Source organism: Thalassospira sp. ABD4_177 (assembly GCF_056160125.1).
In genome coordinates, this window is the sequence record NZ_JBSWWO010000002.1 from 550,001 (window position 1) to 607,671 (window position 57,671).

The following is a 57,671-nucleotide window of genomic DNA, read 5'->3' on the forward strand; positions in this document are numbered from 1 at the left end:
ACCCGGAAACCATTGTTTCGGTTTCGCGTACCGATGATGGCTATCAGGCATCTTCAGACAAGATCGAACTGACCACCGCACGCAACGTTGCATCGGGCACAATTGAACAGAGCCTGTTTCTTGCTGCGGAACGCAACGGCGTTCCGATCCCGGTCCTGATGGACCTGATCGAGCTTTATTCCTATGAAGTTGACTTCCAGCGTGACATTCAGCCGGGCGACAGCTTTGAGGTCATGTACCAGGAACTCAACAATGATGCCGGTGAGCGCGTTCGTTTTGGCGATGTGCTGTATGCCAGCATGACGCTGAGCGGCCATGAAGTGCGGCTTTATTCCTATACCGACAGCAATGGCGAGACCGACTTCTATAATCAGAAGGGTGAGTCTTATCGCCGTGCACTGATGCGGACCCCGATCAATGGGGCGCGCCTGTCATCGGGGTACGGCAAACGCAAGCACCCGATCCTTGGTTACACCAAGATGCATAAGGGCATCGACTTTGCCGCCCCGACCGGCACCCCGATCTTTGCCGCGGGTAACGGCACGATTGCCAAGATTGGCCGCAATGGCGGTTATGGCAATTACATCCTGATCCGCCATAACGATTCCTATGACACGGCCTATGCCCACATGAACGGCTTTGCCAAGGGCCTGCGTCAGGGTTCTCGCGTCAAGCAGGGGGATGTTATCGGCTATGTCGGCACCACGGGCCGTTCAACCGGCCCGCATCTGCATTACGAGATCCTGAAAAACCATACCCAGGTCAACCCGATCCGCGTCAAGATGCCGAGCGGCAAGACGCTTAAGGGTGACGAACTTGACCGCTTCCTTGCCGATTCCGATGTGCTGCGCAAACAATATGCCGAGCTTTCGATCGGCAATCGCAAGATCGCCAGCGCCGAATAAGATCGATATACACAGCATTTCAAAACCCGCCCCCGTGGCGGGTTTTTTGTTTTCTGATGGATCGTAGGGGGCAACGTACAGGGCGTCGCCGTGTCACATCACACTGAGAGGATGACCGAACCGACGTCTCATGATCGTTCTGCACGAGGCGTAGCTACAATGATGACTGTATCAGTGGGATAAGAGGCCGTTGATCAGGCAGCGTCGCGGTCAAACTGCAGCTTGGCAAGACGCCCATAAAGCGGGGAGCTTTCAAGCAACTCCTGATGGGTCCCGATCGCCACCAGCTTGCCATCATCAATCACCGCAATCCGGTCTGCATGCAGCACCGTTGCCAGACGATGGGCAATCACCAGCGTCGTCCGCTGGGTCATGATGGTTTCAAGCGCCTTTTGAACAACCTGTTCACTTTCGGCATCAAGCGCACTGGTCGCTTCATCGAGCAGAAGAATGGTCGGGTTGCGCAAGATCGCGCGTGCAATTGCAATGCGCTGACGCTGTCCACCGGACAGGCGTACGCCCTTTTCACCAAGGAAGGTATTGAACCCGTCCGGCAGGCGATCAAGGAACTCGCTGGCATGGGCGGCATCGGCTGCCGCACGGACATCATCATCCGTCGCATCCGGGCGACCATAGCGAATATTATCCCACGCATTGGCGGCAAAGATCACCGGATCCTGTGCCACCAGACCAATGCGTTCACGCACAGCAACCGGATCGGCGGTTTTGATATCGACGCCATCAACCCGGATCACGCCACTTGCCGGATCATAAAAGCGCAGAAGCAACTGGAAGACCGTCGTCTTGCCCGCCCCTGATGGGCCGACAAGGGCGACCGTTTCACCCGGCTTAACCGACAGGCTGAGACCTTCAAGTGCGGAGCGATCCGGACGGGCGGGATAGTGGAAGGTAACGTCCTCGAAGCTGACATGGCCCTGATGGGGAACCGGCATCGGCGCCGGGTTTTCCGGTGCCTTGATTTCAGGTTCGGTCGAAAGCAGGGCCACAAGACGTTCCGCCGCACCGGCAGCACGTTGCAAATCGCCGATAACCTCACTGATGGCGCCAACCGATCCGGCCACGACCACAGCGTAGAAAACAAAGGCGGAAAGCTCCCCGGCAGAGATCGTGCCATCAAGCACATCATGACCACCGATCCAAAGGATCGTACCAACCGCGCCAAACACCATGACAATCACAATGGCAGTCAGAAGGGCGCGCGCGGAAATACGCGCAACAGCCGTTTTGAAGGCGCCTTCGACATGGCCGCTGAAACGGGTACTTTCGATTTCTTCGTGGGTGTAGGCCTGAACAGTGCGCAGCGCATTCAGCGTTTCTTCGGAAAAGGCACTGACATCGGCGACCCGATCCTGGGATTCGCGCGACAGGCGGCGTACCCGGCGGCCATAACCAACAATCGGAACCACAACCAACGGCACGACCAGCAAGACCAAAGCAGTGAGCTTGGGACTGGTGATCGCAAGCATCGTCAAGCCACCAACGAACATCAACGCATTGCGCAACGCAATCGAGACGCTTGAGCCAATGACAGATTGCAGAAGCGTCGTATCGGTCGTCAGGCGCGAAAGCACCTCGCCAGTACGGGTGACTTCAAAAAAGGCCGAGTCCAGTCGAATGATGTGGCGATAGACGGCTGATCGGATATCGGCCACCACACGTTCCCCGATCCACGAAACCAGGAAAAAGCGCATGTAACTGGCGCCGGCCAAAAGAAGGGTCACGGCAAACAGCACAAACAGGGCGCGATCGAGCAGTGCGCCGTCGCCTTCGGCAAAACCTTCGTCGACCAGCATGCGCAGGCCGTTGCCAAGGGCCAGCACTGTGCCCGATGCGGTTACCAGTGCAATCAGCGCACCGATCAGCTGCAAGTGATACTTTGTGACAAACGGAACAATGGCGCGAAGCGACGAAAGGTTCCGGCTGGTTTCACGATCGGTGAGTTTTGCAGAAGAAGTCGGTGTACGCGCCAAGGCACTTTATTCCATATGCAACGGGAGCCACGCAGCCAATCAAAGATCAGCCAAGATCAAGTTTGTTACCGGTTTTGACCGCAAGATCAGTCGAGAGCTGATCAGGAAGCGTGGTCGAGCCACGGGTCGAGGTCCAGGTTTCGTTGTCTTCGTCAAAATCATAGTGGCTCGCACCGCTAACAGGTGAAGAGAGCCAGACCTGGCGATTTGGACCGTGCTTGTTAATAATGAACTGTTCGCCCGAGTCGAGTTCAATGGTCAGGATGCCCGACTGCAGATCGACTTCAAGGTCATCGCCCAGTGCATCATCAATAACGTCAGAAAGCGTTTCGATGGTTTCGTCAGCAATCTGATGGAAGCGGGTTTCCTCGAGGGCCACAGTCTTGTTCTCCGTCTGTCATCGGGGTCAAACGCCCCGGCAAGGCGACAATGAATTGTTGGCGCACCATACTATATAAAGAGGCCTGTGCAAGTATGCATAAGCAAGCTTGCGAGAAAAGCTTGAAACGCGGGCCAAGCACTGCTAAACGACCGCCAGATCGCTACTGCACTCCCCTCATTTGGCGTTAATCGGATAATTCCCGGTTACAGGGGTTGCGCGAGCCGATTTTTTACACTATACACCGCGCTTCAAATTCCGGAGTGATAGGCGATGAAAAAAGATATCCATCCCGATTACCATGAGATCACCGTTCAGATGACTGACGGCAGCACCTTCACCACGCAGTCGACCTGGGGCAACCCTGGCGATGTGTTGAAGCTCGACATCGATCCGAAAAGCCACCCGGCTTGGACTGGTGTTCACCGTCTTCTGGACAGCGGCGGGCAGCTTGCGAAATTCAAAAAGCGCTTCGCTGGTTTCAATATCGGCAATTAAGCAAAGAACACGTTTCTGTGTTCTGTGGGATCAGCGCCCGCTGCATCTTCTTGATGCTGCGGGCGTTTTTCTTTGTCTAAACCGCAAAATTGCATAGCTGATCACGCTAAAAAACTGTAGTTAGAACAACTCTTGGCTGTTAATGAGCATAACTGATGGTGATTTTGGCATTTTTTTGCCATAATCCCCTTCGTTATGGTAAGGCGGTACAGGGCACTGCCCGGTCCTGCATGCACGCATCACCAGGCTCTTATATGAATCAAGTGACGGCACGTAACCAGGTTAGCTATGAGGTCTATGTTAAAGACCGTTCAGGCCGATGGCAGATCCACGGCCACTTTTCTGGTGCGCAAAAAAAGCAGGCCAAAGAAGAAGCCAAACAGATCGAACGCGCCAATCACGTCTCGGGCGTAAAGGTTATCCGCGAGGTTTATAACAACGCGACCAACAGCTCTGACGAGTATGTCATCTACGAGACACGCGGTCAGGGCAAGCTTGAAAATACCAATCCCAAAGCACAGCCCAAGCGTCCGTCGGCCCAGAAACCCCAAAGGCCGCGTCCGACCCATTCGCCTGGCCCCTCACCTTCATCGGCCGAAAAGCCCGAGGACAAAGCAAGTGATCCGGCGACAGCAGCAGACAAGAAACCATCGCCGATCAAACCATCAGGGACCCTGGCCGAAAGCCAAAGCCTTGTTGGGCTCGGTCTTAAGATGGCGGTCGCGTTTTGCTTTGCGATTGCCATTGGCCTTGCAACCATGTTGCTGACGGCCAAGGGGCTGGAATTCCTGCCGGGAATGGGGCTTAAGATCAGTCAGAGCTTTTATGACAAGATCAACTTCCTGTCCTTTACCGTTGGCTTTTTGGCCAGCGTCGTCCCGATGTTGATGGCGCTGACCAAAAAGTTCAAGGGCCGCGCCCGCAAGTCATCAACTGCCTCTTCGCGCCAGACCAAAGCCAGGGCGACCCGTCCGGGCTCGCGCAATGGCCGCGGTGCCCAAACCTCTGACAATGGCGCGCGGCGCAAGTCAGCTGCCGAAATGGCAGCAGAGATGGCGCGTGAAGATAACGGCGACGCCATGGATGATGCGGACGCTGTCGACCAACAGGCTGATGAACCGCAAGAAGAAGCGCAGGAAGAAGCACCGGCCCCGATCGATAATGCACCTGACAAGCCGATGGTCGAAACGCGTGAAATGCGTGCGACCCGCGAACAGATGCGCGACTTTATCACCGGTTCAATCCAGGCAATCCAGCGCTCGGTCCCGGCACTTGACGCTTATCACAAGTTTGGCGTCAATCTGTATGTTGCAGGTGCCTGTGATGCCTGCAGTGAAAAGCATGCGCTCGATCAAAAAGACGGGCGGATGATCCTGCGTGATTGCATTTCTGCACTGGGCGCCAACAAAGGGTTGGCCGATACATTCTGCAAGAATGTCGACGACTATATCCTTGAGCCGAAATACAAGGATATGTACGGGGCCGGACGTCAGTCGATGGATGCCTATATCAAGGATGAGAAGAGCATCAATTCATCCGTCTCCAAGGCAATTGCAGACTGGAGCGAGAAACCTGCGGCCGGGCCGCAAGGGTCGGCCGGCAAAAAGCTTCATGCGCTAATGTTTACCGATATTGTCAATTCCACCGCCAAGACCCAAGAACTGGGGGATCATGGCGCGCAACAGATGGTCCATATCCATAACCAGATCGTGCGCACCGCGCTCATCAATAACTATGGCAAGGAAGTCAAACATATGGGCGACGGCATCATGGCCGTATTCCCGTCCTCGGCAAGCTCTGTCGAGGCTGCCATTGAAATCCAGAAGAACATGGCGTCACATAACGCCACACAGGATTTGAAATTCCAGATCCGCATCGGCATTAATGCCGGTGAAGCCATTGCCGAGGAAAACGACCTGTTTGGCAGTGTCGTCCAGCTTGCCGCACGTGTCTGCGCGCAGGCCGGCGGGGATGAAACGCTGGTTTCCGATAACGTCAAAAATACCTATAGCGGCAGCCGGGCGAGCTTTGTGTCCCAAGGCACGCGCCAGATGAAGGGTTTTTCCGAACCGGTTGAAGTTTTTCAGGTTCAGGCACGTTCATAACAATCGCGCCCCGGCGATTGGCATCTTCAGACAGTTCAGATTCTTGAAAAATCAGTTCGCGGGATTAGCCGTTGCAGCGCGCAGCGACTTGAAGCTCCATGCGTGCCGTGCGCATATAAAGCGCGTGCGCCCGCCCCATCAGATCAAGCAATCCTGGCGAGATAAAGCTGCATTCTTCATGGCGATCTGAGGTGCAAACGCGGATATCGACCATAAGGTCATCGATATCAACGGCTTCATCCCAGGCAATCTCGCCTTCTTCAACAGCACGCACGGCAAGAAGCCACGCCATTGCCCGGATCAATCGCGTGGTCATGCGCATTTCTTCAACGCATTGTACAACGGCTTCCCGGTTGCCATGTCGCTTGCCTTGCCCACGATTTGCCGAAAGGTAGTTTCGGGCCTCTACCAACAGGGTAAAGGCTTCGTCGTAAGTACGCGAAAAGTGAACAACCGAGAAATTGCCATGATACGACGCCGCATTGGGCGCTGGTGGATGCTCGTACGTCATCTTGAATATATTGGGAAGGCCATGTGTGGCTTCAAGGCACAAAAATGCCCAAATAGAAAGACCGCCCACTTTCGGGGCGGTCTCACCTCAACCTGCTAAACTTGCCGGACTTTTTGGTTTTGTTTTTTATTGTGTGCGAACTTTAGCCAGCGCTTCACAAGCGGTCAAGGCTATTCATGGCACAAATGTGACAATACGTATTAACCCGCACCCTTTTGCGGATTAATCCACGCGAAACGCTGAAAAACTGCCGGAAACATCACGGTTAAGTATTTGAGTATAAATCATAAAGAAAAAGAACCGCCCTAAAAAGGGCGGTCCAGTTTAACAGGGAGGCATCGAAACATCACGTTCGACAAGGGGGTCATCAGATGACCCTCTATTCCACATATAAGACGGTAAGTTTAATTTTCAATTAACCTCAGGTTTAAAAATACCATCCTCACGTCTAGTATTCAGACAGCCTCCTTACGCGCGTTTGTCCGGGTATCAGCTTTTGAACAGGGCTTCCGCCCCTGCGACTGCACCTTTGCGATGTGTCAGCGCCTCATCCACATGTTTAATTTCGCGTTCCAATGCGGCACGGTAGTCTTTCAGGCTTTCGACTGACATGCCTTCAAGATTGCGCGGCAGACCAAATTCACCACCCTTGAAGATTGCGCCATCTTCTTCGTCCACGGTCATCCTCCATTGTTTCCGACCCGGTCACGGTCATTGAATTTTTGACTTCTCCTAGATAGGTATAAAACGCAGTTTTCGCCAACGAGGTCCCGATGTCCAATCCAGAATTTCCCGAAAAGATGAAAGCCATCAAAATCACGAAAGATGGTGACAAACCAGCCCTCGTCCTTGGCGAGCTCGCTGTGCCGGACTATGGCACCGATGATGTGCTGGTTCGGGTTGCGGCAAGCGGGGTCAACCGACCGGACCTTATGCAGGTGGCGGGCATGTATCCGCCCCCACCGGGGGCATCGGAAATTCCGGGGCTTGAGCTTTCAGGCGAAATCGTGGCGATTGGCGCCAATGTCACCGACTGGAAACTTGGCGACAAGGTCTGCGCGCTGGTGACCGGTGGCGGCTATGCGCAATATGCCGCGGTTCCGGCGGCACAATGCCTGCCTGTACCAGGTGGCATATCCATGACGGCCGCGGCCGGCGTTCCGGAAACCTTTTTCACAGTCTGGCATAACGTTTTTGACAAGGCCGGGCTGAAGGCGGGCGAGACGTTTCTGGTCCATGGTGGCACGTCTGGGATTGGCACCACCGCCATTCAACTGGCCAAGGCGTTCGGCTCCAAGGTGATTGCAACGGCCGGCACGGATGAGAAATGTCAGGCCTGTCGTGATCTGGGGGCTGATGTTGCCATCAACTACAAAACGCAGGATTTTGGCGAAGAGGTCAAATCGGCAACCGATGGAAAGGGGGCGAATGTTATTCTTGATATGGTTGCCGGAGACTATGTCAGTCGGAATTTCAAGGCAGCGGCCTTTGAAGCCCGCATCCTGATCATCGCGTTCTTGCGTGGCCCCAAGGCCGAAACCAACTTTACGCCGCTTTTGCTCAAACGCCTGACGCTGATGGGATCAACACTACGTGCGCAGCCAGTTGCCAACAAGGGCGCGATTGCCAATGCCTTGCACGAAAAGGTCTGGCCACTTCTTGAGGCCGGTAAGGTTACGCCCGTGATCTACAAGACCGTCCCGCTTGAACAGGCATCCGAGGCACACGCCATATTGAAGGGTGGCGCGCACATCGGAAAAGTGATACTGGAAGTCCACTGATCGCGTATGGACGAAGGTCTTATATCTTTTATCTGACCAATCCATGGCAACATGACTATGCTTGCGGTCTGAGAAGAAATATTCTTTTCAGATCACCGCAACAGATTGTTGCATTTACCCGCACATTGATCGAAAAGAACGCAATGGCGGGTCCGACGATGCGCAGCAACCCCCGTGGTTGACCTTGCAGCATTGCCGGACCACCAAAAGAGATTATATTCTGGGGCATACATTCCCGCGCTTCTTGGGCCTTATACCCATCGCCGGTCTCCAGAGAGAAAGAAGGAAACAGGAGGAAATATGGCACAGCCCCTCATGCCCAAAGCAACCGCTGTATGGCTTATCGACAATACCGGCTTGTCGTTCCGGCAGATCGCGTCTTTCACCGAACTGCACGAGCTTGAAATTCAGGCCATCGCTGATGGCGATGTCGGCCAGGGTATTGTTGGCCTTGACCCGGTCGCCAACGGTCAGCTGACCCACGAAGAAATTGAACGCTGCGAAAAAGATCCGCGCGAACTTTTGAAAATGGCGAAAACCGATCTGCCGCGCCCGCGTGCGCAGGCCAAGGGTGCTCGTTACACCCCGGTTTCGAAACGTCAGGACCGCCCGAATGCAATCGCCTGGTTGCTTAAGCATCACCCGGAACTCTCCGATGCACAGGTTTGCAAGCTGATCGGCACCACCAAGGACACCATCGGTAAAATCCGTGATCGTTCGCACTGGAACTCGGCCAACCTGGCACCGCGCAACCCGGTGACCATGGGTCTTTGCACCGAGCTTGATCTTGAAAAACAGGTCGTGATCGCGCGTTCGAAAAACCCGGAAAAAATCGCCAAGGATGTTGAGCCGGATCCGCTGCCAGAAGAGCTGCAGATTAATCCGGAACCGGACTACCCGGGCAAAAAAGGCGAAGAGAAGAAAGAAGAGCCGAAAACTTCCGATTACATGGAAGCGGCAGAAAACCTCTTCAAATCCTGATCGAATTCAAAAGGGCCGCCCGCTGGGCGGCCTTATACATTGAGAGGCACGAACATTTGGTATGATGTTCGTGCCTCTTTTCATTTGGGAGCCTGCGTATACGCAGGCTCCCGGATCCGTGAGGTGTTGATGCGGCCTTGGATTTTTACATCCGTAAAAAAGCTGAACACTCACGGTCTCTGGAGGCATTGTCGAACCGCTGGAAGAGCTTTGACGCTCGAGTATAAGGAGGACATTGCCGTGTCTTATACTACCCGTTTTGTTGGTATCGATGTATCAAAATCCTCGCTTGATCTGTGCATTTTACCAGACAAACACACCCTGCGCTTTGCCAATTCAGAAACCGGGATTGCAGACCTGATCGCCAGACTGCAGGCTTTCCCGGGGCTGGAGCGGATTGTTCTGGAGCCAACCGGCGGCTATCAACGCCTTCTGGTTCGAGCTTTGCAAGCTGCACAATTACCTGTTTCAAAGGTCAATGCCCTTCTGATCCGCCACTTTGCCAAAGCGTCAGGAACCCTGAGCAAAACAGACAGGATTGATGCCTTTGTACTGGCTGATTACGGCCAACGCATGTCGCCGCGCCTGATGGCCAGAACAGATGAAGCCCGCTATAAACTCGCTGATTTTGTTGCCCGTCGGCGCCAACTTACACACATGCTGATCCAGGAGAAGAACCGGCTTGAGAAGCCTGATAATCCGGCTCGGGCCCTGATCGAGGAAACCGTCAACTTCCTCACCCGTCAGAGACAGGAGGTCGAGAAGCTGATGCGCGAGTGTGTAGACTCATCCCCGGAATTGACGGCGATATTACATGTTCTGTTGACCCAGAAGGGAGTGGGTTTTGTAACGGCTTGTGTGCTGATCGCTGAATTGCCCGAGATCGGATTGCTTGAAAAAGGGCAGATTGCAAAGTTGGTCGGTGTCGCCCCAATCAACAGGGATAGCGGTCTGTTCCAGGGCAAAAGAATGATTGGCGGCGGACGTATGGAAGTGCGCAATGCTCTTTACTACGCCGCATTACCGGCAATACGCTTCGACCCGCTGCTGCGCGACTTCTATAAGCGCCTGACTGAAAACGGAAAACCAGGAAAGGTTGCTGTCATTGCCGTCGTCAGAAAAATGGTCACGATCCTCAATGCGAGAATGCGTGACCACTATGCTTTAATACTTGACGGTTAATACCGCTGCTTTTTGTTTGGGCATTGCACGCCATACGCGTAAGGTTTGTTTCACAGTAATGCAGCTAAACGGTAACGCAACCGACACGGATGCAAAATACCATTCGCCAGCTTTTCGACTGAACAACCCCGAAGAAACGTTTCCATGCAAAAACGTCCCACCGAACGCCAGGCCGGCATTGTTGAACTTGTCCGTGCAGATGGCTTCCGCACCATCGAGCAGCTTGCTGAACGCTTTGTCGTGACACCGCAGACCATCCGGCGCGACGTTAATGCGCTGTGTGATGAAGGCCTGCTGCGGCGCCGTCACGGCGGGGTCGAACCCGCCCTTGAACATGAAAACATCGCCTATCGGGCGCGCAAGGTTCTCAATGTCAATGACAAGCGCAAGATCGCAGCCCTGGTTGCGCGTGAAATTCCCAATGGCGCATCCCTGTTCTTTTCAATTGGCACCACGCCAGAGCTGGTTGCCAATGCGTTGTTGCAGCACCGCGATCTTCGGATATTTACCAACAACCTCAATGTCGCCTATGTCGCGGCAACCAATGACAGCTTTGAAGTCACCCTGATTGGCGGGCGTCTGCGCAATCGTGACCGCGATGTGCTTGGCCCCGAGGTTGAGGCGTTCTTTAACAGCTACAAGGTTGATTACGGCATCTTTGGCGTTGGCGGGATTGATCCGGACGGAAGCCTTCTGGATTTCGATGAACAGGAAGTCCGTGCCCGGTCCGCCATCCTCAAGAACGCGCGGAAATCCTATCTGGTTGCCGATCATACCAAGTTTGGCCGCAACGCGGTTGTCCGCGGCGGATCGATCCGCGACGTCAGCGCATTCTTCACCGATTGCACACCGCCAGACCATATTGCCGAGATGATTACGACGGCGGGTGTCGCCCTTCATGCACCGGAACCGGGGGCAGACTTTCCGACCTTCTTCATTGCGGATGAAGACTGACCGGCAGACGCATTTAAAACTTTTCCTCATGCGAGCTTTGAGCGTAGTTTCAGCGTGAAGATCATCATGCCGGATAAAGCCATGCCCCTGAATACTGCCACCAAAGACGCTGCAACGCCGCCCTCAACCGACATCACCATCCGCGATGCCGCAATTGAAGACATTCCGGCCATCACCGCGATCTATCGCCATCATGTGCTGCATGGCACGGCCTCGTTTGAGGAAGATGCCCCGGATGCAGCCGAGATTGGCAATCGCTTTCGCGCCATTCGCGACAAGGGCATGCCCTATCTTGTGGCCATCCGCGGTGATGTGATCGTGGGTTATTGTTATGCCAGCACCTATCGCCCGCGCACGGCCTATCGCCATACGGTCGAAAACTCGATCTATGTTGCCCCGGATTGTGTCGGCCAGGGGCTTGGCAGTTTGTTGATGACCGCCCTGATCGAACGCTGTGAAGCAGGCCCCTGGCGTCAGATGGTGGCTGCCATTGGCGATAGTGCCAACAAGGCCTCCATCGCCCTGCATCAACGCCACGGCTTTGAAATGGTCGGAACCTTCAAGAAGGTCGGCTACAAGTTTGATCGGTGGCTTGATTCAGTTCTGATGCAACGCCCGCTTGGCGAAGATAGTCCCGTCATCCCGAAATCCTGATAGCACAGAAAAAACACCCGCTTTTGAAAACAAAAGCGGGTGCAAGGCTGCTCCAATAACAAGGGAGCGGGAGTGTGCATCTGTGATGGAAAACTTATCTATTTTGCATAACCGATCTCTTTGAGGACCTCGGCGATTTCGGGGAGGATCGCCGGATCATCGATCGTTGCCGGGGTGTTGTAGCTTTCACCATCGGCGATGGAGCGCATGGTCTTGCGCAGGATTTTGCCCGATCGGGTTTTGGGCAAACGGTCAACCACGGTGGCCTTTTTGAACGCTGCCACCGGCCCGATCTGATCACGGACCATGGCAACGATTTCGGCCAGAATGGCATCATGTGGGCGGGTCACACCGGATTTCAGAACAATAAAGCCCAGCGGCAACTGACCCTTGAGGTCATCATGCACGCCAATCACTGCACATTCGGCGACATCCGGATGGCCTGACAGGACTTCTTCCATCCCCCCCGTCGACAGGCGATGGCCCGCAACGTTGATGATGTCGTCAGTACGCGACATGACATAGATATAGCCATCTTCATCGATGAAGCCGGCATCGCCCGTGGCGTAATAACCCGGGAATTCTTCCAGATAAGATGATTTGAACCGCTCTTCGTTCTGCCAAAGGGTCGGAAGCGTGCCCGGGGGCAGCGGCAATTTGGCAGCAAGCGCGCCGATCTGTCCGCGTTCAAGCGGTTTGCCGGCCTCGTCAAGAACCTGAACGTCCCAGCCACAGGCCGCAACCGTTGGTGAGCCGTACTTGATCGGCAACAACTCAATCCCGCGCGGGTTGGCACAAATCGACCAGCCGGTTTCTGTCTGCCACCAGTGATCAATCACCGGCATGCCAAGGCTGTTTTCAGCCCATTGCAGGGTATCGGGATCGGAACGTTCCCCGGCAAGATAAAGCGCTTCGAGGCTGCTCAGATCGTAATTGGCCATGTGGGCGGCCTTGGGATCATCACGCTTGATCGCACGGAATGCCGTTGGTGCTGTGAACAGGACCTTGACCTTGTGCTGGGAAATCACCCGCCAGAAGGCCCCGGCATCCGGGGTGCCGACCGGTTTGCCTTCGTACATGATCGTGGTGCAGCCCGCCAGAAGCGGCGCATAAACGATATAAGAATGGCCGACCACCCAGCCAACATCAGATGCCGCCCAGTAAACGTCACCGGCCTCGACATCATAGATATTCTTCATCGACCAATGCAGGGCAACCATATGGCCGCCATTGTCACGAACAACGCCCTTGGGCTGGCCCGTCGTGCCAGACGTGTACAGGATGTAAAGCGGATCGGTGGCATCAACCGGCACGCAGTCAGACGGTGCGGCCTTGGCGCATTCGACTTCCCAGTCGTAATCACGGCCATCAATCAACAGTGCATCGCTTTGCGGACGCTGGAACAGGATGACGCTTTGGGGTTTGTGATCAGCCATGGCGATGGCCTTATCAAGCAGCGGCTTGTATTCGATCACCCGCGAACCTTCGATGCCACAGCTTGCCGTCAGGATCAGCTTTGGTTTGGCGTCATTGATGCGGGTTGCCAATTCGTTGGAGGCAAAACCGCCAAACACCACAGAATGGATTGCCCCAATACGCGCACAGGCCAGCATCGCCATCGCCGCCTGCGGGATCATCGGCATATAGATAATCACCCGATCGCCCTTGGTCACACCGCGCGCATGCAGCGCACCGGCAAGACGGGCCACGTCATCGCGCAGATGGGAATAGGTGATTGATTGCACCGTGTTGGTGACCGGGCTGTCATAGATCAGGGCGGGCTGATCACCGCGGCCGTCTTCGATATGACGATCAAGCGCATTATAGCAGGTATTGACCTTGCCACCGCTAAACCAGCGATAAAAGGGCGCGTTGCTGTCATCAAGAACGCGATCCCACTTCTTGTACCAGGAAATGTTTTCAGCAGCTTCTGCCCAAAAGCCTTCCTTGTCGGCGATCGAACGTTCGTAGATTTCCTGATAGCGACCGGTCATTGGCGAAATACCCTCCCGCGGCGTTTGGTCTGGTGGCGCCCGAAACCGGACGCATCCGTAGCGTTATGCTCGTAAATCGGCATCATAATACCGATTTAATTCACACATACCCCTTAGACATTGGTAGAGCCCGGTAATCCCTTATTTTCTGCGGATTACAATTACTCAAAATACAGGCATGACTGATCCCCCGAAGCCGGGGGTTCGTATGCATTTTCACTGATGAGATTAATGTGGGGAGTTGCCCGAAGTTTTGAAGTGCAGACATAAAGTTGCCGCCTCAAGCGTGGGCGATAAGATGAGGCGGCAAAGGCAAGAGTTTGGAAATCTATGAGGTCGTCACACCGTTCACGTGGGAGATCGCGTGTTCTTGCTCACGCGTTTGGCCACGCCCGAACGGCTAATGGGTTATTCGGTTTATCTCGTCCTTGATTTCAAGCTTGCGACGTTTAATGTCTGCGACGATGGAATCGTCGGGCGCCGGGCGGCGCGTCTCGAGGTGGAGTTCCTGCTCAAGTGCAGCATGTTTGGCAGTAAGAGCTTCGATATGGCTTTGAACGCTCATTCGCCTACTCCTTATATCTGACATTGCCCACAGGAAGATGGTATTAATTTCGTAACATGATTTCCAGTGTTTCGATCAGGAACGTGAACAGGAACACAGTGTCGCAGGGAACGGTATGACGCAAAAAGATCGACTTATCATTGGCATAACCGGCGCGTCCGGGGTGATTTACGGCATACGTTTTTTACAGTTGCTGAAAAATGCGCCAACCGAGACTCATCTGGTTCTTTCGAAAGCAGCCGAGCGCACGATTGCCTATGAGACCGATTTTAAAATCCGCGAAATCAAGGAGATGGCAGACATTGTCCATGACAATGCCGACATCGGAGCGCCGATTGCATCGGGATCCTTCCGTGCACGCGGGATGGTCATTGCCCCTTGCTCGATGAAGTCCCTGGCCGAGGTCGCAAGCGGAGTCGCAGATAATCTGATCGCGCGCGCGGCCGATGTCATGCTCAAAGAACGTCGCCGTTTGGTGCTGATGGCGCGCGAAACGCCGCTGCATGCCGGCCATATCCGGAACATGGCACAGGCGACAGAAAACGGCGCAATCATTGCCCCGCCTGTCCCGGCCTTCTATGCCCGACCGCAATCGCTTGATGAAATGGTCACCCAAAGCTGTGCGCGGGTTCTTGATCTGTTTGATATCGATCTGCCCGAAACCGCCCGCTGGGGTGATAGCGAGGCCGCAAACGCGATCCCGGTCACCGGCAAGCCCAAAAACCGCGATCCGTCCTAAGCGATCCCCATCAACCGGGTCAGCTCGCCAAGTGCTTCGTCACACGCTGTCTGATCAAGCGCAAACCGGTTGGGTGACAGATAGGCGTGCGCCGCGGCAATCGGATCGTCACTTGGGACCGCTTGCACGGCTTCGCACAGAATATGCTGTTCGATGCGTTCGGCCAGCAATTCTTCTGATTTGACCTTTTGACGCAGGTCCTGCGCACTGGCGCGGGGATCATTGCGCAAATGACGCCGTGTGTGGCGGAGCGGCTTGATGACGTTTTCGCGCCAATCGCGTACCGCCGTCTCGAGCGACGAAATACTCATAGGTGCCAAGCCCTTCTGACCGAGAAAGAACATGAAAAGCAGCATGTTCACATCAAGGTCGCAGCGATCCTGAAGATCGAGGCACAGCTTGGCCACGCCATCGCGACCATACATCCCGACCGTAAAGGCCCAGACTTCTTCCTGATCCATTCCCAACCTGCTTGTTTATTATTGGATATCAGACTGTTTTGGCCGTTCTGGCGACTTTTGGCGGATGTCCCAAATAGGCGCCCAGTCCCTTGGCCGTAGATACCATCGTGCCTTCGGTATCGACAAGTCGCGGACCGACAATAACATCTTCCATGGCGACATCGACGACCTTGCGCTGTTGCCACGCACAGGCGCGGTTAAAGCTCTGCTGCGCAATCAGGTCCACCGCATGCACACCAAAGGCCGATGCTATCACCCGGTCACGCGGCGATGGTGTGCCACCACGCTGAACATGGCCCAACACGGTCACACGGGTTTCCCAGCCGGTCCGTTCGCCCAGTTCATCGGCAAGCCAGTGACCAATCCCGCCATAGCGGACCTTCTGACCATCATCGCCCACCGTAACCGACGATCCATCGTCACGTTTTACCGCTTCGGCCACGATGACAAGGGCATGGTTGCGGCCGCTTTTACGAATGTTCAGGCAATGCTGGGCCAGTTCATCAAGATCATAGTCCATTTCCGGGATCAGGATAACATCCGCCCCACCGGCCACACCGGCAAATAGCGCAATATGCCCAGCATCCCGGCCCATGACTTCAAGGATCATGATCCGGTCATGGGATGCCGCCGTTGGCTGCAAACGATCAAGCGCATCGGTCGCAACATTCACAGCCGTGGTAAAACCAATGGAATATTCTGTCTGGGCAAGGTCGTTATCTACTGTTTTGGGGATACCAACCAGATTGATCCCACCCATTTTGGCCAGACGATGCAGGATGGCCATACTGCCATCACCGCCAATCCCGATCAGGGCATCAAGGCCAAGCTTGTGATAACCTTCGATCACCTCGTGTGACCGGTCGGCAAAACTGCCATCGGGCATCGGATAATGGAATGGATCGCCCTTGTTCACCGTCCCCAGGATCGTACCACCGAGGCGGAGCATCCCGTCATTATTGACCTGATCATTAAGATCAATCGCCTGGGGCGGGTCTTGCATAAGGCCATGCGTGCCCTGCCGAATGCCGACCACATCCCACCCATAGCCTAGAACCGCACGACGGACGACCGCGAGAATAACCGCATTCAATCCGGCACAATCACCGCCACTGGTCAAAACTCCGATCCGCATCCGCTTCCTTCCCTATCGTGTCGATATTGTTTTACAGGGTGGTACAAATCATATGGGTTGCCAATATGATATCTGGTATTATCAACTTCCCCTCGCATTGGTTATTAAGCTGGATCAAGAATGGACGAAATCAATCAGATCGAGATTGAGAAGAAACTTCTGTCGCTGCGCGAGGAACACCGCGATCTGGATGTCGCCATCGAACAAATGGTGCAGGCGCCGCACCATGACCAACTGCGTCTGGGCCGCATGAAAAAGCGCAAACTGGCCCTGAAGGACGAGATTCTTTATGTCGAGTCGCAGCTGGTGCCGGACATCATCGCCTGATTTCTGAGCAGCATACCGGTTTGCTGCATTTTCCGCACAGCCAATTTTTCGCATTCCGGATCGCCCGAAACGCGTTGATCAGTTCAGGATCGCCGTTGTCAAAAGGGAAGGATCAGATGCCCGTCAGATTCCCTGCGGAATACGGGCAAGCTGTGCAAGATACATTTCCTTGTGCGCACGCAAGGCTGCATCGGCAGCATTCAGGGCCGAGCTTGGCGTATCCCCATTTTGGGCATGATGAAGCCCAAAGACCGGCACGACCGAGATTGGCTGATCATTGTGGATATAGGGATGCTGATCAAGCCAGCGGGTAATGGCATCAACGCGCTGCCAGATATCTTCCTCGTCGACATTATACATCAATGCCGCAAAGTCATTGCAGCCGAGATATCCCAGATGGTGCGGTGACATGATGAAATCCGCCATGATCTTGCGGACATAGTTGAACAGGCCTTCCTTGCAGTCCTGCCCATAGCGCTGAAGGATATCATCGATATTGGCCAGTTCGCACATCAGAAGCATCCGGCTGGTGCGATCCTTGCCGACCAGGGTCATTTCATTTTCAAGGATCTGCAGAAAGGCCGGGCGGCTGATCGCCCCGGTAAAGGGATCGCGTCCCTCATTGCGGGCCAGATGGGCCTGACGTTGTTTCAGGTCGCTCAGGTTTTCGGTCAGGCCGTTAATGCGCACCATCAAACGACCAATGGCCTGTTCGACTGCGGGCGTTACCTGATTGTCGGGAATGCCCAGAACATTTGCCATGTCGGGGGTATGATAGGGTGCCTCGTCCACTGTGTCGGCGACTTCGTTGGTATCAATGTCGACCTGATGATCCTGACCGGGCGCACGACGACGGCCAGCATCCTTGCCATAAGCAAAGATCCCATAAGGGCTTGATGGATATCGTCCATCCCCGCCCCCCATCGAGGGTGTTGTTGATCCGGGTCTTGTGACTTTCATGTCTGACCTTCCCGTGCTACCTGCACAGTTATATGAGGTAATAGTAAATAATAGATCAAAAACGAAACTCTTTCACCAAGATTTTCAATCCAGAGTGACGAAGGTCGCTATTTGTCTGTATTTACGGAATTTCTTATTAAGATCGACATGATATACAAGGCTTTTCTCGATTACACAATGCCTCAAGCAGGCTTGCATGATGGGGCTTGCTGCATATAATGCGGCCCTTCATGAAACCGCCCGAAAACGGAGCCGCCATTATGAGCGATCAAACCCCGGTCATCGGCATTATCATGGGAAGCCAGTCGGACTGGGAAACCATGAAAAATGCAGCAGATGTCCTTGATGCGTTGAACGTCGCGTACGAGACCAAAATCGTCTCCGCCCATCGCACGCCTGATCGCCTTTATGATTATGCCAAAACGGCAAAGTCGCGCGGCCTTAAGGTCATTATTGCCGGTGCTGGCGGTGCCGCCCACCTGCCGGGTATGGCTGCGGCGATGACGCCGCTTCCGGTTTTGGGTGTTCCGGTTCAAAGCCGCGCGCTTAAGGGGCTTGATAGCCTGCTTTCCATCGTTCAGATGCCGGGCGGCGTTCCGGTCGGCACCCTTGCCATCGGCTCTGCCGGGGCAAAGAATGCCGGTCTGATGGCAGCCGAAATCATGGCGCTGATGGATGATGGCTTGGCCAGCCGTCTGGATGACTGGCGTGCCGCCCAGAGCGCATCGGTTGCCGAAGAGCCGGTCGACCCGGCACCTTGATTTCAAAAGGCGCGCCCGACGGGGCGCGTTTTTGTTTATAAGCGACATTTGGACGGTTGCCGCACAAAGGCAGCAACACCTTCCCGCCGGGAAGAGTTTTGATCGAGGATTACATGACGCAGGATTTTGACACGCGCATCATCGCCCTGGGCAGCACCATTGGCATCATGGGCAATGGCCAGCTTGGCCGCATGGCCGCCTTCTGTGCCGCAGAGCTTGGTTATAAGGTGCATGTCTTTGGCCCGGGCGCTGACAGTCCGACCGAACAGGTCTGTGCCAAGGCAACAGTTGCCGATTACAGCGACCTTGATGCACTGCGCGCCTTTGCCGCGGATGTCGATGTGGTGACGTTTGAATTTGAAAACGTACCCCATGACAGCGTCAAACTGCTTTCTGATCTCGTGCCGGTCCGTCCGGGTTGGAAATGCCTGCATATTTCGCAAAACCGCCTGCGCGAAAAGACGTTTTGCAATGATCATGGCATCGGCACTGCCCCGTTTGAGGCGGTCCGATCGCTTGCTGATCTTGAGGCTGCTGTTGCCAAGCTTGGCCGCCCGTCGGTCCTGAAGACCACCGAAATGGGCTATGACGGCAAGGGGCAGGTCAAGATTGCCGACGATACCGATCTTGCCGAAGCCTGGGCTGAAATGAACGGGGCAGAAGCCATCCTTGAAGGCTTCATATCGTTCGAGCGCGAGATTTCCGTGATTGTCGCACGCGGCGTTAAAGGCGATACCGCCTGCTTCTGCCCGGTCGAGAATGTACATACCAACCACATTCTTGATGTCACCGTGGCCCCGGCTGAAATTGCCGATGATCTTTCCAAAAAGGCCGAAGGCATCGCGATCAAGCTGGTCAGTGCGATGGAGTTTGTCGGGCTTCTGGCGGTTGAAATGTTTGTCACCACGGACGGTGACATTCTGGTCAATGAAGTCGCGCCGCGTCCGCACAATTCCGGTCACTGGACGATTGATGCCTGTGTCACCAGCCAGTTCGAACAGTTCATCCGCGCTGTTTGCGGCCTGCCGCTGGGCGATCCGGCGCATCATTCCAAGGCGCGTATGAAGAACCTTCTGGGCGATGACATCAATGACTGGCAGGCAATTTTGACCGAGCCAAATGCGAAACTGCATCTTTATGGCAAGGCCGAAGCAAAGCCCGGCCGCAAGATGGGTCATGTGACCTGGGTTCTGCCGAAATAAGGCACCCCCCAGTGCAGACCAAAACAGGTATTCGCCCCGGATGCCATGCGTGTCCGGGGCTTTTTCGTATGTGATTCATTGCGTTACACAAAAGATGATCCGGCTGGCATTTTATGCCCAGTCGATTGGCATCCGGTTTGCTGTTGGTAGGACAGGAAACTCTTTACGGATGACATGTGATGAAAAAGCTTCTGATCATTCTTTCACTGACCCTTGGCCTGATCGCCATTGAAAGTCGCACCAACCCCGCCATGGCGGTACCGGGTGCAGCTGGCTTCCCCGATGTGATCGAAGGCGACAAGCTTCGCTTTGGCAATATGATTGTCGAACTGTTTGGTATTCGCGCCCCGAAACCCGGCATGATCTGCCGGGCCGGATCGGTTGAATTCCAGTGCGGCGCGGCGGCTGCCCAGGCGCTTGATCGCATCATTGAAAATTACGCCATCAAATGTCAGCAGGTCTCGGACGTACAACTGTTCCCGATGCTGACCGAATGCCAGATGGGCCAGAACGACCTGAACCGTCTGATCCTGCGTGCCGGTTGGGCGATGGTTGATATGGTCAGCTGCGACAGCCATCCGAGCTGCACCACCTACCTGCGCGATCAGCAATTCGCCAAGGACAACAAAAAGGGCATCTGGATGGGCACCCCGCCGTCCGAGCTTGTTGCCCTTGCCGCCAAACCGACCAAGCAGGACTTGCAGGATGCCGATGACAGCAACGCGCTTAAAAACATGCTTGATGACGCGGCTGGCCCGAAGCCGGTCGAAAACCCGATCAAGATTGATCTGGCTTCCGAACTGGAAGAAGCCAATGCACCAGACCCGACCCTGCTGAGCTTTTTGACCAATACGTTCTGATTAAAACCACCGTGTTCGGAAAAGTTTCCTTCCCTCAAAACTCAAAACGCCACCGGCAACATGCACGGTGGCGTTTTTGTTTGATCAGACTGTGGCAGCTTTGCTGGCGATCAGCCACCAAACTGGCGGCGCATTCGGCTCGGGGTTGGCATGCAGCGCGCAATCTTTGCCCCCATCTTGAAGGGTGCGGCTGCAACCTTGCCCGCCTTGCCGATCTTGGCGGTGATTTTCGGGATTTGCAGGACATTGCCAATGCGACGATCCAGAAACGCCCAGCTATCAGCATGACCTTCGGACGTGTCATCAAGCCAATAGGCAAGCGTTGATCCATAGACACCAGCCAGCAGCATGCGTTTTGTGTACCAGTTATGATCGGTCGAGGTATCACCGGCAGCGACCCACATCTTGTCCACCGTGCCATGGGTCAGTTTCAGACCAAGGGCGGCATTCTGCGGCAGGGTCATATAGGCAAGGGCTGCGCGCACGGTATCCTTCTGGTCTTCGACCAGATCAAGGCGGGTCTTGACCGCCGCCGCAATGCGGTCACGAATTTTAAGGTTCTCAAGGCCCATTTCATCAAGGGCAGCGACCATCTTGCGATCAGTCAGCTCGACATAGGTGACGATGGCCTGACGAATGCCGTTGGGCAGCAGTCGGTCGACCTCGCCCGGGGCAAGGTCCAGGTCCTCTGCACCAGCCTGCAGGGCCTGTTTGGTCCAGCCATCAAACGGCACATGCTCAAGGGCTGCCTCGACCAGTGCTTCGCGCTGGGCTTGCAGGCGGGTCATGCTTTCAGCAACAGACATTCAGGCCTCCTCATCATCAGATCCGGCATCGGTCGCAACCGACTGCCTAAAGGTAGTCTCGGGCGGGTTTTCGCGCAATTCCTCATTAAAACCGAGCAACGACATATCTTCCATACGTTCGGGATACATCACCCCGATCAAATGATCATATTCGTGCTGCACAACGCGCGCATGGAAGCCACCGGCGGTGTGCTCCACGCTTTCGCCCTTTTCATTTAACCCGCGATAACGGATTTTGTTCCATCGGGGCACCACACCCTGCAGGCCCGGAATGGACAAACATCCTTCCCAACCATCGACGATTTCATCGCCAATCGGCTCGATTTCCGGGTTGATCAGGACACTTAGCGGCACTTCCCCATCGTCCGGATCATCGCTTTTGCGCAAGGCTGGCACGTAATAGACCATGATGGCGAGCGACTGAAACACCTGCGGGGCCGCAAGGCCAACGCCCCCGGCATCCTTCATGGTGTCCTTCATATCAGCAATCAAGCGCTGAATTTCGGGATCAAGCGGGTCTTCGACCCGGTCCGCAACGCGGCGCAGAACCGGGTGGCCCATCCGGGCAATTTTAAGGATCGACATGGCCCTATATCCAACCAAAACCGACCGGCTGTAAAGCCCCTAATACCTTGTCCCTAGTGTCCCGAGAAGACCAGGCTCTGGATCGGCCAGACCAATGCCTGCACACGCAGCAGGATCGCATGCACCGCCCCAACGGTTTGCACCATGTGCAAAAACAGCCATCTGCCCGCACCGATCTCCGGGTCTTCGAGTTGATCATGGGTGTTGGTATAGGCATTGGCGACACATTTACTGCCAAGCGGCACATCCCGGATCGTTTCGGGATACAGCGGCACCATCTTGGCCAGGAACGTGCCCGGCTTGGCGCGCTCAGTGATATCAAGCAACTGGTCACTTGGCCGGAACTGACCGGCAGCAATAACGGGTTGCACGTCTGTGACCACCATCGGGATGATCTCGAACGGCAGGGACGCACAGGTGACCTCGGTAATCACGCCGGGTTTAACGACCTGCGTCGCGATCTGGGCAAAGCCCGCGTAATAGATCGGCTCGCCTTCTTTTTCCGGGATCAGGATGCCGGCCGGACGCAGGATCGGACTGACATAGTCCCCGACTTGCAGGGCAAATTGCTGAATCTTGCCCGCAACACCGGCGCGCACCACGGTTTTGGAAAGCTCCGCCTCGGCGGATCTTAACGCGGCTTGCGCATTGGCAAGCTGGGCGGGCAGAAGGCTTTGAAGCTTGGTTTCAATCACCGTCATGCTGGCAAGTGCTGCATTCAGCCCACCCTGCCGGGTTGTCAGGGATACTTCAAGACGCTCGACCTCGCGCCGGGAAACGGCATTGGTGCCGCGCGACAAAAGATCAGCTTTGACTTCAAGCTCGTCACGCACCTGATTATAGGACCCGCGCGCCTGTTCGACATTACCCTCGGCTACGGCAAGATCGGCACGGGAAACTTCCATCTGGGCGCGGATTTCGGCTATGCGCTGCTCGGCCATGGCGACCGCTTCGCGCTCGACCCGGTTATCAATGCGAAACAGTTGATCACCGCCCGCGACGACCTGATCATTCTCGACATAAATCTCAACCACGCGCCCGCCTTTTTCCGGCAGGATCGTGACGGTCCGGAAGAATGACGACACGTTCATGGTCGATGGATGGAAATAGAAAATCACCGCAATCAGGGTGATGGTCAGGATCGCACAACCGACAATGCCATAACGCAGCTCGTACCAGACGGAAAACAGGGTGATTTCCTTGCCGATCCGCTTGCCCTGACGATACCGGCGGATCAGATAATCGGGCAGGATGGTGAAAATCGAACACAGAAGAAGCTCAAACATCTTTGGAAGCCTCCTGCGTCACCGACACCGAGTTCACCGAGTTGCTTGGCCCGTCCGAGTCGTCAATTGCGCCCTTCTTGCGCGCCATCGCCTTTACAGACTCCGCGATTGATTGGATCGGGCTATAGAAATCAGGCACCTGAACGACCGCAATCACAAGAGCAGCCAGCCAGAACAGGTTGTTATGGGTAAACAGTGCCAACAGTGTCAGGATGCTGATCAGCTGGATTTGCGTATGATTGGCATGATGGGCCATCCGTTCAGGCAGGGCATGCAGACTAAGGTAAAGCGCGCCAGCCCCGAATACGGCCAGCACCACGAACCAGACAACAATGGTGAATAAAACATCTGATTCGCCTGGTGCAGTAACAAAGAACGGCGCATGTGCAATCGCCGTCTCGCGCAAGCCACCTTCCATCTCCGATCCTCCGAGCTGTTTGCATCGTGCCCGGAAAACCGGGAAATTGAGATCGTCCGCCTGATAAAACCCCGGCAATAGCTGCTGTTAACTCAAAGCATTATACAACTTTTGGTTCAATTTGCGATATAGGGATCGCCGCCTGATTTTACAGCCACCAAAACGGAAAAATGGTCGCCCTTGCCCAAAGAGTTTGTCACAGCTGGCCAAATAAACGTCAAAGGCGAATATCCTCTTCCCTCTTTTCTTTTTGGCCGCTTTGCACTATATACAGCCCACGGTCTTCATGATCGTACAACCAACCGGGGGGCATTCCGCCACTCCGGGTGTTTTTGTTTTTTTGAAAGGAGCGTGGTTTCCGTGCAGGTAATCGTTCGCGACAACAATGTCGATCAGGCTCTGAAAGCGCTTAAGAAAAAGATGCAGCGCGAGGGCATTTTCCGTGAGATGAAACTCCGTCGCCACTTTGAAAAGCCGTCGGAGAAGAAAGCTCGCGAAGGGGCGGAAGCAATCCGTCGTGCCCGCAAGCTGGAGCGTAAGCGCATCGAGCGCGAAGGCTTCTAGTCTTTTTCACTTTCGGGGTATCTCGAACGTGACTGTACGATCGAATTTAGCTCGCTAAATTCGGACCCGTGCGCCAAACCCGCCTCGGAGCAATCCGGGCGGGTTTGGTTTTTCTGGACTGTTGTGAACTCAGTTTCCAGACACCCACGCCTTGATGTCATCAAGCATCGTCGGCTCATAGCCAATCGGGTCTGGCATCGGCTCATGCCGCACAATGATGCCCGACTGGGTGCGATAGACGGTATAAAGCGTATCTTGCCTGATATCGGTAAAGGTCGAACTGCCATATTCCGCATCGACCAGGAAATTCCATTCCGCCAGATAGTTCACCAGATCAAGCGCATCACCCTGCCCCAGATCATAAGCCATCTTGGGCCTCGTGTTTTCATCATTGATATCGCGATAGCGGCCCTCAAAGCGCACCAGCTTATAGCGCGCATCCATGCCCATCACATTGGCCCAAGGCTTGAGCTTGATAAACTCGGCATCAATCCGCCACTGATCACCATAAATCTCAAAGATACCGACATCCCCGTCGGCACCCGCCGCCAGATGCGCCTCAAACACATCCTCGCCCAGCGGCTCGAAATACATTTTGGCAATCGGCTCCTCGGCCGTCAGCCGGACATAGGTCAGGATCGTCAGTCCCATGGACGTGACCAGCGCCACAGAAAGCACCACCACCAAAAGCAGAGAAACCCTTACCAACCGAAACATGCGACCTTCCGAAAACTAGCAATTTCCCTGAGCGAGCTTATTTTGCAGTTGTTTTCTAAGATCAACGAAACGCTCAGAAAATAGTTTCTGGCGGTCTGTCGATATCGCAAGACTTGAGATCAGGTATGAGTTTTCCTTTGTCAAAACTCTACCTTTGCTTGAACTGTAGTCCTCATCAACTGCACCTGGCATCATTAACTGAAATGACATGAAGTTCGGGTGACAGTAATTCGATACCCATTCGTAATCATCTCGCAGCCCTCCCGCTTCCTTGCTCTCAGTTAGTCGCGCAAAGAAGACATCCGATTTGTCCATGTACTTCATCACTTGAATAGGCTTCGGGCTATCCGGCATTTCCTTGTGTGCAAATCCCATAAGACCCGCATATAACTTATCTCGAAGATCACCAAGAGGAATAGATTGGCTCAGAAATGCACTCACTTGGTGACAAAAGTAACCAAGCTGAGCCACGCTTTCCATATGCCCACGAGTTATCAAAGCGAGTGCATATGGATTTTGGTCTGCTATTTGCCCTATTCCTGCATCAATTAAATGAACACATCGATGGAGAGCACTCTGCTCAATTGTTCGAGCATTCTCAAAAACAACCTCACTTTCATTTCGCCTGTTTGAACTTGACACACAGAATGTCTCATCAAGAAGCTGTGTAGCGTGATCTTTATTCCTTAGAATCCTGATGACTGCTGCATCTTTCCTTAAACTGCGTGCTACTTTTAGTGCGTTATACAATTCGCACCTCCATCAAAAGGCAGAAAGTTTAGCTTTTACTCTACACGACTTTGCAGAAGTCCTCATAGTTGTTCAAAGCAAAAAGGCGGCCCCACCGGAGCCGCCTTCTTCATTTCAAACCGGATGGTCTGATCAGTTATCGAGATGCATGACGATTTCTTCGCACATCTTTTTGGCATCGCCGAACAGCATCATGGTGTTGTCCTTGAAGAACAGTTCGTTCTGGATGCCAGCGTAACCGGCTGACATGCCGCGTTTGACGAACAGGACCGTCTTGGCCTTTTCGACTTCAAGGATCGGCATACCGAAGATCGGGCTGGCCGGGTCGGTTTTGGCGGCCGGGTTGGTGATGTCATTGGCACCAATCACGAAGGCCACGTCAGCCGATCCGAAATCACGGTTGATTTCTTCCATTTCCAGCACGTCGTCATAAGGCACGCTGGCCTCCGCCAGAAGCACGTTCATGTGACCCGGCATACGTCCGGCCACCGGATGGATGGCGTAGCGGACATTGACACCCTCTGCTTTGAGGATATCAGCCATTTCACGCAGGGCATGCTGTGCCTGTGCGACGGCCATGCCATAGCCCGGAACGATGATGACGTTCGATGCATTCTTCATGATGAAGGATGCATCGTCGGCCGAACCGGATTTGACCGAACGGTCGCCATCGCCGCCCGGACCGGCGGCTGCTTCGCCCTCGGCCCCAAAGCCACCAAAGATGACATTGAAGATCGAGCGGTTCATGCCCTTACACATGATGTAGGACAGGATCGCCCCCGACGCACCAACAAGCGCACCGGTAATGATCAGCGCGTTGTTTTGCAGGGTAAAGCCGATGCCACATGCTGCCCAACCCGAGTACGAGTTCAGCATGGAAACAACAACCGGCATGTCTGCCCCGCCAATCGGAATGATCAGCGTAATGCCCAGAACAAGTGCCAGTGCCACCAGGATCCAGAAGGCCGTATGGCTTTCGGTTGCCACAAGGATGATACCAAAGACAACAATGCCAATCCCGATGGCAAGGTTGAGCATATGCTGGCCCTTAAAGCGGACCGGGGTTCCCGAAACGATGCCCTGCAATTTACCGAACGCAATCAGCGAACCGGTAAAGGTAATGGCACCAATTGCCACGCCAAGCCCCATTTCAATCAGGCTGGCCGCACCGATATTGCCCGCCGTACCGATGCCATAGGCACCCGGCGAATAAAGGGCAGCCCCGGCAACAAACACCGCCGCCAGACCGACAAGCGAGTGGAAGGCCGCAACCAGCTGTGGCAGCGCGGTCATCTGGATCTTGAGCGCGATGACCGTCCCGATGGCACCGCCGATCAGGATACCGACGATAATGGTTGTGTATGACAGCACAGCCGGGGAAGCCAGCGTGGTAAAGATGGCAATTGCCATACCCACCATGCCAAGGATGTTCCCGGTACGGGCCGATTCAGGTGACGAAAGTCCGCGCAACGAAAGAATGAAGCAGACCGAGGCCACCAGATACAGGAAAGCCGACAGGTTTTCCGACATTGTGTGTTCCCCCTACTTCTTTTTCTTGAACATATGCAGCATGCGCTGAGCGACGATAAAGCCGCCGAAAATGTTGACGGATGCCAACACCACCGCAATGAAGCCCATCATCTTGGAGAAGTTCATCTCCACCGGGCCTGCTGCCAGAAGCGCACCGACGATAATCACCGACGAAATGGCGTTGGTTACAGCCATCAAGGGTGAATGAAGGGCCGGGGTAACTTTCCACACGACGTAATAGCCAACAAAGCAGGCCAGGACGAACACGGTCAGACCAAGAACCGTCGGGCTAACGCCTGATCCCTGCACCGCGACCGCGGCCGTGCCAGCGGCGTCAGATGCGCCACTTGCCAGGCTATCGGCAAGCTTTGCTGCCTTTTCCGCAAGACCAAGGGCGGCATCGCGGAGTTCATTTGCATTCTGGGCTACGGATTGATCAGCCATTTGCGACCTCCTCCCCGCCGAATTTCGGATGAACGACCTTTCCTTCATGGGTCAGGCGCGTCTCGGCAATGATCTGGTCTTCGCCATCAAACGAAAGCGCGCCTTTTTCCGCATCAACAGAAAGGGTGATGAAGTTCAAAAGGTTCTTGGCATACATCGCCGTCGCATCGGTCGCGACGGAACTGGTGATGTTCTCCGGACCGATCAGCTTCACACCATTATCGGTCATCACGGTTTCACCAAGTTTGACACCGGCAACATTGCCACCACGCTCAGCGGCCAAATCAATGATCACCGATCCCGGTTTCATGCCTGCCACCATATCGCGGGTTACGATTTCCGGTGCCGGACGGCCCGGAATAAGGGCCGTGGTAATGACGATGTCGGTCTTGGTCAGAACCTCTTTAAGCTTTTCGGCCTGCTTTTTCTTGTAGTCATCCGACATTTCCTTGGCATAGCCGCCTGATGTTTCCGCATCAGAGGCATCGTCGTCTTCGACTTCAATAAAAGTTCCGCCAAGCGACTGAACCTGTTCTTTTACCGCCGGGCGCACATCAAATGCCGACACAACGGCACCAAGGCGCTTGGCGGTTGCAATCGCCTGAAGACCGGCAACACCAGCCCCGACAACAACAACACGTGCCGGCGGCAAGGTGCCCGCAGCCGTCATCATCATCGGATAGATGCGGCCAAATTCATGGGCGGCGTCAAGCACCGCGCGATAGCCCGCCAGGTTGGATTGCGAGGACAGCACATCCATCGACTGCGCACGCGAAATACGCGGCATCAGCTCCATGGAATAGCCATCAACACCGGCCTTTGCCATGGCCTCGATCAGCTCCTTGCGATCGAACGGCTCAAGCAGGGCCACGACCGCAGCCCCTTTTTTATAGGCGGTTAATTCGTTGGTTTTGCCTTCAATGACAGGTGGGCGCACCTTGAAGATGACATCGGCATCCTTCACGGTGGTTTTCATTGTTTTGGCAATGGTTGCACCGGCATCGACAAAGCGATCATCCGGTATGGCGGCGTCAGTTCCGGCACCAGCCTCAATTGCAACGTCAAACCCCAGAGCCTTGAGCTTTTTCACGGTCTCTGGTGTGACGGCAACGCGCTTTTCCCCGGGCCATATTTCCTTTGGAACGGCCAGTTTCATCGCGTTTGACCTCCTTCCCTGTTGATTGGTCAGTTTGACAATCCGTGTTCATTCAAAGCAACCGGTTCCAGAACGTCGTTTCGCGTTCCTTGAGGACCGATCACTGGCAACCCTTGTCCAATTCAATTCTTCGGACCAAAACACCTAAACCTAAAGCGGCCCGAAAAAGAAAAAGGCGGTTCTTCAGCAATCGCAGAAGAAACCGCCCACTTTCCCACCACGCATTACAAGGCATAAATCCTTGCTGACATGTCAGGTCCCACCCGCCATTGGTGCTCAGGACAAACAATCAATGACGCCCTGCATGTCTGCGTTGAAAGCAAGATGCGATTTCTCACCGACAACCACAATATCAAAAACGTACAAAAAAGCAGTTTAACCTAAAATAGATTAATTTTTAAAATCCCATTAAATGAGCGAAAAACCACACATACAAATTCCTTAACGGAATAAGTCCTAGTTCCCTGCGTCACACCCATTTCGAACCAAAGATCAATGACTTCCCGCAGTTTCCCTTATCCTTCGGTCCAAGTGCAAGTGAACATTATCTTATAACTGAACTGGATTTCTGTAACGAACAACCTTTCAGAGTTTTCTATCAAGATAAAAACCTCTGAAACATTCTTTGCCAAGAACTGGGAATTTTTCAAAGTACGCATCTATTATTCATTCAATCGGGCCCGTTAGTGAGCAATGCACTACAGTGATGATTCGCAACGATATTCTTAGCACGACACCAGATTGCAGCTCGCACGGCCACCTCAAACCCCACAAACAGATAGGTAGATATTCAACACCTATACGCAATCATAGGTTACCCCGCCATGTCTGCATGTTAATTTAGGACACCCTAAAGTTAATCAAGACTTCCAGTACGGACATTCTTCACCAGGTAGAGATGGGGACAAAACAATGCGAATGAAACTTGGACTGCTCGCCACAGGCCTGTCGGCAATTGTTGTTTCAATAACAACAATTTCACCAGCAACCGCTCAGACATATTTCCCGCCAGATGTCGATCAGTCAAAATGCTCTTTATCGGCTTCCGAATTCAATGACGACTGGACCAAGCTTAAGCTTTTCTCGCCAACAACCCCTTTCGGGCCCGTTTATGATGCAACCAGTGGCATGGTTTACGTCTTCCCGGCAAACGGTCCGGAATTTTCCAAAGACACAACAAACCACTGCGACTTCTATAAATGGGGCGCGCAGATGTTCCTTTGGCTGACCTCGACCATCAACGACACAGGAAGCCAGACAACCAACCCAACTTTCCCTGTCGATCTGCCCTATGTATTTAACAGCGAGTTTTTCTATCGCCTCTCTGCGGATCACACTCAACTTCTGGCTCAGGGCACAGGTGTGAGCTCACCAAGCATGGCTGTCAGCTTGCGTACCAAGAAATCGGATGAAGATGACAGTGTCGGTCAGGCAGGAGAAACGAGTGGCGTACTCCTGACACAGGGTGAAACGCCGTCCCTGACCTATTATGCTGTTCACACAAACCGACTGTACGGGTATTTTTTGAACCTGTATAAAAAGGTCCTCTCTCGCCTTGTGAAGATTGACCCGAACCTCGCCCGCTTCCCGACTTCAAAGGTCGAAGCGTGCGCCACCTTGGCCTATGCCAAGGAAAAGGGCTTCGTTGAGCGAGGCACGGTGCCTGATGCCATTGACAAACTCCTCTGTCCGTACTTCTTCCCCGATACAGTAAGTACTCAAGAGCAGAACACGCGTCTGACGATTCCTGAAATCGAACCCGCCGTCGACTATCTTTCACTGGCCATTGAGCTCAAAACATCATGGGTTGATGCCTCAACACTGCCGTCAGATAAACGGTACAAGTATATTATTCAGAATCAGGAAGTCCCAGTTTACGACAAATCAGACCCGAATCGCTGGTTTGTAATCGGTTCCGAAACAAAAAAAATGGCTATGGTCGGCATGCATGTGGTCGGCTCCGTTGAAGATCATCCAGAAATGATCTGGGCAACCATCGAGCATGAAGACAACGCCCCGAACTCCACCTACTACTATACAAATACAAGTGGTCAGGTCGTAGAAGTCAAAGAGCCGGCAACCGGCTCGAAATGGACGTTCTCCGATGGCACTATTGTTGATGAAATTGCAGAATTTGCCCTAAGTTGCTCTGACGACCTAAAGGGCTATGGCTGCATTGAGAATAGCGACATCGTTGCAAATGTGCCTGTCACCGAACCTTTGGAAGTGCCGATTCAGCCTTCCAATGTCACACGCTTACACCCATGGGGTAATATGCAGAGCGATACGGATACAGATGTCATCTCGCAAAATACACAGATCATTTCCCTGAACAACGATTTCAGAGGATTTGTCAGAGGGAACAACGAAGGTGACCCAAGGCAATATTACTTCCTGAGCGGGGCAATCTGGACGAGTGACGGCAGCATCCCAACAAATGACAACTACGACAAGAACACCGGATCAACCATCCTGGCCAACACCACGATGGAAACCTTCCAGCAGGAAACAAGTTGCTTTGGATGTCATTATTCTTCCAGCGCATCTGATGGGTTGGGCATAAGTCACATTTTTGATGGCATAAGCCCTGACCTGCCGAAAGCCCCGGATCATTGATCCAGATGACAGCCCCGATGCGAATGCACCGGGGCTGTAATTATATTCGATTAATCCCTCGGTCGCTCGAGACCAATCTGATCAAGGGCGGCTTTCTGCCGGGCTTCGAGTTTTGCGACGTCAAAGTCACCAACCAGATCGTTGAACAGGCGATACCAGTTCACCTGTGCATCCAGACGCAGGAACACCGCGCCAAGCCCGACCGCTGCACGATCAACCAGAACAAACTCGCGCGGCGGTTTGACACCCCCGACACGCCGCAGTTCCTGGTGCACCTTGCCCGCGACCTCTGCGCCATAAGCGACCGAGTTGGTTTCACCCATCTTGCGTTCCCGGTCATCAAGGATCGGGCCATACACAAAGCTGGCCCAGATATTGAGCACATCAATCAGTTCACGTGACGGATTTTCAAAGCCCCAGCTTTCATAGGCCGAAACTGCCTTTTCCTCGTCCTCGTCGCGCAGTGCTTCATATAGCGTGATCACCGCCTGAACGAAGTCGGGTTTGAAAATGCGGATACAACCGAAATCCAGAAGATTGACCGACCGATCATCACGCAGGGTGTAGTTGCCGAGATGCGGATCGCCATGAATGACGCCATAGCGATAAAATGGCACATACCAGGCGCGAAACATATTAAGTGCCACCTGATTGCGCGCGTCCTGATCGGGATCGCTTTCAAGGAAGTGTTTGAACTTCTGCCCCTTTTGCCAGGTCATGGTCAAAAGCCGCTTGGTGGTCAAATCATCAACCGGTTCGGGCACATGCACGCAATCCTCATCGGCCAGCATGTGGCGATACAGGCGCATATGTTTGGCTTCACGCTCATAATCAAGTTCTTCACGCAGGCGGGCCGTCAGTTCTTCTTGAATGTTTTGGGCATCAATCGCGCTGTCATAGCGCTTATAGATCGCAAAGGCCGCGCGCAGCTGTTTCAGATCGGCCTCAACAGTTGCCGACATATCGGGATATTGCAGCTTGCACGCTACATCCTGGCCATCGGGCAAGGTTGCCTTATGCACCTGACCAAGCGATGCGGCCGCCACTGCATCGTGGCTGAATTCGGTGAATTTCGATTGCCATCCGGCGCCCAGTTCGCTGCGCATGCGGCGTTTGACAAACAGCCAGCCCATGCTGGGGGCATCGGCCTGCAGTTCTGCCAAGGCCTGGGTATATTCCTTGGGCAGGGCATCAGGGATGGTGGATAAGATCTGGGCGACCTTCATGAGCGGGCCCTTAAGCCCGCCCAGGGCGGAGGTCAGTTCGGCGGCGTATTTGGCGTGATCAACCTCGCCACCGAACATTTTTCCCGTGGCAAGGCGCGCGGCCAGCTTACTGGCCGAGGCACCCACCCGTGCATAACGACGAACCCGCCCGCCAAACCTGTTTTCCTCGTTCGCGGCGGTATAATCATCGTCGTCATCACTCATCTCAGGAAAGCTCCTCCAGCTCGTCGATCATGCGCTTGATCATGTTAAGGCCCCGCTGCCAGAAGGCCGGGTCCGATGCATCAAGTCCGAACGGTGCCAGAAGTTCCTTGTGCCGTTTGGTGCCACCGGCTTTCAGCATATCAAGATACTTCTGCTGGAAGCCGTCTTCAGCCCCCTGATAAACATCATACAGCGAGTTCACCAGGCAATCGCCAAAGGCGTAGGCATAGACATAGAACGGCGAATGGATGAAGTGCGGAATATAAGACCAGTAGTACTTGTATTCGTCTTCATAGCGGATGGCATCGCCCAGACTTTCATGCTGTACGGCCAACCAGATGTCGCAGATCTCATCAACGGTCAATTCACCTTCGCGGCGCTTGTCATGCACGCGTTTTTCAAACTCGAAGAACGCGATCTGACGCACGACGGTGTTGAGCATATCCTCAACCTTGCCAGCCAGCATGATGCGCTTCATCTTCGGATCGGTTTCTGCACGCAGCATCGACTGGAAGGTCAGCATTTCACCAAACACCGACGCAGTTTCCGCGAGTGTAAGCGGCGTATCAGACAGGAAATAGCCCTGCTCACCGGCCAGCACCTGATGCACGCCATGGCCCAGCTCATGGGCAAGCGTCATCACATCACGCGTCTTGCCGTGATAGTTCAATAGCAAGTAGGGATGGGCAGACGGCACCGTCGGGTGGGCAAAGGCGCCCGATGACTTGCCCGCACGCGGCGGCACATCAATCCACGGATTATCGAAGAATTTCTGGCCGACCTCGGCCAGTTCCGGGGAAAACTCGCCGTAAGCCTTAAGCACGGTCGAACGCGCGGTATCCCAATCGATCTGACGATCATCATCATCGGGCAGCGGCGCATTACGATCCCAGTAATCAAGCTGATCAACACCAAACCATTTCGCTTTCAGGCGATAATAGCGGTGCGACAGATCAGCATGGCTGTCTTTGACAGCGGTATTAAGCGCATCGACAACTTCGTCCTCGACCTGGTTGGACAGGTTGCGCGACGATACCGGGGTTGCGAACTTGCGCAGGCGATCATCAATTTCCTTGTCCTTGGCAAGGGTATTGGTGATGTGCGCCAGAAGCTTGATGTTCTTGCCCAGAACGTCGCCGATGGATTTGGCGGCCTTTTTGCGGTCGTCAACCTTGTTCGAGGACAGCATGTTGGCGGCATCTGACATGGTCAGGTCTTCGCCATCAATCGGGAAGCGGAGCTCCGCCATGGTCTGATCAAACAGACGCACCCATGCGGCCGATCCGGCAACGCGGCGCTCATGCAGGACCTGCTCGACCTCGTCGGAAAGCTGATGCGGGCGGAAGGCACGGTTTTCATCAAGCCACGGGCGATAACGACGCAGCGCTTCGCTTTGTTCATACTTCGCATCAAGCGACGCATCTTCGATACGGTTGATTTCAAGACCAAAGAACAGCGACAGGCTGGAAATGCCGGTCATTTCTTCCTGAACGAACTGATAGAACTGACCAATGGCCGCGTCCGAGCTGTCACCGGCATATTTCAGCTGCGCAAAGGAGCCGATCTTGCCGCAAATCTCGCTGATCGCTTCGTATTCGGCAATGGCGGCTGCCAGCTCATCGCCAGACAGGTCATTGAGTTTGCCCTGATAGCTTTGCTGGAATGCCTGAGAGCGGCTTTTGGCATCATCAAGATCGCGCCGGATATTCGGGTCTTTCAGATCATTATAGAGATCGGTCAGATCCCAGGTCGGCAAATTCTTGTTGATCGCGTTCATTTGTCCTCCAGACAGTCTCGTTGGCCGCGTGCGTCCGATCCGCACAGCAAAGGGATGTGCCTTTGCGTTTTTAATCGTCCGGATCCGATATATAGCCCGTCAAAGCCATATCACCAGACCAGTTTACAGATACGGTTTCAAATTGCTGGGTCGATCATATCGTTCCCTGTGCCATGGACAACAGCAAAGCCGCATCCAACCCCAAACAAACCGCATTTTACCGGGCTTTTGACCGGAACAAGGTTTCCGGGACCGCGTTTGTGTGACATGGGCGACAATTCGGTCTTTAAAATGTCATTTTCAGGCTGCGCAATTGTGCAATCCCTGATAACAAATTCATCGTGGAACGTTCGTTTATTCCGATCTGCAGCACATCCGCGCGGGTATAAGGAAAAAGGAAATGACAGCGTTACCATCAGGGCAGCGCAAAGATTGCCCGTTCGCGGGAACCAAGAGTGAGGCAAGGAAACGTCATGACAAGTTTGCAGGATTATGCCAATTGGCAAAACTTGCCGACCATGTTTTTTGAAAAGGCCAAGAAACATGGCGACACGCCGTTTCTTTGGACCAAGGATTCAGAGGGCAAGGAATTTGTCCCGACCAGCTGGCAGGAAGCCGCCGATCACGTCCGCGCCCTTGCGCGCGCCCTTTATGACATAGGGGTCCGCCCCGGCGACCGGGTTCTGCTGGTTTCGGAAAACCGCACCGAATGGGGCATTGCCGATCTTGCCATCATGTGCGTTGGCGCCATGACCGTCCCGGCCTACACCACCAATACCGAGCGCGATCATCTGCACGCGATCGAAGACAGTGGTGCAGCGATTGCCATTATCTCCACCAAGAAACTTGCCCAGCCCTTCCTGCATGCCGCCCTTGATAGCGGGCGCTGCCGCCATGCGATCATGATGGAAGAATGGGGACAAAGCTTTGTCGGTGACATCACCATTTCGCGCTGGGATGACCTGATCGCCAAGGGGCGCGGTCTGAGCCATGATGTCGATGACTGGATTTCCAAGATCAATCGCGATGACTTGGCCTGCCTGATTTACACATCCGGCACGGGTGGCTCGCCCAAGGGTGTCATGCTCAGCCACGGGGCGATCATTTCAAACTGCATGGGTGCGTTTGACATCATCGAAACCCTTGGCATCGACAAGGAAATCTTCCTCTCCTTCCTGCCGCTGTCACATTCTTATGAACATACTGCGGGCCTTTATTTCCCGATCAGTATTGATGCCCAGATCTATTACGCCGAGGGGCTTGATAAGCTGGCCACCAACCTCGCCGAAGTCAAACCGACCATCATGACGGCTGTGCCGCGCCTTTATGAGATGCTTTATCAGCGCATGAGCCGCATGGTCGAAAAGGAAGGCGGCCTGAAGCAAAAGCTGTTTGACCTGACGCTGCGTCTGGGCCGCAAGAATTACGAAGGCGAACGACTTGGCCTGATCGAAAAGCTTCAGAACCTTGCCTGCGAGCTGTTACTCCGTCGCAAGCTGCGCCAGCGCTTCGGCGGGCGGATCAAGGCGATGGTCTCGGGTGGTGGTCCGCTGAATTACGAACTGGGCGTTCTGTTCGTCTCGTGCGGCATTCGCATTCTTCAGGGTTACGGTCAGACCGAATTTGCCCCCGTGGTTTCGTGCAACCGTGCAGAAAACAACAAACTGCGCACCGTTGGGCCGCCAATGGTCGGCGCCAAGGTCAAGATCGCCGAGGACGGCGAGATCCTGCTTAGCGGCGAAAGCATGATGAAGGGCTACTGGAACCTGCCCGACGTCACCGCTGCGACCATCATTGATGGCTGGCTGCATACCGGTGATATCGGCAAGTTCGATGAACAGGGCAGCCTGATGATCACGGATCGCAAGAAGGACATCATCGTCAATTCCGGTGGCGACAATATCTCGCCCCAGCGGATCGAAGGCCTGATGACCCTTGAAACCGAGATTTCCCAGGCGATGGTCTATGGCGATGACAAACCTTATCTGGTTGCCGTCCTGTGGCCGGAAGAAGACTTCATGCGCGAATTCGCCCGCGAGAATGGCATTTCGAATTCCATCGAAGAACTCGCCAAGAATGATGACTTCCGCAAAACCATCCGCACCGCCATTGACCATGTCAATCAGCGCCTGTCGACGATTGAAAAGGTGCGCAGCTTCATGTTTGCCGAAGCGCCCTTTACCATTGACAACGAAATGCTGACCCCGTCGATGAAGATCCGCCGTCACAAGATCCGGGAAGCCTATGGCAAGCAGCTTGACGGCCTTTATCAGCGCAAGCGCAGTGGCAGCAAAAGCGCCCAAGAAAAGCCCAAAGACTGACCATAAAGACGATGACGCGCCCCAAAGAAATCAAACAAACGCTTACCCTGGTCCGGGGTCTTCCCGGATCGGGTAAATCAACACTCGCCAAAAATCTGTGCCAGGCCACCGGTGCGGTCCATCTCGAAGCCGACATGTTCATGGTCGACCATGAAGGGTTTTACGAGTTTGACGGCACCCGCCTGTCGCAAACCCACGCCAGGTGCGAGGCCGAATGTCACAACGCCCTGTCAGAAGGGTACGACGTTGTTGTCTCCAACACATTTACCCGTTTCTGGGAAATGAAGGCCTATATCGACATGGCCGACAAGCACGACATTCTGCTGCAGATCGTCGAATGCCATGGCCGTTTTGGCAGCATCCACATGGTGCCTGACGAGACCCTTGCCGATATGCGCGATCGCTGGGAACCGCTGCCGGAAAAATACCGCTAAGGGATGCGTTGTAAAAACGGATCCTTACCTGCCAGTCAACGCTGCGCCATACTCCTCGATAATCCGATCAATCTCCTTTCGCGCGAACATCGCGACCTTAGATTGCGCCTCACGCTGGGCATCGGACTTCGGTTCAAATGTCCCCATAACGATGATGTTTTCGTCGTTCAGTTGGTTTGCAGGGCCTGTGTAATTGAAAGATCCCGCAATGACGACTTGATCATCGAGAACCATGAGCTTGTGATGCAGCTTACCCAACTGGCCCGATTTCTTAACCCCATACAGCATCCCGCCAGCCGCAACCAAATCGCGTGTTGGAGCCCACTTGCGCACTCCCTGCGCATAGTCAAAAGCACCTCTAATCGGCATACCGCATTCCAGAAGACGCAGCATGGTATCGTCTATACCCGATGATTTCGAAAATGTGAAAATTGCAAAGTCGATGCGTGTGCGCGCCTTCATCATTTGCTTCATGATTTCCATCTCCGGGTTATGGTCTGGAGCAAATGCAACTTTTATTGGGATGCTCGAAACTGTTTCATATGTCGGCTCGACGTCGTGTCCTTCGTTACGTTTGCCAAAATGGCCTCGTTGAATTTCGCCAAACTCCCGCGTATAAGTTGCCGCGATTTTGCGATCATTCAAGACCACAACGTGATTCAGATTGTGATGCGTTCCTGTCGGCGTGAAGTTCATACTGCCGGTCAATACAGCTTCACGATCCCTGATAATAAACTTTTGATGGAATATGCTCGGGTTGTAATCGACCTTAACATCGATATTTGAGCGCAATATTGCATCATGAATGACACGGTTTGGTTCGTGCTTGCCACCCGCAACAAATGGTAGTTCTCTTGTTTTGGGACTACGAAGATAGCTCTGTTCAATCACCAGCTTGACGACGACCCGACGTTGCCGCGCCCGAATAATGGCGTCGGCTATCGGTCGACTTTCAAGCTCTTGAACCGCAATTTCAAGACGCTTCGTTGCGGCATCAATGAACTCAACAATGACACTTTCCAAGTTATCGGGTGCCCCTAGTGTATGTGGACCACTGTAGAATTCGACATCCCCAATCTTAATCGACATGACCATCCTCAATAGATTAATGCTTGCAACCATCCACCTTAGGTTTTATCATACACTCACTTTTCTTTATAATCCATTCCGCAAATTTGCCTTTCTCTACCGTGCGCAGCACAAGAACAAAACGAGCTTCAAATGAAAAACCCCAGCTTTAAAGCCGGGGTTTTTGAAGATTGCATCGCTTTCAAAAGAAGAAGCTAACTGATCACCTCGACCTTTTTGCCATTCAGCAGAAGGTCTTTGCCCTCGGCCGAGACCGGGACCGTATCGCCATCGCTAATCCCGCCTTCGAGTATCTGCATCGCCAGCGGGTTCTGCAGATAGCGCTGGATCACGCGTTTGAGCGGACGGGCACCATAGATCGGGTCATAGCCTTTTTCGGCCAACCAATCCTTGGCACCGTCATCAAGCTTGAGATTGATCTTGCGATCAAACAGAAGCTTTTCGAGGCGACCAAGCTGGATATCAACAATCTTGCCCATCTGATCGCGATGCAGACGATGGAACAGGATGGTCTCATCCAGACGGTTAAGGAATTCCGGACGGAACGATGCCCGAACGATTTCCATGACCTGGGCGCGGACTTCGCCGCTGTCATGACCCGGTTCCTGATTGGCAAGGATTTCCCCACCAAGGTTCGAGGTCAGAATGATCAGCGTATTGCGGAAGTCGACAACCCGGCCCTGGCCATCGGTCAGACGCCCTTCGTCAAGCACCTGCAGCAGGACGTTAAACACATCGGGATGTGCTTTTTCGACCTCATCAAACAGGACAACCTGATACGGGCGACGACGTACCGCTTCGGTCAGCGAACCGCCCTCCTCATAGCCGACATAGCCCGGAGGTGCACCGATCAGACGTGCCACCGCATGCTTTTCCATGAATTCGGACATATCAATCCGGACCATGGCCTGTTCATCATCAAACAGGAACTGCGCCAGCGCCTTGGTCAGCTCGGTTTTACCGACACCCGTGGGGCCCAGGAACAGGAACGAACCAATCGGTCGGTTTGGATCCTGCAGGCCTGCCCGCGCACGACGCACCGCGTTGGAGATCGAACGTACCGCATCATCCTGACCGACAACCCGTTTGCGCAGCGTGTCTTCCATTTCCAGAAGTTTTTCACGCTCGCCCTCGAGCATCTTGTCGACCGGGATACCGGTCCAGCGCGACACGACGGACGCAATGTGCTTTTCGGTAACCGCTTCTTCCTTGATGCCACGCGACGGATCGTTTTCCGCCTTTTCAAGCAGCGTCATCAGAGCCGGAATTTCTTCGTATTGAAGCTGTCCGGCACGATCAAGCTTGCCATCACGCATCGCACGTTCAAGTTCACCACGCGCCTGATCAAGCTGCTCCTTGATATGGGTTGAAGCTGCCAGTTCTTTCTTCTGGGCTTCCCATTTCGCAGTCAGCTCGGCGGATTTGCCTTCAAGCTCGGCCAGTTCCTTGTCCAGACGGCCAAGGCGATCCTTTGATGCACTGTCCTGCTCTTTCTTGAGCGCTTCTCGCTCGATCTTGAGCTGGATGATACGGCGATCGAGTTCATCGATTTCTTCCGGTTTGGAATCAAGCTCCATGCGCAAGCGCGAGGACGCCTCATCCATCAAATCGATGGCCTTATCGGGCAAGAACCGATCCGTGATGTAACGGTTCGAAAGGGTTGCGGCCGCCACCAGCGCAGCATCGGCAATACGCACCCCGTGATGGAGTTCGTATTTGTCCTTGATCCCGCGCAGGATCGAGACCGTGTCAGTCACAGACGGCTCGTTGACGAACACCGGCTGGAAACGACGGGCAAGCGCCGCGTCCTTTTCGATATGCTGACGGTATTCATCCAAAGTCGTCGCACCAACGCAGTGCAGTTCACCGCGCGCCAAAGCCGGTTTCAGAAGGTTCGATGCATCCATCGACCCTTCGGCCTTACCGGCACCGACAAGCGTGTGCAATTCGTCGATGAACAGGATGACCTCACCGGCTTCTGATTCAATTTCGCTCAGAACCGCTTTCAGGCGTTCTTCAAATTCACCCCGGAATTTCGCACCGGCAATCAACGCGCCAAGGTCAAGCGACAGAAGTTTCTTGTCCTTAAGCGTTTCGGGCACGTCACCCTTGACGATCCGCAGCGCCAGACCTTCGGCAATCGCGGTTTTACCCACACCGGGTTCACCGATCATGACCGGGTTGTTCTTGGTCCGGCGTGACAGAACCTGCACCGCACGACGGATTTCCTCGTCACGGCCAATGACCGGGTCGAGTTTGCCTTCGCGCGCGGCCTCGGTCAGGTCGCGGGCATATTTCTTAAGCGCGTCATACTGGTTTTCAGCACCGGCACTATCGGCCGTACGGCCCTTACGGATGTCATTGATCGCGCCGTTCAGACCTTGCGCGGTAACACCGGCATCAGCCAGCACCTTGCCCGCCGTTGATTTCGGATCAAGCGCGATGGTCAGAAGCAGCCGTTCCGACGTGACAAAACTGTCACCGGCCTTCTTGGCGATTTCCTGTGCCTGATCAATCAGACGTGCAAATTCAGATGAAAGATAAATCTGACCATTGCCGCCAGAAACCTGTGGCAATTTTGCCAGTTCCTGCGCGCAACGTTCCTGGGCAACCTTCGGCTTGCCGCCGGATGCCTTGATCAGATTGGCTGCCAGACCTTCTTCGTCATCAAGCAGCACCTTAAGCAGATGGATCGGGACAAATTGCTGATGGTTTTCACGCAGCGCAAGCGATTGCGCCGACTGCAGAAAGCCTTTTGACCGATCCGTGAAGTTTTCAAATTCCATTCCTGTCACTCCTTGAGCCAACAGTATTCAGACGATGTGGACCTTCTTGGAAGCGTCCACGACATTGGTGTCATTACCGAATTTCAAAATTATAGATTTTTTCGACAGCGACAACATTGATATGTCTCAGTCTAGCGCGTTTGCAACCATATCCCCCTACAAAAGTTGCAAGAATTATTTGTGCACCGCAACACAACTTTCTGGCATTATTCCAGATAGCAGGCAAGACCGCTGAATCGCGCGCGTTGTCGATGGTGACAGTGGCCAGCGTATCAAAGGTTGCCCTTGGCAAAACAACGTTCTAACGTCGCCCGGACAGATAAAAACAGACATGCCATTCGCCCCACTCTTTCAGGCATGCCAAAGCGCCATACAGGAACACAGATCATGACGATCGAGCTCAAAGCTATCAAACGATACCCGGTCAAGGGAATGCGCGGTGTTGATCTTAAAGAAGCAAAGATCACAGCCCATAAGATGATTACCGATGACCGCCGCTTTGTGATTGCCACCCAGTCCTCGGTCGGACAGGAAGGCGTGCATGAATGGGCCCGTAAAAGCAATTTCCTGCAGCTGGTGAACACCCCCAAGCTCGCCGAAATCGGCACCGACTATGATGACACCACCAGCACGCTGACGATCCTTCGGAACGGGCGCGCGATCTGTAAAGGCAAGCTTGACGAGTCCATGGGCCGCACCGTGGTCGAGGATTTCCTCAAGGCGTTTTTAAAGAACGAGATTGCCGGCACGCCAAAAATCTATTCCGTGCCCGATACCCATTTCGGCGACATGAAGGAACCGTTCATATCGTTGTTGAACCTGGCTTCTATCCGTGATTTCGGCACCCGCATCGTTCAAAGCGAAATCGATCCGATGCGGTTTCGCGGCAACCTGCTGGTTGACGGGCTGGAGCCCTGGAAAGAGCTGGAATGGAACGAAGACAAGATCATCAAGATCAATGATATCTCGTTCCGTGTGGTTCACCCGATCACCCGCTGCAAGGCGACCAGTGTTAATCCCGATACCGCGGTTGCCGATATCAACGTTCCACTGATGCTGCGTAAAGGCGTAAACCACCTTTATATGGGTGTGTACCTTGAGGCCCTTGACGATGGCACGATCACACCGGGCGATGAACTGATCCTTGCTTAAAGGCGATCAGTCATTGCCGGAATTGAATGTCGGGGCATGAACAGCCATGCCCTTGAACATCTCGTCGTGATACCAGTCGATACGGTGCGCGCGAATGGGCGGACATCCCTTGCGAAACAGAATTTGTTCTTCCTTCGGGAAGCGGGCCACCTCAGCCGATTTCAGGATCGGCTGATTGTCCTGTGATCGCAAATGGACCGGGCGACTGGTATCCTTGCCGCCACCCGTATCATCAAATTTCGACATTGCCGTCAGACCGGACACCCAATCCAGGTTGAACGCACCTTCCTGGCTCAGGACCGAGATGGCATCAACACGTCCGACGACGTTTTCCCAGTTCAAACAAACATCCATCAGGCCACTGACGCCGGTAAAGCCCGGCCAGACCACCATGCCGTCGCCATACCCACCACCCAGAAGGCGCTCGAACAATGGCATGCGGCCAACGCTTTCAATGCCGTCTAGCAGAACAAGAAATTCCGGATCGCCCGATTTCCATCCCCGCTGATTGATCAGGTTCATCATGCCAGACAGCATCACACGACTAAAGGACGGCTGAACTTCCGGGTTTTCGCCGCCAAGCTGACCAATCACAAAGATCGACACAGGACCGCTGGTAATGTCTTCGAGCGTAAAGCTGCTTTTGCTGACCAGTCGCGAGATTTGCGGATTGTCGAATTCTTCGGTGGCTGCCCGGCAGGCCTCGATGATCTTCATGCGCTGATCTTCGGTCATATCAAGGATATTGAGCGCGACCTCGGAGATACGACCATCGGCAGACTCGATGCTCATCATTTCTTCAAGAATCTTGTAGAACCGATGTGATGGCATGATCAGGTTACGGCGCACTTCACCAAGGTTGCGATCTTCCTTCGCACTGCGCTGGATTGTAAAAACAATAAAGCCCTGAAGCAGGGTCCGCGCCGTACGGACTTCCTGTTCATCAAGTTCCTTGACGAACATCGGGGCAAGAAGCGTGTCGGCAATAAAGCCGGTATCAGTAATCAGGCCTTCACCCTGCTGGCGGATAAAATCAAACGGGTTGAACTGTTCGGTTTCCACCCCGGTCTGCTTGTGCGGATCAAGAACGATCAGCCTTTGCCCAAGCTTGGTCCTTCGGTCGTGAATGGCGCGAAAAATGCTGCCATGGCGCTCATAAACAAACAGGTTTCCCGTATGCAAAAGGGCATTTGGCTCGGCCGAGGCGCGGTAATATTCCTCGGGCTTGGTGGCAAAGGTCAAAACGCGTTTCAGACCATTGGCACCGATCAGGCGCTTGTCATCGCCGAAGCGCCCCAGAACAAATGCCGGATTATTTTCCAGCAACTTACGCGCATTGAGGTCCTCGACGCTGGCCCACTCCCCGTCGGCCTTCATCCGCGATCCCTTGGCCCCGAGTTTGGGTTTCTTTGATTTCGAAGAGGATGATGGTTTCAGGCGGTTCAGTACGATGACAACCAGCGGGATGAACATCGGGACGATGAAACAGACAGCCCCCAGAAGGGCCAACTCGTAGTCACCGTTAAACAGCCCAAGGGCGATAACCATACCGCCAAGAGCCCATAGCAAAACCATGACGACCCGAAATAAGCCAGTCCCCATCTAACACTCCCCGAGAATGCGCCTGTACCGTGAAAGGATGCCGGTTGTTTGATGCCGGTCTTGGCTTCACGGTTTTATATGTGATTTGTCCCAGAACCCGCGCGAGCGTTAATCGACGGTTGCACGGGATATTCGATTATATGCTTATACAGTTTCGCATACCTTAAAGCACTGCGTCTTTGGGGGTATGTTTGCATTTGGCGTGTGCGCCCAAACGACAACACCCCTGCAAGCGTTGACTTGCAGGGGTGTTTGTCATGTTGAAAGACCGCCTCTGGTCAGATCAGGCCGAAACCGGCTCGGATCCCTCATCAGAAGTGGCACCTTCTTCGTCATCTCGGCCCGCTGCACGGCTGCGACCACGACGGGCTGTCGGGTGACGGCCGCGCGTACGCGCCGTACCGCTTGCTGCCCGGCGGGTTTTCTTTTCGCCGTCTTCGCCCTGCTCAGTGCTGTCGGCATTTGCCGGTGCGTCATCACCAGATGCGTCAGCCGGTGCGTTTTCATCTGCACTGGCATTGGCATCATCGGATTTGCGCGGGCGACCACGGCCCGGACCACGTCCATCCGAACGACGGGCACGCGGGGTGCGCTTGGGCTTACCGCCATCATCCTCAGACGTTTCAGCAGCATTTTTGTCTGCCTCTACCGGGGTGTTGTCGTCACCATTGTTCGACGCATTTTCAGCGTTTTCGTTGGTGTCACCCTGCTGGTCGTCATTCTGGTTTGACTGGGCGTCGTTACGGTCGTCACGGCCACGGTTGTTGCGCTGACGATTGTTTTCACCACGTTCCTCACGGCGCTGGTTTTCCCATTCCTGGGCAGCCTGAAGGATACGATGGTAGTGTTCAGCATGCTGGTAGTAGTTTTCAGCCAGAACAGGATCGTCAGTCGCGTCCTTTGCCAGCGAAACATACTTTTCATAGACCTGCTGGGCATTGCCGCGTACACGGCCGTCCGGCCCATTGCTGTCAAAATTCTGGAATTTTGGATTTACTGGACGTTTATTCGACTGTTGCCGTCCGCGCGGACGTTTATTGTTATTTCTCATATCAACATGACTTTGGTGTTGAAGGACAATCCGGCGGCATCATCGGCCCCGGAACCACTCCGTCTGAAAAACATATTTCCCGCTAAACAGCGCCGATCTCGGCATTAATACAAACCTGCCGGGAACCTTGAAAGGAACGGAGATTGTTGACTGTTTACAGGGGAACACGGCGCTTTCATAAGCGCGTTGGGCACCCGGCCCGTTCAATTCAACCTATATGGCTTGGCGGCGTATTCCAACTGTTTTTTTCACTCACCGATGCTTTTTTTACATCACAGGCGTGGATTTATCAGATTACGCAGCGTCCAACCGAACAACGGGTTTTCTTTGCCGCAACGCAGCGAACAACACCGCCCAAATCTTCGCGGTATTCCACCCCGACAAAACCGGCCTCGATCAACAATTGCCCGACATCCTTTTCCTGACCGCGACCGATCTCGAAAATGACAAATCCACCGGGCTTTGCCAGATCAAATGCCACGTTCGACAAGGCACGATAGGCCGCAAGCCCATCGCCCTCATCGGTCAGGGCAAGACGCGGATCAAACTTTTGTACTTCCGGCGACAGGGTGGTCATCTCGTCCGCCGTGATATAGGGCGGATTGGACATGACAAGATCAAATCCTTCGGCACGATCTGCGTCACTCAGTGCACTATCCCAATCCGAAACCCGAAACTCGACTTGGTCTTCAAGCTCCAGAAGTCGGGCATTTTCGCGCGCGCACGCCACAGCACCTTCACTCAGATCAAGCCCGATCCCAGTCGCGCCGGGCAAATCCCCAATCGCGGATAATAACAGGCAGCCAGTACCGGTGCCGAAATCAACAATCCTTGGCGCATCCGCATCTTCAAGGGAATCAATCGCCCATTCGACCAGCGTTTCGCTATCAGGTCGCGGCTCCAGCGTTTCGGGCGACAGCTTGAAGGTATGGCGCCAAAAATCACGCTCACCAAGGATACGCCCAACCGGTTCATGCCCGATGCGACGCGCGATCATGTCGCGGAATTTCGCTGCCTTGTCTACGGCCACGACATCTTCGGGCCAGGCGCTGATCCGGCCGCCATCAACACCCGCGGCCCGCGCCAGTAGAATACGCGCATCCATCCGGGCATTTTCAATCCCCGCACCGCTCAAGGCTGCAACCGCCTCGGCCATCAGGGTACCAAGGGTTGGTGACGTGTCAGAAGACATGATCAGCTTTCAATTTCGGCAAGCTTTTGGGCCTGCTCCTCGGCGATCAGGGCATCAATCATTTCATCGACGGCCGGACCACCGGCAATGAAATCATCCAAGCGATAAAGGGTTAGGTTGATGCGATGATCCGATACGCGCCCTTGCGGGAAGTTATAGGTGCGAATGCGTTCTGAACGGTCACCCGATCCGACCTGTGATTTGCGGTCTGCGGCGCGTTCGCTGTCCTTGCTTTCGCGTTCCTGATCATAAAGACGCGACATCAGCATCTTCATCGCTTTTTCTTTGTTCTTGTGCTGCGACTTGGCTTCCTGGCTGGCCGCGACAACACCGGTCGGGATATGGGTAATACGTACCGCACTATCGGTGGTATTGACGTGCTGACCACCCGCCCCTTGTGAACGATAGGTATCAACGCGCAAATCCTTGGGATCAATTTTGATATCGACCTCTTCGGCTTCGGGCAGAACCGCCACTGTGGCCGCAGATGTGTGAATACGCCCGCCCCCTTCGGTGACCGGCACACGTTGCACACGGTGCACGCCACTTTCAAATTTCAGGCGGGCAAAGACATCCGTGCCCGACACATTGACGATCACTTCCTTGAAACCGCCAAGGTCGTTTTCGCTGGCATCCATCTGTTCGAATTTCCAGCCGCGCCCCTCGGCATAGCGCTGATACATCCGATACAGATCAGCAGCAAACAGGGCGGCCTCTTCGCCACCGGTCCCGGCACGAATTTCAAGAATGGCGTTTTTGGTGTCTGCACTATCCTTGGGGATCAGCATCAGCTTCATCTGACGCTCTGCCTCGGGCAGCTTTTCCTGAATGTCGTATTTCTCGGCCTCGGCCATTTCGCGCATGTCGCGATCACCTTCCGGATCGGCCAGGATTTCCTCGGCATCTTCCAGATCGCCTAGAAGCTTTTTATAAGCCTCAATCGCCTCAACGACCGGGGCCAATTCGGCATGTTCGCGCGACAGCTTGGAAAAGCCGTCACCATCAAGCTCCCCGCTTGAAAGAAGCGCGTTGAGTTCGTCGAACCGGCGCGTGACACCTTCGAGCTTCCCAAGGTCCAAACTCACTCTTTATTCTCCTGTTCAGGGTCGCCGGGTGCCTCATTGGTCCCAAGCGGCTTGTCTTCAAGTTCAAACAAACGCGCCAACAGTTTCTGGGCCTTGACCCATTCCACGGTGCCAGCACCGTCTGTTGTCGTCGCCAACTCCTTCAATGCCTGTGTCGGCGCATGCAAAAGCCGATTGACCAAAAGCCGGGTCGCCTTTTCTGCGTCCCCGTGACTTTCATTCAACGCGTCTGCACGTACGGCTTCGAACCGTTTGCGCAGATCTGCAATCGCCGGCACAGCCGCACGCTGCGCACGGTCACGCACAAAACCATCAAGCTCCGCCTCAATCAGGGCCCAGGCCTGATCAGCCTTTTCTTCGCGTCCACCACGCCCTTCGGCTGCGATCTTTTCCAGATCCTCGATACGGTAAAAGAACACTTCATCGATCTCGTCAACCTGCGGATCAATATCGCCCGGTACGGCCGTATCGATCATCAGAACCGGGCGGAACCGGCGACGCTTGACCGATGCCAGCGCGCGTTCCTTGTCGATCATGTAGCGGCGCGATCCACCGGCGGTCAGAACAAGGTCCGCCTCGGCCAGCAGACGATCAAGATCATCAATTTCCGACCAGTGGCAATCCAGTCGGCGTGCCACGAGCCGCGCACGTGCAGTCAGGCGGTCAGTCACCAGAATGCGACCAATGCCACGTTCTGCCAGCGACGCTGCAATCAACTCGCCCATGTCACCGGCACCGGCCACCAGCAATGTACAATCGCCAAGGTCACCATGCAGGTCACGCGCAACCGATTGTGCTGCTGCCGCGATGGAAACCGCGCCCTGACCGATCCCGGTCTGGTTACGGACCTTTTTGGCGATGCCATAAGCGGTCTGGTAGACCTGCTCCAACTCGCGCCCGACAAGGTTATGCTTGCGCGCGATGCGATGGGCGTCCTTGACCTGACCAAAGACTTCCGGCTCGCCAATCACCAGACTGTCGAGCGACGCGGCAACCGCAAACATATGGCGCAACGCATCCCGGCCGGACCGGATATAAAGCTCGCTCGCCAGCTGGTCACGATCCAGATCAGCCCAAAGCGACATTAGATCAATCAGGCGTTCGCGGCCACGTTCGGCCTCGGACGCCAGCAAGTGAATTTCGGTGCGGTTACAGGTCGAAACGACCACCGCCTGTCCCAGTCGGGCTTGCTCAATGGCCGCCAGGAATTGCGGCAATCGGGCTTCGTCAATGAACAGACGGTCGCGGGTATCCTCGCTGGAGCGCCGATGATTGGTGCCGATCACCATCAGGCGATCGAGCGGCCAGTCCCCGGCATCCTCATGCGAAATCCCGTCCGTCACACCATTCTCACTTCTTGCCGATCACGTCAGCCAATTGATCAAGCGCCACTTCCTGCTGCTCGCCGCTATCAAGGTCGCGCAGCTGGGCAACGCTATTGGCAAGCTCATCATCGCCAAGAATCACCGCCAGTTTGGCATTGGCCTTGTCCGCACGCTTGAGGCGCTTTTTCATATTGCCGGAATAACCAAGCTCAACCGCGACACCGTCTTCACGCAAGGTCTGCGCGAGGGAACGGCATTTGGCTTCGGCCGCGTCCCCCATCGGCACCAACGCCACCGGGCGGGCACCTGCCGGAGCTTCGCCAACCATAAGAGCCAGGCGTTCAACACCGGCAGCCCAGCCAACACCGGCGGTCTGCGGACCACCCATGGTCGAAATCAGCCCGTCATAACGGCCACCGGCCATCACCGTGCCCTGTGCACCAAGGGTGTTGGTGGTGAACTCAAAGCAGGTATGGCAGTAGTAATCCAACCCGCGCACGAGACGCGGGTTCAGCTCGTAATTGATGCCGATATCACCAAGGCCTTCGGTCAGGTTCCTGAAGAATTCCCGGGAATGCGCGTTCAGGTATTCGGCAAACAGCGGGGCGTTGGCCACCAGTTCGCGGTCGCCTTCATCCTTGGAATCAAGGATACGCAGCGGGTTCTTATCAAGACGTGCCCGGCTGTCTTCGGATAGCTTGTCAAAATGGCCCTTGAAGTAATCGACCAGCACATCGCGATAGGCCGCGCGGCTTTCCGGATCGCCAAGGGTGTTGAGTTCCAGCGTGATGCTGTCCCAAAGACCAAGTGCCTTTAGGATATGCGCGCCATACCCGATCATCTCGATATCGCCTGCGACCTGTTCAACGCCAAGCAGTTCTGCACCGATCTGGTGGAACTGACGCTGACGGCCTTTTTGCGGGCGCTCATAACGGAACATCGGGCCATAATAGCTTACCTTGACCGGTGACATCTGCTGCATGCCGTTTGAAATATAGGCACGCGCAATACCAGCCGTCCCTTCGGGACGCAGGGTGACCTGTTCGCCACCACGATCTTCAAAGGTGTACATTTCCTTGGTCACGACATCGGACGTATCGCCAAGGGTACGGGCAAAGACTTCGGTAAATTCGAAGATCGGCGTGGTCATGCGATGGTAGCCATACAACTCGCCGATTTCGCGTGCGGTATTCGCGATGTAATCCTGCAGACGGTTCTGTTCCGGCAGAAGGTCGTGCGTGCCACGGACGGGTTGAAGCGATGCCACTTTGGGTCTCCGATCTAACTTGAATTCCTGATACTTGCGCAAAACATCAATAGGCGCAAATACATGCGAACATGAAAATAGCTTTCCGCCGGTGTGGCGGAAAGCCAAAAGTAGTCAATTCTGCCTTGCTATTCCGCCGCGGTTTTCTTGGCGGCTTCTTCGGCTTCGATCTTTGCTGCACGTTCTTCGACCAGCTCGACGATATGGTCGACCATCTTTTCCGTGCTGATATTGTGATCGGGGCGGCCGGAAATATACATCTTGTGGTTCCCACCACCGCCACCGGTCAGACCGATATCGGTTTCGCGCGCTTCACCCGGGCCATTAACGATACACCCAATGATCGACAGCGAAATCGGGGTGGAAATGTGCGCCAGACGTTCTTCAAGGGCAGCCACAGTCTCAACCACGTTAAAGCCCTGACGTGCGCAAGACGGGCAGGAAATGATCTGAACACCACGGGTACGAAGACCAAGCGATTTCAGGATATCAAAGCCAACATGGATTTCCTCGACCGGGTCGGCAGACAGCGACACACGAAGCGTATCGCCAATCCCGGCCCACAGCAGGTTACCCATACCAATCGATGATTTCACCGTCCCGCCGCGCAGGCCACCGGCCTCGGTAATGCCAAGATGCAGCGGATAGTCGCAGGCTTCTGCGAGACCGTAATAGGCCGCCACCGCAAGGAACACGTCCGATGCCTTGACCGAAACCTTGAATTCGCGGAAGTCCTGATCTTCAAGAACCTTGGCGTGGTTCAGCGCACTCTCGACCATCGCTTCCGGGCATGGCTCGCCGTAGCGTTCCAGAAGTTCCTTTTCAAGCGAGCCGGCATTCACACCAATTCGCATGGAACAGCCATGATCCTTGGCCGCCTTGACGACTTCACGCACGCGGTCGGTCGACCCGATATTGCCCGGGTTGATGCGGAGGCAGGCGGCACCGGCTTCGGCGGCCTCAATCGCGCGTTTGTAATGGAAATGGATATCGGCAACGAGCGGGACATGCACCTGCTTGATGATGTCTTTCAGGGCCGCCGTTGATTCCTGATCCGGGCAGGACACACGAACGATATCCGCACCGGCCTCTTCCAGACGATGGATCTGCGCAACAGTCGCGTTCACATCGGTGGTCAGGGTGTTGGTCATCGACTGCACCGAGATCGGTGCATCCCCGCCGACTTCCACATCACCGACACGGATTTTGCGGCTTTGGCGGCGTTCAATATCGCGATATGGGCGGACGCTCATTTCCGGTTCCAAAATGTTCAAAATGTCTTGGGGGAGTATATAGCTTATCAAACACCGATTAGAAACCGTTGCCTAACAGATTTTCCGCCAGATTTCGCATAGCTGTCACGAAAAAAGGCGACCCGTTTGGATCGCCTTTCGAATTTTGTCTGTTTTCATCGCCAGATGGCGTTGGTGCAAGCTACTGAACCGTCGGTTCTTCAGTCTGGGTCAGATCACCGACATCAAGCGAGAAGTCCGAAATCACCGCGCCATATTCACCGACCGGCTGCGCGTCTGCGCCATCGATGCTGTAGGTCAGTGCGCCTGCATTGCCGACTTCAAGTTTCAAGCCGTCACGATTCGGAACTTTGTAGGTATCACCCGCCGTCAGCATCCGGGTCAGAAGAACATTTCCGTCTTCTTCTCGGATACGCACCCAGCTGGTTTCAACAGCAGAGATGGTCACCCGGCTATCAAAATTGAGCGCGCCAAAGACACGCGCCCCACCCGCATCATCGACTTCCGGGGCGGCCGGAACCGATGCGACTTCGGCTGCGGGTGCAGCCGGGGCTTCGGCAACTTCATCTTCCACAGGTGCCTCTGTAACTTCGGCGACGACCGGCGCTTCTTCAGCGACCGTTTCTTCGCTCACCGTTGCCACATCTTCAGCAACCGGTGCCGCTTCAGGGGCGGCTTCTGCAACTTCTTCGGCAACAACAGGTGCCTCGGCCGGCTCTGCCGGTGCTTCGGCAACTTCGGTTACAGCCTCGGGTGCCGTTTCTTCGGCCGGGGCCTCGGAAACCGTTACTTCTTCAACCGGGGCTTCCGGCTCAACCGCACTTTCCGGCGCGCTGGCAACGGGTTGCTCCTGCTCGGCAATGACCGATACGGGTGTTTCCATCTCGGCCTCGGCGGCTTGCGCGTCGGCTGCGTTTTCAAGCGTGCGAGGTTCGGGTTCTTCGGTTGCCGGGGTCGAATAGCTTGCCAGACGTTCTGGCAGCGGATCGACCAGATCAGCAATGGTTTTGCCCTGGCTGGAAAGATAGTACCAGCCGCCATAGGCACCCAATCCAAGCATGACCGCAATCAAAAGAACGGCCCCACCCGGCACACGGCTTTCCTGAACCGGTTTCGGGAAGGACAGTTCACTGCGCACTGCAGGCGCGTTGCTTTCTTCACGGAAGCGGCGCGCGATTTCCGCGCCATCCAGTCCGAGATGTTCAGCATACGCCTTTACGAAGCCAAGCCCATAAGGACCGTTCGGCAGAACCGAATAGTCACTGCTTTCGATGGCTTCGATGTAAATTTTGCGAATACGAAGCATGCGGCAAACGTCATCGACTGATTGCCCCAAACCATTGCGGGTGGCCTTAAGCAGGCTCCCGACTTCGGTGTAACCACCGACCTGGCTATTCTGTTCGTCCATCACAACATCATTTGATGCCTGATCCCCGGACAAAGGCCTGAAACGAAGGCGTCCACGGGTCTCGTCATCCAAATGATCTTCCTTTCGCTTTTTGATCGCCAACTCCGCACCCCCACGTTACGATCTAGCAATAAACCTAGCAGATATCCCCACCAAAAGCGATTGTTTTTAAAGTTTTACACCGTGATCTATTGCGAAAGCCTTAAGACGCGACCGCAATGATCTGGTTGGATTATCCATTATCGTCAGAATATATCGTTCGACTTCAGACTTGCACATACTTCTGACCATTTCCTTTACAGGACCGACAGAGGCTGGCGCCATCGACAAACGCTTGATTCCCAAACCGATAAGGGCCATCGCTTCGAGCGGCCGCCCCGCCATTTCACCACAAATGGTCAGGCGCACATTGCGCTGATCACACAATGTCACCAATTGACGCATAAACGCAAATACACTTGGTGACAAGGTATCATATCGCCCTTCAATGCGCGGATTTCCGCGGTCAGCGGCAAACATGAACTGCAACAGATCGTTGGTGCCGACCGACAGGAAATCAACCCGCTCCATCAGGGCCGGAGCCTGCCAAATCAGGGCCGGCACTTCAAGCATCGCACCGACTTCGACCTTGCGCGGGACAAAACCGCGTGCGGCTTCACGCTTTAGCTGTTCATCAAGAACCGCCTTGGCCATATCAAACTCTGCAACTTCGGCAATCATTGGGAACATGATGTACAAATCACGATCATGTCCGGCACGGATCAGCGCGCGCAGCTGATGGACCAGCACCGCCGGCCGATCCAGCGTGATCCGGATGGATCGCCAGCCCATCGCCGGGTTCTCTTCTGTCATATCTTCCCAATAGGGCAGCAGTTTGTCACCGCCGACATCAAGCGTCCTGAACACCACAGGGCGACCGTCCGCTTGCTCGAAAATACGGTCATAGAGCTGGGTCTGGTCGGTGATATCGGGCATGGCAGAGCGCACCATGAACGGAATTTCCGTCCGGTACAGGCCAATCCCATCGGCACCGCTTTCAATCACATGCGGCACATCAATCAAAAGACCGGCATTCACATTAAGCGAGATATCCGCCCCATCCGTCGTGCGCGCTGGCATGTCGCGCATCTGGGCATAAAGGGCTTTTCGCTCCGCCCGGGCACGCAGTGCGCCATCAATAACGGACCGGACATCCTCGCTGGGACGCACAAACAGTTGGCTGTTGTCTGAATCCACGATCAGCGGATCGCCCGCCTCAACCTTGTCAAGGACCCCCTTGACCCCGCCCAGCACCGGAATATCAAGCGCGCGCGCTACAATCGCCACGTGCGAAGTGTGCGAGCCTTCTTCTAGCGCTAGCCCACGCAAGCGGGTGTGGTCGTAATCAAGAAGTTCTGCCGGGCCGATATTACGCGCCACCAGAATGATGTCGTCTGGCAAATCGCCAAAGGCTGGCGACTGATACTGCCCCGAAAGATGCTGCAGCAAACGGTTGGCCAGATCTTCAAGATCATGCAGTCGTTCGCGCAGATAAGGGTCGGTGACCTGCGCCATGCGCGCACGGGTATCGTCATGAACTTTCTGAACGGCGGCCTCGGCCGTAAGGCCGGTATGAACCGCTTCGGTAATCCGGTTCAGCCAGCCGGTATCCTGGGCAATCATCCGATAGGCTTCCAGAATATCGCCTGGATCATCGCCCTCATCCATGCCATCGATGCCAGCAACGGCCTCAAGCATCTTATCTAGGTGATTTTGCAGGCCATGCATGGCTTCACGCAGGCGCGACAGCTCTTCTTCCGGGTCGTCAGACACCATGCGGTCAATGACAATGCGCGGCTCATGCAATACGGCTAGGCCCTTGCCAATCCCCGGTGCCAGACGCGCCCCACCCAAACGCAGAGGCAACAGAGCAATACCATCGGCCGGGATCAGTTCTTCACGGCTGACCAGCTCGCCGGCGGCGACCATTTCGGCCAGCACCATGGCAACGTTTTCAAGCGCTTCCTGCTCGTCCTCGGAATACAGGCGCTCGGTCCGGTTCTGCACTGCCAGCACACCGATGATGCGACCACCGCGCAGGATCGGCACACCGATCATGGAATGATAGACTTCTTCGCCGGTTTCCGGACGATAGGCAAAGTTCGGATGGCTTTGCGCGTCCTTGAGGTTGAGTGGCCGCGCATGTGCGGCGACAAAACCGACAATCCCCTCGCCCACCCGCAGGCGGGTCAAGTGAACTGCTTCCTTGGACAGGCCACAGGTCGCAAACAGCTCAAGCACTTCGCCCGCACGCATGACATAGACCGAGCACACCTCTGCCACCATGTCGGCGGCAATGATGGTCACGATCTGTCCGAGGCGTTCTTCGGCAGTCCCCGGACCAGCCATGACGTCACGCACACGCTTTAAAAGGCGTCGCGGGCCAGAGACTGCGGCGGACGGAATGCTCATGTGACTTAGCTGTCTCTCTTAACCAGGGATTGAACGGCCTGTTCGACCAACTCTTCGAGGATTTCGGAAACCGGTTGTTCTTTCTTTACCATACCAACCGACTGCCCGGCCATAACCGATCCACTTTCGACGTCGCCATCGATCACGGCACGGCGCAATGCACCCGCCCAGAAATGTTCAATTTCAAGCTGTGCTGCACCCTGATCAAGTTCGCCTGCGCGGAACTTTTCGATCACGGCACGCTGGGTATCGCGAAATTCATCCGTGCCCTTGTTGGCCAATGCCCGCACCGGGATCACCGGGAAGCGATCATCAAGCTGAACAGTGGTGACCGCATCGCGGGCACTTGCACGTATAAAGGCCTTTTTGAAATCGGGATGGGCAATGCATTCCTCGGCACATACAAGGCGCGTGCCTATCTGAACGCCAGATGCACCCTGTTCAAGCAAACCGGTAATCGCTTCGCCGCGGCCAATACCACCGGCACAGAAGACAGGGATATCGGAAACATTCGGCAGGATTTCCTGCGCCAGGACCGTCAGCGACACCGGGCCGATATGACCACCGGCTTCGCTGCCTTCGATCACCAGTGCATCCGCACCCGACCGAACCAGTTTCTTGGCCAGAACCAGTGCCGGGGCAAAGCAGATCACCTTGGCAAATTCCTTGGCCTTCTTGATCGAGGTCGAAGACGGCAAACCACCGGCAAGCACCACATGGCCAACACCCTGCTCACGGCACACCTCGATCAGCTCATCAAGCTGCGGGTGCATGGTGATCAGGTTGACGCCAAACGGCTTGCTGGTCATTTCCTTGGTGGCAGCGATTTCCGCCGACAGCAGATCCGGGGGCATCGACCCGCAGGCAATCACACCAAAACCACCCGCATTGGACACGGCTGCAACAAGGTGACGCTCTGAAACCCAGGACATTGCGCCGGCCATGATGGCGTAATCGGCACCAAGGAATTCCTTGCCGGACGCCCACAATTTTTCCAGGCGCGCCCGTGCGGCGTCAATTTTCGGATCGCTCATATTCTCTGTACCCCAAAGCAGAAACGCAGGGAACCGGTGGTTCCCTGCCATTTCATTACAAAGGCCGAAACACATCGTTCCAGCCAGAGCATGTTACCTTAAATCTGTTCCACTTTGCCGGAGGCATTCTTCCGTCCTGCAAGGAAAGGTATGAAGAGCGTAGCGGGACTACGCTCGAAAACCTTGACGCTGCGGGGCGGAAGAATGTCCCGGCCCGAAGGGTTTGATTTTGGCGACGTCCGGCTACGTTACACCACTTGAACGATGCGCCGCATCGCTCTGCGTACTGTGCCTTGCCAGACGATACGCCAAAAAAAAACAAAGTGAAGCACATTTAAGGTAACATGCTCTACTATGTAGTATTACAGGTAATTTAACAGTGACTTAATCGTATAGGATTAGCCAACCTGTTGACCTTATTCAGCATCCAGACCGTATGCCGTGTGCAGGGCACGGACGGCAAGTTCGGTATATTCCTCGGCGATCAGCACGCTGACCTTGATTTCCGAGGTCGAGATGACCTGAATATTGATACCTTTCTCCGCAAGGGTTTCAAACATCTTGCGGGCAACGCCCACGTGGGAACGCATGCCCACACCGATGATCGACACCTTGGTGACATCAGACGTGCTGAGCAGCTCCTGATAGGCGATCTGCTCTTTGTTCTTTTCGATCACCTGAAGCGCACGCTGGAATTCACCACGCGGAACGGTAAAGGTCATGTCCGTGCTTTTGCCGTCTTCAGAGACGTTCTGCACGATCATGTCGACATTGATATTCGCATCAGCCAACGGGCTGAAGATTGAAGCGGCAATACCCGGTTTGTCTGCGACTTTAACCAAGGTGATCTTGGCTTCATCACGGCTATAGGCAATTCCGCTGACGACTTCCTGTTCCACGATTTCGTCCTCGTCTACAACAAGTGTTCCTTCTGCTTCGCTAAAGGTGGAGCGGACCTGCACCCGAACGCGATGGTTCATCGCCATCTCGACAGAACGGGTTTGCAGAACCTTTGCTCCAAGCGAAGCCAGTTCCAGCATTTCTTCGTAGGTAATTTTTTCGATCTTGCGCGCCTTGGGCACGATGCGCGGATCGGTGGTGTAAACACCATCGACATCGGTATAGATGTCACAACGATCCGCATCGAGGGCCGCTGCAAGCGCCACCGCCGACGTATCCGATCCACCACGACCAAGC

The 57,671-nt window shown here is 54.7% G+C and carries 51 protein-coding genes (2 of these 51 running past the window's edge); 18 read left to right on the forward strand and 33 right to left on the reverse strand.

All coding sequences use genetic code 11. The features are described 5' to 3' along the window. Positions 1–905 carry the 3' portion of a peptidoglycan DD-metalloendopeptidase family protein gene (locus tag ACXAF0_RS15340; protein ID WP_475346718.1) on the forward strand. 388 nt of this gene lie to the left of the window's left edge, so 905 of the gene's 1,293 nt are visible here — the last part of the coding sequence; its start codon lies beyond the left edge, outside the window; the stop codon is at positions 903–905. A gap of 194 nt (positions 906–1,099) precedes the next feature. On the opposite strand, the gene ACXAF0_RS15345 is transcribed toward ACXAF0_RS15340, so the two are convergent. Together ACXAF0_RS15345 and cyaY are read right to left on the reverse strand one after the other, a co-directional pair. Further along, the gene (locus ACXAF0_RS15345; protein WP_475346719.1) at positions 1,100–2,896 is read right to left on the reverse strand and encodes an ABC transporter transmembrane domain-containing protein; all 1,797 of its coding nucleotides are present in this window, start codon (positions 2,894–2,896) and stop codon (positions 1,100–1,102) included. Positions 2,897–2,942: 46 nt separating this feature from the next. Then, positions 2,943–3,275 (reverse strand): iron donor protein CyaY, encoded by a 333-nt coding sequence (gene cyaY, locus ACXAF0_RS15350; RefSeq protein WP_475346720.1) that lies wholly within the window; start codon positions 3,273–3,275, stop codon positions 2,943–2,945. Positions 3,276–3,548: 273 nt separating this feature from the next. Here cyaY and rpmE point away from each other — a divergent pair, with 273 nt between their 5' ends. Further along, complete coding sequence (gene rpmE / locus ACXAF0_RS15355) at positions 3,549–3,773, forward strand: 50S ribosomal protein L31 (RefSeq protein ID WP_008891651.1); 225 nt, start codon at positions 3,549–3,551, stop codon at positions 3,771–3,773. Positions 3,774–4,027: 254 nt separating this feature from the next. Next, positions 4,028–5,878, forward strand: coding sequence for an adenylate/guanylate cyclase domain-containing protein (locus ACXAF0_RS15360; RefSeq protein WP_475346721.1), 1,851 nt, complete (start codon positions 4,028–4,030; stop codon positions 5,876–5,878). Between the two features lie 64 nt (positions 5,879–5,942). Here the strand turns inward: ACXAF0_RS15360 and ACXAF0_RS15365 are convergent, their stop codons facing one another. Further along, positions 5,943–6,389: a DUF1465 family protein gene (locus tag ACXAF0_RS15365; RefSeq protein ID WP_475346722.1), complete on the reverse strand. Its 447-nt coding sequence runs from the start codon at positions 6,387–6,389 to the stop codon at positions 5,943–5,945. Positions 6,390–6,878: 489 nt separating this feature from the next. Then, positions 6,879–7,073: a DUF1192 domain-containing protein gene (locus tag ACXAF0_RS15370; RefSeq protein WP_475346723.1), complete on the reverse strand. Its 195-nt coding sequence runs from the start codon at positions 7,071–7,073 to the stop codon at positions 6,879–6,881. A gap of 89 nt (positions 7,074–7,162) precedes the next feature. Here ACXAF0_RS15370 and ACXAF0_RS15375 point away from each other — a divergent pair, with 89 nt between their 5' ends. The 5 genes from ACXAF0_RS15375 to ACXAF0_RS15395 all read left to right on the forward strand — a co-directional run bounded on the left by ACXAF0_RS15375 (position 7,163) and on the right by ACXAF0_RS15395 (position 11,941). Beyond that, positions 7,163–8,170, forward strand: coding sequence for an NAD(P)H-quinone oxidoreductase (locus ACXAF0_RS15375; RefSeq protein ID WP_475346724.1), 1,008 nt, complete (start codon positions 7,163–7,165; stop codon positions 8,168–8,170). 300 nt (positions 8,171–8,470) lie between these two features. Further along, the gene (locus ACXAF0_RS15380) at positions 8,471–9,151 is read left to right on the forward strand and encodes a DUF1013 domain-containing protein (RefSeq protein WP_475346725.1); all 681 of its coding nucleotides are present in this window, start codon (positions 8,471–8,473) and stop codon (positions 9,149–9,151) included. Positions 9,152–9,391: 240 nt separating this feature from the next. Further along, positions 9,392–10,333 (forward strand): IS110 family transposase, encoded by a 942-nt coding sequence (locus tag ACXAF0_RS15385; RefSeq protein WP_475346219.1) that lies wholly within the window; start codon positions 9,392–9,394, stop codon positions 10,331–10,333. Positions 10,334–10,477: 144 nt separating this feature from the next. After that, positions 10,478–11,287 (forward strand): DeoR/GlpR family DNA-binding transcription regulator, encoded by an 810-nt coding sequence (locus ACXAF0_RS15390; protein ID WP_475346726.1) that lies wholly within the window; start codon positions 10,478–10,480, stop codon positions 11,285–11,287. An 81-nt stretch (positions 11,288–11,368) separates the two neighbouring features. Then, a complete protein-coding gene (locus ACXAF0_RS15395; RefSeq protein ID WP_475346727.1) occupies positions 11,369–11,941 on the forward strand; it encodes an N-acetyltransferase family protein in 573 nt (190 codons plus the stop codon). A 98-nt stretch (positions 11,942–12,039) separates the two neighbouring features. On the opposite strand, the gene ACXAF0_RS15400 is transcribed toward ACXAF0_RS15395, so the two are convergent. Continuing rightward, positions 12,040–13,935, reverse strand: coding sequence for a propionyl-CoA synthetase (locus ACXAF0_RS15400; protein ID WP_475346728.1), 1,896 nt, complete (start codon positions 13,933–13,935; stop codon positions 12,040–12,042). 400 nt (positions 13,936–14,335) lie between these two features. Then, complete coding sequence (locus tag ACXAF0_RS15405) at positions 14,336–14,500, reverse strand: YdcH family protein (RefSeq protein ID WP_475346729.1); 165 nt, start codon at positions 14,498–14,500, stop codon at positions 14,336–14,338. A gap of 115 nt (positions 14,501–14,615) precedes the next feature. Between ACXAF0_RS15405 and ACXAF0_RS15410 the strand changes: the two genes are divergently transcribed. Further along, complete coding sequence (locus ACXAF0_RS15410; protein WP_475346730.1) at positions 14,616–15,239, forward strand: UbiX family flavin prenyltransferase; 624 nt, start codon at positions 14,616–14,618, stop codon at positions 15,237–15,239. Here ACXAF0_RS15410 and ACXAF0_RS15415 read toward each other — a convergent pair. Together ACXAF0_RS15415 and ACXAF0_RS15420 are read right to left on the reverse strand one after the other, a co-directional pair. Beyond that, positions 15,236–15,700 carry a TIGR02444 family protein gene (locus ACXAF0_RS15415; protein ID WP_475346731.1) on the reverse strand — a complete coding sequence of 155 codons (465 nt, stop codon included), beginning with the start codon at positions 15,698–15,700 and terminating at the stop codon, positions 15,236–15,238. The two genes, ACXAF0_RS15410 and ACXAF0_RS15415, sit on opposite strands and share 4 nt — an antisense overlap. Before the next feature lie 28 nt (positions 15,701–15,728). Further along, the gene (locus ACXAF0_RS15420; protein WP_475346732.1) at positions 15,729–16,835 is read right to left on the reverse strand and encodes an ATP-dependent 6-phosphofructokinase; all 1,107 of its coding nucleotides are present in this window, start codon (positions 16,833–16,835) and stop codon (positions 15,729–15,731) included. A gap of 120 nt (positions 16,836–16,955) precedes the next feature. On the opposite strand from ACXAF0_RS15420, the gene ACXAF0_RS15425 reads away from it, so the two are divergent. Continuing rightward, complete coding sequence (locus ACXAF0_RS15425; RefSeq protein WP_475346733.1) at positions 16,956–17,162, forward strand: YdcH family protein; 207 nt, start codon at positions 16,956–16,958, stop codon at positions 17,160–17,162. 123 nt (positions 17,163–17,285) lie between these two features. Here ACXAF0_RS15425 and ACXAF0_RS15430 read toward each other — a convergent pair whose 3' ends face one another. Next, positions 17,286–18,122, reverse strand: a complete 837-nt coding sequence (locus tag ACXAF0_RS15430; protein WP_475346734.1) for a GGDEF domain-containing protein — start codon at positions 18,120–18,122, stop codon at positions 17,286–17,288. A 260-nt stretch (positions 18,123–18,382) separates the two neighbouring features. Here ACXAF0_RS15430 and purE point away from each other — a divergent pair, with 260 nt between their 5' ends. The 3 genes from purE to ACXAF0_RS15445 all read left to right on the forward strand — a co-directional run bounded on the left by purE (position 18,383) and on the right by ACXAF0_RS15445 (position 20,945). Next, the gene (gene purE, locus ACXAF0_RS15435) at positions 18,383–18,883 is read left to right on the forward strand and encodes a 5-(carboxyamino)imidazole ribonucleotide mutase (protein ID WP_475346735.1); all 501 of its coding nucleotides are present in this window, start codon (positions 18,383–18,385) and stop codon (positions 18,881–18,883) included. A 113-nt stretch (positions 18,884–18,996) separates the two neighbouring features. Then, positions 18,997–20,085, forward strand: a complete 1,089-nt coding sequence (locus tag ACXAF0_RS15440) for a 5-(carboxyamino)imidazole ribonucleotide synthase (protein ID WP_475346736.1) — start codon at positions 18,997–18,999, stop codon at positions 20,083–20,085. A gap of 179 nt (positions 20,086–20,264) precedes the next feature. Further along, positions 20,265–20,945 (forward strand): thermonuclease family protein, encoded by a 681-nt coding sequence (locus tag ACXAF0_RS15445; protein WP_475346737.1) that lies wholly within the window; start codon positions 20,265–20,267, stop codon positions 20,943–20,945. 110 nt (positions 20,946–21,055) lie between these two features. Here ACXAF0_RS15445 and ACXAF0_RS15450 read toward each other — a convergent pair whose 3' ends face one another. The 4 genes from ACXAF0_RS15450 to ACXAF0_RS15465 are packed head-to-tail and all read right to left on the reverse strand — an operon-like array spanning position 21,056 to position 24,040. Next, complete coding sequence (locus ACXAF0_RS15450) at positions 21,056–21,751, reverse strand: COQ9 family protein (protein WP_475346738.1); 696 nt, start codon at positions 21,749–21,751, stop codon at positions 21,056–21,058. Next, positions 21,752–22,336 (reverse strand): peptide deformylase, encoded by a 585-nt coding sequence (def, locus tag ACXAF0_RS15455; RefSeq protein ID WP_475346739.1) that lies wholly within the window; start codon positions 22,334–22,336, stop codon positions 21,752–21,754. Positions 22,337–22,389: 53 nt separating this feature from the next. Next, positions 22,390–23,622 (reverse strand): HlyD family secretion protein, encoded by a 1,233-nt coding sequence (locus ACXAF0_RS15460; RefSeq protein ID WP_475346740.1) that lies wholly within the window; start codon positions 23,620–23,622, stop codon positions 22,390–22,392. Then, the gene (locus ACXAF0_RS15465) at positions 23,615–24,040 is read right to left on the reverse strand and encodes a hypothetical protein (RefSeq protein ID WP_475346741.1); all 426 of its coding nucleotides are present in this window, start codon (positions 24,038–24,040) and stop codon (positions 23,615–23,617) included. Before ACXAF0_RS15465 ends, ACXAF0_RS15460 begins: the two co-directional genes overlap by 8 nt. 360 nt (positions 24,041–24,400) lie before the next feature. On the opposite strand from ACXAF0_RS15465, the gene rpsU reads away from it, so the two are divergent. After that, entirely contained in the window at positions 24,401–24,604 is a 204-nt protein-coding gene (rpsU, locus tag ACXAF0_RS15470) for a 30S ribosomal protein S21 (RefSeq protein WP_008891676.1), read from the forward strand. A gap of 129 nt (positions 24,605–24,733) precedes the next feature. On the opposite strand, the gene ACXAF0_RS15475 is transcribed toward rpsU, so the two are convergent. The 5 genes from ACXAF0_RS15475 to ACXAF0_RS15495 form a co-directional block, all read right to left on the reverse strand. Then, positions 24,734–25,321: a hypothetical protein gene (locus tag ACXAF0_RS15475; RefSeq protein WP_475346742.1), complete on the reverse strand. Its 588-nt coding sequence runs from the start codon at positions 25,319–25,321 to the stop codon at positions 24,734–24,736. A 15-nt stretch (positions 25,322–25,336) separates the two neighbouring features. After that, positions 25,337–26,071 carry a hypothetical protein gene (locus ACXAF0_RS15480; RefSeq protein WP_475346743.1) on the reverse strand — a complete coding sequence of 245 codons (735 nt, stop codon included), beginning with the start codon at positions 26,069–26,071 and terminating at the stop codon, positions 25,337–25,339. A gap of 132 nt (positions 26,072–26,203) precedes the next feature. After that, the gene (locus ACXAF0_RS15485) at positions 26,204–27,601 is read right to left on the reverse strand and encodes an NAD(P)(+) transhydrogenase (Re/Si-specific) subunit beta (protein ID WP_475346744.1); all 1,398 of its coding nucleotides are present in this window, start codon (positions 27,599–27,601) and stop codon (positions 26,204–26,206) included. 12 nt (positions 27,602–27,613) lie between these two features. Continuing rightward, positions 27,614–28,045 carry an NAD(P) transhydrogenase subunit alpha part 2 gene (locus ACXAF0_RS15490; protein WP_008891680.1) on the reverse strand — a complete coding sequence of 144 codons (432 nt, stop codon included), beginning with the start codon at positions 28,043–28,045 and terminating at the stop codon, positions 27,614–27,616. Next, positions 28,038–29,201 carry a Re/Si-specific NAD(P)(+) transhydrogenase subunit alpha gene (locus ACXAF0_RS15495; protein ID WP_475346745.1) on the reverse strand — a complete coding sequence of 388 codons (1,164 nt, stop codon included), beginning with the start codon at positions 29,199–29,201 and terminating at the stop codon, positions 28,038–28,040. Before ACXAF0_RS15495 ends, ACXAF0_RS15490 begins: the two co-directional genes overlap by 8 nt. A gap of 918 nt (positions 29,202–30,119) precedes the next feature. On the opposite strand from ACXAF0_RS15495, the gene ACXAF0_RS15500 reads away from it, so the two are divergent. After that, entirely contained in the window at positions 30,120–31,817 is a 1,698-nt protein-coding gene (locus ACXAF0_RS15500) for a hypothetical protein (protein ID WP_475346746.1), read from the forward strand. A 50-nt stretch (positions 31,818–31,867) separates the two neighbouring features. Here the strand turns inward: ACXAF0_RS15500 and ACXAF0_RS15505 are convergent, their stop codons facing one another. Together ACXAF0_RS15505 and ACXAF0_RS15510 are read right to left on the reverse strand one after the other, a co-directional pair. Then, complete coding sequence (locus tag ACXAF0_RS15505; RefSeq protein ID WP_475346747.1) at positions 31,868–33,247, reverse strand: ABC1 kinase family protein; 1,380 nt, start codon at positions 33,245–33,247, stop codon at positions 31,868–31,870. 1 nt (position 33,248) lies between these two features. After that, on the reverse strand, positions 33,249–35,024 hold the full coding sequence (locus ACXAF0_RS15510; RefSeq protein WP_475346748.1) for a M3 family oligoendopeptidase: 1,776 nt from the start codon (positions 35,022–35,024) through the stop codon (positions 33,249–33,251). A gap of 473 nt (positions 35,025–35,497) precedes the next feature. Between ACXAF0_RS15510 and ACXAF0_RS15515 the strand changes: the two genes are divergently transcribed. Next, positions 35,498–37,345 (forward strand): AMP-dependent synthetase/ligase, encoded by a 1,848-nt coding sequence (locus ACXAF0_RS15515; RefSeq protein WP_475346749.1) that lies wholly within the window; start codon positions 35,498–35,500, stop codon positions 37,343–37,345. Between the two features lie 11 nt (positions 37,346–37,356). Beyond that, positions 37,357–37,779, forward strand: a complete 423-nt coding sequence (locus tag ACXAF0_RS15520) for an ATP-binding protein (RefSeq protein ID WP_064789318.1) — start codon at positions 37,357–37,359, stop codon at positions 37,777–37,779. Between the two features lie 24 nt (positions 37,780–37,803). Here ACXAF0_RS15520 and ACXAF0_RS15525 read toward each other — a convergent pair whose 3' ends face one another. Together ACXAF0_RS15525 and clpB are read right to left on the reverse strand one after the other, a co-directional pair. Continuing rightward, a complete protein-coding gene (locus ACXAF0_RS15525) occupies positions 37,804–38,868 on the reverse strand; it encodes a phospholipase D-like domain-containing protein (RefSeq protein WP_475346750.1) in 1,065 nt (354 codons plus the stop codon). 194 nt (positions 38,869–39,062) lie between these two features. Then, entirely contained in the window at positions 39,063–41,654 is a 2,592-nt protein-coding gene (clpB, locus tag ACXAF0_RS15530; protein ID WP_475346751.1) for an ATP-dependent chaperone ClpB, read from the reverse strand. A 387-nt stretch (positions 41,655–42,041) separates the two neighbouring features. On the opposite strand from clpB, the gene ACXAF0_RS15535 reads away from it, so the two are divergent. Next, positions 42,042–42,806 (forward strand): MOSC domain-containing protein, encoded by a 765-nt coding sequence (locus tag ACXAF0_RS15535; RefSeq protein WP_475346752.1) that lies wholly within the window; start codon positions 42,042–42,044, stop codon positions 42,804–42,806. A gap of 6 nt (positions 42,807–42,812) precedes the next feature. Here the strand turns inward: ACXAF0_RS15535 and ACXAF0_RS15540 are convergent, their stop codons facing one another. From ACXAF0_RS15540 to ACXAF0_RS15590, 11 genes are all read right to left on the reverse strand, one after another. Continuing rightward, complete coding sequence (locus tag ACXAF0_RS15540) at positions 42,813–44,408, reverse strand: type IV secretory system conjugative DNA transfer family protein (protein WP_475346753.1); 1,596 nt, start codon at positions 44,406–44,408, stop codon at positions 42,813–42,815. A gap of 283 nt (positions 44,409–44,691) precedes the next feature. After that, complete coding sequence (locus tag ACXAF0_RS15545; protein WP_475346754.1) at positions 44,692–45,459, reverse strand: DUF4167 domain-containing protein; 768 nt, start codon at positions 45,457–45,459, stop codon at positions 44,692–44,694. A 289-nt stretch (positions 45,460–45,748) separates the two neighbouring features. Beyond that, positions 45,749–46,651 carry a peptide chain release factor N(5)-glutamine methyltransferase gene (gene prmC, locus ACXAF0_RS15550; RefSeq protein ID WP_475346755.1) on the reverse strand — a complete coding sequence of 301 codons (903 nt, stop codon included), beginning with the start codon at positions 46,649–46,651 and terminating at the stop codon, positions 45,749–45,751. Between the two features lie 2 nt (positions 46,652–46,653). Next, positions 46,654–47,736 (reverse strand): peptide chain release factor 1, encoded by a 1,083-nt coding sequence (gene prfA / locus ACXAF0_RS15555; RefSeq protein ID WP_475346756.1) that lies wholly within the window; start codon positions 47,734–47,736, stop codon positions 46,654–46,656. Beyond that, positions 47,733–49,079, reverse strand: a complete 1,347-nt coding sequence (gene hemA / locus ACXAF0_RS15560) for a glutamyl-tRNA reductase (RefSeq protein ID WP_475346757.1) — start codon at positions 49,077–49,079, stop codon at positions 47,733–47,735. Before hemA ends, prfA begins: the two co-directional genes overlap by 4 nt. Positions 49,080–49,086: 7 nt before the next feature. Then, positions 49,087–50,328: a histidine--tRNA ligase gene (gene hisS, locus ACXAF0_RS15565; protein WP_475346758.1), complete on the reverse strand. Its 1,242-nt coding sequence runs from the start codon at positions 50,326–50,328 to the stop codon at positions 49,087–49,089. Between the two features lie 128 nt (positions 50,329–50,456). After that, positions 50,457–51,581 carry a flavodoxin-dependent (E)-4-hydroxy-3-methylbut-2-enyl-diphosphate synthase gene (gene ispG / locus ACXAF0_RS15570; protein ID WP_475346759.1) on the reverse strand — a complete coding sequence of 375 codons (1,125 nt, stop codon included), beginning with the start codon at positions 51,579–51,581 and terminating at the stop codon, positions 50,457–50,459. A 181-nt stretch (positions 51,582–51,762) separates the two neighbouring features. Beyond that, on the reverse strand, positions 51,763–52,989 hold the full coding sequence (locus ACXAF0_RS15575) for a helix-turn-helix domain-containing protein (protein ID WP_475346760.1): 1,227 nt from the start codon (positions 52,987–52,989) through the stop codon (positions 51,763–51,765). Between the two features lie 168 nt (positions 52,990–53,157). Then, on the reverse strand, positions 53,158–55,440 hold the full coding sequence (gene ptsP / locus ACXAF0_RS15580) for a phosphoenolpyruvate--protein phosphotransferase (RefSeq protein WP_475346761.1): 2,283 nt from the start codon (positions 55,438–55,440) through the stop codon (positions 53,158–53,160). A 5-nt stretch (positions 55,441–55,445) separates the two neighbouring features. Then, positions 55,446–56,474, reverse strand: coding sequence for an NAD(P)H-dependent flavin oxidoreductase (locus ACXAF0_RS15585; protein WP_475346762.1), 1,029 nt, complete (start codon positions 56,472–56,474; stop codon positions 55,446–55,448). Between the two features lie 416 nt (positions 56,475–56,890). After that, positions 56,891–57,671, reverse strand: the 3' portion of a protein-coding gene (locus ACXAF0_RS15590; protein WP_475346763.1) for an aspartate kinase. Its footprint extends 440 nt past the window's final position; the window shows 781 of its 1,221 coding nt (coding positions 441–1,221); the start codon falls outside the window, past its right edge; the stop codon is at positions 56,891–56,893.

What these genes read in the sequence shown, in the direction of transcription:
- ptsP (WP_475346761.1), bottom strand. Translation starts at nt 55,440, where the DNA reads ATGAGCATTCCGTCCGCCGCAGTCTCTGGCCCGCGACGCCTTTTAAAG.
- ACXAF0_RS15425 (WP_475346733.1), top strand. Translation starts at nt 16,956, where the DNA reads ATGGACGAAATCAATCAGATCGAGATTGAGAAGAAACTTCTGTCGCTG.
- ACXAF0_RS15505 (WP_475346747.1), bottom strand. Translation starts at nt 33,247, where the DNA reads ATGAGTGATGACGACGATGATTATACCGCCGCGAACGAGGAAAACAGG.
- ACXAF0_RS15460 (WP_475346740.1), bottom strand. Translation starts at nt 23,622, where the DNA reads ATGTTTGAGCTTCTTCTGTGTTCGATTTTCACCATCCTGCCCGATTAT.
- ACXAF0_RS15450 (WP_475346738.1), bottom strand. Translation starts at nt 21,751, where the DNA reads ATGTCTGTTGCTGAAAGCATGACCCGCCTGCAAGCCCAGCGCGAAGCA.
- ACXAF0_RS15490 (WP_008891680.1), bottom strand. Translation starts at nt 28,045, where the DNA reads ATGGCTGATCAATCCGTAGCCCAGAATGCAAATGAACTCCGCGATGCC.
- ACXAF0_RS15515 (WP_475346749.1), top strand. Translation starts at nt 35,498, where the DNA reads ATGACAAGTTTGCAGGATTATGCCAATTGGCAAAACTTGCCGACCATG.
- ACXAF0_RS15365 (WP_475346722.1), bottom strand. Translation starts at nt 6,389, where the DNA reads ATGACGTACGAGCATCCACCAGCGCCCAATGCGGCGTCGTATCATGGC.
- ACXAF0_RS15420 (WP_475346732.1), bottom strand. Translation starts at nt 16,835, where the DNA reads ATGCGGATCGGAGTTTTGACCAGTGGCGGTGATTGTGCCGGATTGAAT.
- ACXAF0_RS15525 (WP_475346750.1), bottom strand. Translation starts at nt 38,868, where the DNA reads ATGTCGATTAAGATTGGGGATGTCGAATTCTACAGTGGTCCACATACA.
- ACXAF0_RS15545 (WP_475346754.1), bottom strand. Translation starts at nt 45,459, where the DNA reads ATGAGAAATAACAATAAACGTCCGCGCGGACGGCAACAGTCGAATAAA.
- ispG (WP_475346759.1), bottom strand. Translation starts at nt 51,581, where the DNA reads ATGAGCGTCCGCCCATATCGCGATATTGAACGCCGCCAAAGCCGCAAA.
- prmC (WP_475346755.1), bottom strand. Translation starts at nt 46,651, where the DNA reads ATGTCTTCTGACACGTCACCAACCCTTGGTACCCTGATGGCCGAGGCG.
- purE (WP_475346735.1), top strand. Translation starts at nt 18,383, where the DNA reads ATGAGCGATCAAACCCCGGTCATCGGCATTATCATGGGAAGCCAGTCG.
- ACXAF0_RS15475 (WP_475346742.1), bottom strand. Translation starts at nt 25,321, where the DNA reads ATGTTTCGGTTGGTAAGGGTTTCTCTGCTTTTGGTGGTGGTGCTTTCT.
- ACXAF0_RS15375 (WP_475346724.1), top strand. Translation starts at nt 7,163, where the DNA reads ATGTCCAATCCAGAATTTCCCGAAAAGATGAAAGCCATCAAAATCACG.
- ACXAF0_RS15405 (WP_475346729.1), bottom strand. Translation starts at nt 14,500, where the DNA reads ATGAGCGTTCAAAGCCATATCGAAGCTCTTACTGCCAAACATGCTGCA.
- ACXAF0_RS15465 (WP_475346741.1), bottom strand. Translation starts at nt 24,040, where the DNA reads ATGGAAGGTGGCTTGCGCGAGACGGCGATTGCACATGCGCCGTTCTTT.
- ACXAF0_RS15415 (WP_475346731.1), bottom strand. Translation starts at nt 15,700, where the DNA reads ATGGATCAGGAAGAAGTCTGGGCCTTTACGGTCGGGATGTATGGTCGC.
- ACXAF0_RS15495 (WP_475346745.1), bottom strand. Translation starts at nt 29,201, where the DNA reads ATGAAACTGGCCGTTCCAAAGGAAATATGGCCCGGGGAAAAGCGCGTT.
- ACXAF0_RS15540 (WP_475346753.1), bottom strand. Translation starts at nt 44,408, where the DNA reads ATGGGGACTGGCTTATTTCGGGTCGTCATGGTTTTGCTATGGGCTCTT.
- ACXAF0_RS15535 (WP_475346752.1), top strand. Translation starts at nt 42,042, where the DNA reads ATGACGATCGAGCTCAAAGCTATCAAACGATACCCGGTCAAGGGAATG.
- ACXAF0_RS15510 (WP_475346748.1), bottom strand. Translation starts at nt 35,024, where the DNA reads ATGAACGCGATCAACAAGAATTTGCCGACCTGGGATCTGACCGATCTC.
- ACXAF0_RS15380 (WP_475346725.1), top strand. Translation starts at nt 8,471, where the DNA reads ATGGCACAGCCCCTCATGCCCAAAGCAACCGCTGTATGGCTTATCGAC.
- ACXAF0_RS15395 (WP_475346727.1), top strand. Translation starts at nt 11,369, where the DNA reads ATGCCCCTGAATACTGCCACCAAAGACGCTGCAACGCCGCCCTCAACC.
- ACXAF0_RS15390 (WP_475346726.1), top strand. Translation starts at nt 10,478, where the DNA reads ATGCAAAAACGTCCCACCGAACGCCAGGCCGGCATTGTTGAACTTGTC.
- ACXAF0_RS15520 (WP_064789318.1), top strand. Translation starts at nt 37,357, where the DNA reads ATGACGCGCCCCAAAGAAATCAAACAAACGCTTACCCTGGTCCGGGGT.
- ACXAF0_RS15445 (WP_475346737.1), top strand. Translation starts at nt 20,265, where the DNA reads ATGAAAAAGCTTCTGATCATTCTTTCACTGACCCTTGGCCTGATCGCC.
- ACXAF0_RS15440 (WP_475346736.1), top strand. Translation starts at nt 18,997, where the DNA reads ATGACGCAGGATTTTGACACGCGCATCATCGCCCTGGGCAGCACCATT.
- ACXAF0_RS15400 (WP_475346728.1), bottom strand. Translation starts at nt 13,935, where the DNA reads ATGACCGGTCGCTATCAGGAAATCTACGAACGTTCGATCGCCGACAAG.
- ACXAF0_RS15500 (WP_475346746.1), top strand. Translation starts at nt 30,120, where the DNA reads ATGAAACTTGGACTGCTCGCCACAGGCCTGTCGGCAATTGTTGTTTCA.
- rpmE (WP_008891651.1), top strand. Translation starts at nt 3,549, where the DNA reads ATGAAAAAAGATATCCATCCCGATTACCATGAGATCACCGTTCAGATG.
- ACXAF0_RS15360 (WP_475346721.1), top strand. Translation starts at nt 4,028, where the DNA reads ATGAATCAAGTGACGGCACGTAACCAGGTTAGCTATGAGGTCTATGTT.
- ACXAF0_RS15485 (WP_475346744.1), bottom strand. Translation starts at nt 27,601, where the DNA reads ATGTCGGAAAACCTGTCGGCTTTCCTGTATCTGGTGGCCTCGGTCTGC.
- ACXAF0_RS15575 (WP_475346760.1), bottom strand. Translation starts at nt 52,989, where the DNA reads ATGGACGAACAGAATAGCCAGGTCGGTGGTTACACCGAAGTCGGGAGC.
- def (WP_475346739.1), bottom strand. Translation starts at nt 22,336, where the DNA reads ATGTCGATCCTTAAAATTGCCCGGATGGGCCACCCGGTTCTGCGCCGC.
- clpB (WP_475346751.1), bottom strand. Translation starts at nt 41,654, where the DNA reads ATGGAATTTGAAAACTTCACGGATCGGTCAAAAGGCTTTCTGCAGTCG.
- ACXAF0_RS15430 (WP_475346734.1), bottom strand. Translation starts at nt 18,122, where the DNA reads ATGAAAGTCACAAGACCCGGATCAACAACACCCTCGATGGGGGGCGGG.
- ACXAF0_RS15370 (WP_475346723.1), bottom strand. Translation starts at nt 7,073, where the DNA reads ATGACCGTGGACGAAGAAGATGGCGCAATCTTCAAGGGTGGTGAATTT.
- ACXAF0_RS15410 (WP_475346730.1), top strand. Translation starts at nt 14,616, where the DNA reads ATGACGCAAAAAGATCGACTTATCATTGGCATAACCGGCGCGTCCGGG.
- ACXAF0_RS15585 (WP_475346762.1), bottom strand. Translation starts at nt 56,474, where the DNA reads ATGAGCGATCCGAAAATTGACGCCGCACGGGCGCGCCTGGAAAAATTG.